We start from the raw sequence: 57,671 nt of genomic DNA on the forward strand, positions 1-57,671 counted from the left end.
GTGTGCGATGACATTGTCAAGTTTGCCCACCATAAAAATTTCGAACATGTCGGGCGGGGAAGCGGTGCAAACAGCATTGTTTCCTATTGCCTGGGGCTTACCGACGTGGATCCCATCTCACTGGATCTTTATTTTGAACGTTTCCTTAATCCGGAGCGCAGTTCACCTCCCGATTTCGATATTGACTTTTCCTGGAAAGACCGGGACACAGTCACAGCATACATTTTCAATAAATACGGGGAAAAACGCACGGCCTTACTGGGTACCCATGTGACCTTTAGCCGGCGCTCCGTATTGCGGGAATTAGGTAAGGTATTCGGATTGCCAAAAAAAGAAATCGATAACATTGTAGAATATCCCCAGCAATATCGTGACAAGGATTCAATCACCCGTCTGATCTTTAATTATGCAGATGAAATGCTGAAAATTCCACAACATTTATCGATCCATGCCGGGGGAGTTTTAATTACTGAAAACCCGATCCACTCATATACAGCCACCGACCGGCCACCTAAAGATTTCCCTGTCAGTCATTTTGAAATGCATGCAGCCGAAGATATGGGCATTTACAAATTTGATATTTTAAGTCAAAGAGGGTTAGGTCATATTAAAGATTCCGTTGCCACCATTGCAAGAAACAGGGGTATTAAAGAAGATATAAAGCGATTTGATGATTTTACCAAAGACTCCAAAATACGTAAGCTGCTAAGCCAGGGAAAAACGATGGGCTGTTTTTATGTAGAGTCTCCGGCCATGCGCATGCTGTTGGGTAAATTGCAATGCAACGATTATATTACCCTGGTAGCTGCCAGCTCGATTATCCGGCCCGGTGTAGCCCGTTCTGGCATGATGCGGGCTTATATCGAACGCCATCACGCTGTGAAAAATGGCGGTAGCTACGAGTCGATACATCCGAAAATGGATGAGCTCATGCAGGAAACTTACGGTATCATGGTTTACCAGGAAGATGTCATCAAAGTCGCCCATCATTTTGCCAGGCTCTCACTAGCCGAAGCGGATATTTTGAGAAGGGGTATGTCCGGTAAGTTTCGTTCAAGAAAAGAGTTTCAACGGGTAAGAGAACAGTTTTTCGAAAATTGCAGGAAGGAAGGGTACGAAAATGATGTTACCGAACGGGTATGGTATGAAATTGAAAGCTTTTCAGGTTACTCTTTTTCCAAAGGGCATTCGGCAAGCTACGCTGTGGAAAGTTATCAAAGCCTTTACCTGAAGGCACATTATCCTCTGGAATTTATGGTGAGTGTTATCAATAATTTTGGGGGTTTTTACAAAACCGAATTTTATTTTCATGAAGCCCGCATGGACGGAGGCATGGTGGAAGCCCCCTGCATCAATCAAAGTGAATACCTCACCATTATCAAAGGGAAATCTATTTACATAGGCTTTGTTCACCTCAAAAGCCTGGAAACAAAATTAGGTCGGCTTATACCCGAAGAAAGGGCTTTAAACGGACCATTCAAAAGCCTTGACAACTTCATCAGGCGGGTACCTGTCGGTTTAGAGCAAATACGGATTCTTATCAGGATCGGTGCTTTTCGTTTTACCCAAAAGTCGAAACGCCTGTTACTCTGGAATGCCCATATGTATTTCGGAAGTACCGAGCCGAGAAGATACAGCCGGGATTTATTCGAAGAGGAAGTTAAACACTACCGGCTCCCCTCTCTGGAAACCGGCCCGTTTGAAGATGCCTTCGATGAACTGGAACTACTGGGTTTTCCCCTGTGTGACCCTTACAAATTGCTGAAGCCGACCCCTATCGGCAATGTTAAAACGGCCCTGTTGAGAGCCATGTTGCAACAGCGGGTAGAAATTGTCGGTTACCTTGTCACTACTAAAAATACAAGAACAAAAGATGGCAAACACATGCATTTCGGCACTTTTTATGACTATGAAGGAAAAGTATTCGACACGACCCATTTTCCGGTTGTAGCGAAAAAATATCCTTTCCGGGGCAAGGGTTTTTACCGCATACGCGGCAAAGTTGTGGAAGATTTCTCCTATCCTATGATCGAAGTTTCATGGATGGAAAAACTACCGATGGTTGATAAATATGAGTTGATCCAGGATAGCCGGGATTATGCGGTAGTCAAAAAATTAAAAGCCAAAAGTGGCGCCGGCATTAAAAGAAAAAGCAAATTTCCGGCATAAAAATATCCGGTTTTTTACCAGCCTGAGCCATCACTTCAATATCATTTTGATTAACCTTCCGATCCGGAATAGTACCGTCATCGCCGCTGCAGCCAGTAAACATCATCTCACTGATGCTCGCCAATATCACAAATATTAATAAGTTATTTTTCATGGGTTAATAGTTAAATGTCCGGGTTTTCTATTCAGGTAATGAAGTTATAAAAACCTATCGATAAGTATGGCTGAAATCCTTTTTTCGCCATACACTTATAGTTTTTGTGGTGTAAGGCGCCAATTAAGACCTTCAGGTACTTTTGATACACAATAACGGAGGATACAACACTGGTAAGGTTTAACTACTTAACTTACTAAATATGAAATAATTGCATAGTTAATTTACCGGCAGATTAATCAAACAAATAGTTATGAACAGAATAATTTTTACTTTGTTAGTAGGATTGGCTATTTTGGGGTCAACCAGCGGCGTACAAGCACAGAAAAGCGTCATTAAGCTTAATTTATTCAGTCCTATTGTAAGCACCGTTTCAGGTTTTTATGAAAATGCATTTTCCGAAAACACGAGTGCCCAGCTTGGATTCTTTTACACAGGGGCTTCCATTGGTGATACTAAATTTTCGGGATTTGGCATTACGCCTGAGATCAGATTTTACCTGAGTGAAACGTCTGCCCCCCAGGGATTCTATGCAGCCCCGTTTATCAGGTATCAAAACTTTGATCTGACGGAGGAGAATACCGATTCGAAGGCTACTTTAAGCAACTTCGGAGGTGGATTGCTGATCGGTAAACAATGGATATTCAAAGAAAGAATTGCTTTAGACGCATTTATCGGTCCCTCATATGTTTCTGGCTCGATAGAAGTGGAAAGTCAGGGAACCAATGAAAATATTTTTGAAACTGGCGCGCTGAATGGATTTGGCGTAAGGTTAGGCCTTGCATTCGGTATTGCTTTTTAATTCGGCGTCACTAAAATCTTTTTGGGCGATGGTCATCAGGGCCATCGCTTTTTTTTGTCATTTTGTGAACCACAGCCTTCGGTTTTGCAAGTATTTTATCAATCGGGCTTTTAGCCGGTATCTTTGGCTTTGGCGCTCGACCCTTTGAATCTGGTCCCTTCAGCCAGGCTCACCAGGCCACCTATCAGTGATATAGTCAACCCGGTAAGCATAAAGTAAGTGAGCGAAACACTAAAGGAAATGTTTTGCGGAACATCAGCCAGTTGATAAAAGTAAATGAACAACCCCTCCCTGTAACCCAGACTTGCCAGGGAAACCGGCAAAATTGTCAGTATCTGAATAACGGGTATAAGTGCCAGATGATAACTGAACGGTAGGTGTATATCATAGGCAAGAAAAATAAAATGGGCGATCAAAATGTTGTTGATCTGATACATGAATATCAAAGGGCCTGCTTTTGGAATAATCTTATAATACGGCTGCCTGATCAAACCTTCATGTAGCTTTTCCAGATAGTTGAACACCGATCTGAGGAAATTGATCCTGGTCAGGATATTGGATACAACCTTGTACATGCTATGGTTTACAATAACGGCCGATAGCAAGATCAACGACCCGGTAAAGATAAATATAGCAGCTTTTATTTGTGGCACCGCACTTGTTTCCGGTAAATAAAAACTACCAAAACAGGCAATAAAACAAAAAATGATAAACCCTATTAATCTATCGGCAATCACGGTACTCCCTGAGGTTCCCCTTTTCTCAGGAAACCGTTTTTCGATCATATATATCCTGAATCCGTCCATTGCCTGACCGGATGGCAACAACAGGCCATAAAAGGAGGACATGACGTTGATTTTTATGAGATGAACCAGGGCATAATCGATACCGGAGAATTTAAGAAAGATTTGCCACCTTTTGGCTGAAATAAAAATATTGATGCAGATTGAAATAAAAAGTGCCAGGAAAATAAACCGGGGGTCTTCTATACTATGGGCAATATCGAGAATTTTTATTTGAAATCCGGTAATAATCAGGTAAAGCAATACCCCGCCTATAATTAGTCTTGTAATTCTCGACTTTAAAACTGCAAAAATTTTTTTCATCGATCAGATGCTCGGTTTTCTGGTACTTTTGAAAAAAACTTGGCTATTTTGCCACTGGCTTCCGGTGCAATTTCATCCACAAAATTTATCTCCAGCCTTACTTCAGCGCCCATATAATGTTCGAAACGGGCTATTATCTTTTTGCCCAGATTTTCCTTTTCATTCAGATCACTTATGACTAATTCAGCTTTAAAAAGATCCCACGCTTCCTGTACCACCTTGTATTGCCGCACGAGCAGATCTTTTCCAAAAATCTCAAAAAGGAAGTAAGCGGGCTCTTTTGATCCATCCTTCATGACAACACTGGCATCTTTTCTTCCCTTTATTCTTTTGATCATCGGAAAACCGTCCCCGCGCGCTGTTTCAAGTTGATCGCCCAACTCATATCGGATCATCGGGAATGAATAAATATGAAAATCAGTAACAATGTTACTGCCTGTTTCAGACGCTTGTCCGTTTTGGTCCAATATTTCCAGGAGATTGGTATCATGGCAGAAGTTAAAATACTTTTCCCCTTTTTTACGATAGGCCATGGTGCTTAGCTCGATGCTTCCGTAGTGATTGATAAGATTTTCACCAAAAACCCTTTCAATAGTTTCAGCCGAGTTTTCATCCAATTCTTCCCCTGTGGTAAGGTAGAATTTAAGGGGTTTTACAGCCATTCCTTTTTTCTCCATATGGAGGGCCATTTGTACTAAACTCGATACATTTCCGTACAGTACATCGGCTTTCGAATCATGAAACATCCGGGCGAGTTTCTCTGCAGGGTCAGAAAACTGTGCCTGTACACGGGGCATGATTCCCAGCTTCTGAAGTATCGAATCTCTGCCACTGTACCGTGTTGGGGCAAGTATGCCGAAAGTAGTATCGAATATGCTGTAGCCATTGTTAAAAAAAACACGCAGGAATTTGGACAGCAGGTATGCCCTTTCGCTCCAGGTTCGGTAAACCACCAATGGTATGCCGGTACTTCCGCTGGTATGATCCTTAAAGTATTGGACATATTTTTCAGGATGCTTTTTAAGCTGATGTTCTGTAAACTCCCTGTAATCATTTTTGGTGATGACCGGCAGTAGGGAAATCTCCTCGAGGTCATGGAATTTTTCAGGGTCGAACCTGGCGTTATCCATGAGTTCCCTGTAAAATTCAAAATTTGAATAGGAGAACGATAAAAGTCTTTTGAGCTTGTTAAACTGTATAGCTTTTAATGCCTCAGCGTTTTTCGGCTGGTTCGATTGAAGTTTTTTATACTGAATATATGCATTAAAATTTACCAGTTTCTTTGCGATTGTCATAAAATTCGGCTTTTAAAATAAGATGCAACACTACTTTTCATTGCTTTCATGCTGACTATTCCGTTTAATCAAATTTACTATCCCCCGCTGTTTTGTTGAAATTCACAGGAGTTTTTCGACTGCTACTGTTTTAAAGGCCTCGTTATCTATGCCTGATCCTTTTTTCAATGGCTTTCCAAAATTTCACATTTTGACAGAACATCTGTTTACATATTATGAAAGTTTAACTAATTATGGAACATAAAAATTAACAAATTCACTGATCTGATCTTTGACATTAAATTTTTCTTTTACCCTGTGTATGGCATTTTCCCTGATCAGGTAAAGTTGTTGACTATCCTCATGCAGGATAGACTCAATTTTATCGGCCATCGCCTTAAAATCCCTTTTAGGTAATACCCACCCGGTTTTTTCATGTAAAACATTTTCCCCCAGCCCTTCTGCATCAGAAACGATACATAACATACCTGAAGACTGGGCCTCCAGCACTGCATTACAAAACCCTTCCTGGATACTCGGTTGCAGGTAAATGTCATTATGGTTCATCAGTCCGGCAATCTGCTCCGGGGTTTGCTTGCCCAGAAAGTTGACCTTGTCCCTGATTCCATATTGGTTAGCTTCGAAAATAAGCCTTTCGTATTCGGGGCCGTCACCCACAAGCTGGTAGCAGAAATCGATGTCCCTTTCCAGAAGTAAATGCATAGCCGCCAAAGCATATTCCAGTCCTTTTTTCCAGTGAAGCCTGGCTACGGTAAGTATTTTTAGTGGCTGTCCGATCGGTTCTTGTTTGGGTTTACCGCTAAACTTTTCAATATCTATGGCCGGAGTAATTTTTTTAACAGGAATCGTCGATGGCATGCCCAGACCAAGGGCTACCCGATGCAAATCATCGGAAATTGTATGTACTTTATCCAGCCTGGCCCACAGGCTATTATAGACCCCTTCATTTTTTAATGGGTATATACCGACATCAAATCCTCTGAAACTCACAGCCATTTTGGCTCCCATAGCCCTGGCCACGTTTTCTTTCCCAATGGTGAGGGTAGCAAAGCCGAAATGCAGCCAGTCCAGTTTTCTGGAAATAATGTGGGCGCTAAGATATAGTTTTTGCAGGGCTGTTGTGAGACTTTTTCCGGTACTTCTCTCCAGCCGGATGTAACTTAATGCCTGCCGCGGCGCTTTTAAAAATACCCGGATGAAGGCCAGTAAAAAAAATATCCCTTGAATGAGCGGGTTGTTTTTGTACAAAGGCCAGGCTTTAATACCTTTTATATCCGATTGGTTTTTTGCGTTACTTCCAACAAATACATCTATTTGGTAGCCAGACTTCCTTAAGCCGTAAACTTTCGATCTGAAAAAAGTTTCGGAATAACCCGGCGCCTCAGCAAGAACTAATCCAATTCTCATATAAGCCTGTATACTTGCCAATAACAATCTATCATTTAAAACACCTGTCTTAACAATTGGTAAATGACTTTTGCATGATTAATCTAACCAATTTCATATTAAAATCCCTCCCTTAGCTTGCAAAATAGTGACAATGTCAATAACATGCTCAGCGGGTGGGAATAAAAAACATCATCGTCGGTCAAAAATTTTTGATAAAAAGACCGTGTAAGCTTTTCCGGGATCCAGGCAGTAAAAGGTTTAACAGAAAACAGGTATTTCTGTAATTGCTCATCATTATGTTTCCCACAGAACTGGATTTCCCAGTTTCTGGTGATAAGTCCCGACTGGCCCAGCAATTTTTGATTGACATTTCTTTTTACCTTGCGCCAGGCCCTTACAGGCAGATAACGCACAGAATAATAGTCTTTAAAGTTATATAAATTACAAGGGTCAAAATGCTGCCAGGGTATTTGGGCCAGCGCCGGTGCCATCATTTTGATATATTCGATTTGAATCTGCCGGGCCGCCAGAAACTTTTCCGGAACCGTACAGATAAACCGGCACATTTCATCATCGTAATACGGCAGGAAAACCCGGTGATGGTTTTGAAAAACACACAAATTGGTGGAAGTCCATCTGGGTGCCCAGTAAAGGGATTTAAATGCCCTGATTTTGGCCTGGGTATTATCGATGTCGATGTAAGACATTAGCTCAGCCAGTTTTTCTTTCAACGCTGTGCTAAAGTCCCCGGCCAGTCCCCATGCCTGCCATAGTGCCTCACCCAGTTCAAGCCCTCCCTTTTTAAGGATTTTTTTCAACAAAACCTGTAAGACCTCTTCTTCACTCAGGTCTTCATCCACACCCATGTCATCAAACAACACATCGCCCCAATGCCCTAAAAAGAACAGGTTTCCCATGGTTTCATACTTATCCTCCACCGCTATCTGGCGCTGATGTGTAAAGTCCGACAGGCAATGGTTTAACCTGGCCAGCTTTTCTATCTTTTCCCACAAATATGATCTGGGGATGGTCAAACCCTGATATTGAAAATTTTGTGCAGCGGCTATGGCCCTTCCGTATTTATTTTCGTTGATCCCATCTTCAAATTGATAAGAATAGGCCGTCACCGCCTCGCTTTTACCCAAGACCGTGGCCTGGCTCCGGCTATCCAGACCGCCGGATAAGGGCAATATCACTTTTTTTCCGGAAGTCCCTCTTTTGGTAATTTTGTCAAACAGATGCGCAAACTCCTCGACTGTTTGCTTGAAAGAGATGTCCCTGGGTGAGTAGTGCCATTGCCAGGAAGTGGTTTCATAGCCTATTTTATTCCCATCCATTTGGTACAAAGTGGCCGGTTTGGCCACTTTCAGATCTTTAAAATAAGTAGTATCTCCCAAGAAAAAGCCGGTTGCCGTAAAAAAGCAAATAGATGCGAGATCCTGATCCATAGAAAGATCAAAGGCAAAATCGCAAAATTCCTTTGTTCGAAAGTTATAAAATCGGGGCTTTGACGGAATAATCGGTGACTGCATATCAATTATGATTTTCCTAATATTCGGAGGTAAAAGTTTTCATGGTCATTGACTTCCCTTTCAATGGTAAACCGGTCCTCCACCTCCTTTAATTGCCTATCTGTCAATGACTTCATTTCCTGTGGACTAAAGGAAAGGTATTTATTTAGTCCGGAAGCCAACGCCTGACTATCTGCCGGGGCAAAAAGCTGATCCGGCAAATTAGAAAGCTGGTCCCTGATGCCCGCGACATTGCTGGCCAGCGAAAAGCTGCCACTGGCCATGGCTTCCAGCAAAGCAACCGGCGACCCTTCCTGCCGCCCTTCACCGAGGGTCGGTAAGACAAAGATATCGGCAATACTGTGAAAATCTTTTACATCCGGGCGTTTGCCGGTGAAAATGATCCGGTCAGGGTATGAGGACTGTTCAGCCAGTGACTTCATCTTACCGCCATAATCATTTTGATTGTCACCGACATAAAAAAGGTACAAATGATCAAATGCACCTGCCACTGTGTTAAATGCTTCCAGCAGGACTTCTGCCCCTTTCACGGGTACCAGGTTGGCAACCATCAGGATGACTTTTGCCTGGTCCGGCAGCTTAAACTCTTTTTTAAGGCTGGTTGAAGGTGGCAAAGGTTTAAATTCATTCGTATCCACCCCCCTCCCGATCAGGGCCACCTTTGGCTGGTCCGGGAAAAAGTGCTTGATCATGTCTGTGTTTTGTGCGATGATTCCCGAGGCCAGTTTACGCCGCAACTTCCAGCTATTGGCGCCCCAGTTCATATTTTTTTTGGTGAAAACCCACTTTACACCCGCCAGCCTGGCGGCTAGTCCTTCGGAATAATCATCTGCGTAGTGAAATGAATGAATGAGATCGAATTTATCTTTTCTGAAAAAACGGGAAATGCGCCAGGCGTTTTTTAATCCTTTGGCGCGTGGGATCATAGGGGTGGTATAGGTATATAAATGTACCGGAATACCAGACTCCCTGACTGTCTTAAAAAATGCACCTTTATCATGAAAACAACAAATGTGGGGCTCGAATACGGATGTATCCAGCCGCTGGGCGATTTTAAGCAATGCCTTGCCACTCCCGGCAGTATCGAAATTCGGGATGGTGTATAGTATCTTTATTTTTTCAGACATTCCTTCCACTTAAAAAGTGCATAAATTGTAAATATTGGCCATTTATTATCCCGCCGGGCTGATAAATGATCATCGAATAACGCGGACAAAGATGTGCGATTTATATTAAAATTCTGCTGAACCTTCCGGTTTTCCAGGAGCATATCCTGAAAAGGTTGTCGCAGGCCCTCCCGCATCCACTTGTCAAGCGGAACGGAGAATCCCCTTTTACGATTATCGATCGGTGCCTGGGGAAAATGCCTCCTAAGTAATTGTTTTAATAGCGCCTTCTTTTTGTCTGGCCCGTAACTGAGCAACGGGTCAATTTTCAAAGCTGCTTCAATGAATGATTTTTTCAAAAAAGGCACCCTGATTTCCAGGGAGTTGTACATGCTGGCCCTGTCAACTTTGAGCAAAGTCTTTTGCATCATACCGTAGAATTCAGCTTTTCGCATTTTGCCCAGTACCGCCTCTGTATCCCGGGCATCGTCATACCGGTAAACATCATAGGCTTCGGGAATCTGTACACCGGTTAAATCCGGGAAAATCTTATGCACAAGACCTTCGGACATTCTGGAATGCCCCGTAAAATGCCCTTCACCCAGGGTTTTAAATAATAAATTACTATTGACATTTTTTCCTTTAAACAACACCTTATCTGCGCCATATAAAAAGTATTTTAATATCCAAGGCAGATGATGAAAGGGCTTATTCTTCAGCACTGACCAAAACCGTTCATATCCGAAAAACAGCTCGTCCCCACCATCTCCTGACAGGGCTACTATTACTTTTTCCCTGGCTAGTTTGCTCACAAGATAAGTGGGTATGATGGACGGATCGGCAAATGGTTCGCTGAGGCTCATCATGGCATTTTCGAGTTCATGCATGGCCTCATGGCTGTCCATCTTCCTGAGGAGCAAATCCAGGGACATAAAATCACTGTAGGTGCGTGCATCTGCCGATTCATCATGAACACTGCTGTCACTTCCGATGGTAAAAGCTTTTAATTTCCGGATGGAATTTTTTACGGCATAATGACATACCAATGGGGAGTCGATGCCTCCGGAAAGAAATGATCCCAGCGGAACATCCGACAAAAGCTCATCCCTCACAGCCGAATCAAGCGTATCATGAATCAAATCCATCGCCTTTTGTTCCTCAAAAATTTCCGGTTCTACATGGCTGGGTAGCTCCCAATATCTTTCTTTTCTGAGCGATAAATCGTTCGTAACGGTAATAATCTCTCCGGGCAATACCTGAAAAGTATTTTGAAGGATACCAAATGGGGCGGGCACAAAATGTTGCCTCAGATACAATTTCAATACCTGGGGATCGATCGGCTGTTCCCTAAATTTCGGGTGGTGACTTATTTGGTTGTACTGACTGGCAAAAACCAAATGCCCATCCCTGAGTCCATAGTGCAGGGGTTTAATGCCGGCAAAATCCCTGACCAGATGAATACACCTTGCCTGATGGTCATAGATAGCCATCGCAAACATGCCGTCTAATTTTTCTACAGTCTTCCTGACTCCCCAAAGATCGAGGGAGCTCGCGATGGTTTCCGTGTCACTGGTTCCTTTAAATACAAAACTGGCATTGACCAGTGATTTACGTATATGCAGGTGGTTGTAAATCTCTCCGTTGAATACCAGGGAATAACGCCCTGAGGGACTATGCATGGGTTGGTCACCATTGACGCTCAGATCCAGAATTGCCAACCGGTTAAAGCCTAGCTGAACATTTTCATGATTGCTGAAGTGGCCTGAACTATCCGGTCCCCTTCGAAAGGACAGGGCATTAAGCTGCATAAACACAGATTTATCCAATAGCCCGGACCTCGTAAATTCACCGAAAATTCCACACATACGCTAGTTTTATTTCATTCTTAATTTAAATCGAAGGCCCAGGTTGCCCAGGTATTTTAAGATTCGTATGTCAAAAGGGTTAACCTTCAGCGCTTCTAATAACCTTACGAAATAGGTGATAATCGAAGATTGCCTGCCTTCAAGGAATATTTGCGTGTTCATAGCATACCGGTAATCTTTTTTACTGATGTTATTGCCAAATTCCCAATAAGCATTTCTGATCAATTCCCTGGCCGCTATGTGCATTTTCTTTTTTTTGGTGGTTACCGAATCCCGGTCTGTTCTTTTATCAAATAATACAAGCGGCTCCGCGATACCGTGGATAACGGAGAGCAGGGAAAACCTAAGCACATATTGCCAGTCGATAGGGATATTGGGATAATGTTGGCTAAAATATAAGCCATTGTCCAGGTGAACACTTTTTCTTATCATCATACAGGTGTTGACCACTTTGATTTGTTCCCGGAAGTTCAACAAAAACATGTCTTGGAAAGCTCTGGGATATTGCCCTCCTTCCACCAGGATTTGTGGAAACCTGAAGGTAACTTTCTGGCCGTCATAATGCTCGGCAATCCCTGAAACCAGGCCTATTTCTTCGTCGGCCTCCATGACCTCGACCTGCTTTTGCAACCGGTACGGATAATACCAGTCATCTTGTTCGGCAATGGCAATGAATTTACTGTCAGGGTGGCAGTAATAAACCAACCGGTTCATGGTGCGGCCCAATCCCATGTTAACTTCATTGATGATAATTTTAATGCGTTCATCATTGAATGATTGGAGGATGTTAAGCGAGTGGTCTTTTGAACCATCGATGCAGGCCACAATTTCAAAATCCTGAAGACTTTGATCCATCAGGCTCTCGAGCGTCCTTTTTAGAGTGGATTCGGCATTATAAATGGGTAGAACAATGGATACTTTCGGCATGTTTTACTTTTAATGACACGCAATTATTTCTTCAATTTTTTTGAATAATACAGGTGCAACCGTATTCACATCGTGCCGTTCCCTGACTTTCGTTGCAGCGTTAGAAGACAGTTTTCTGAGCAGTTCAGGGTCTTCCAGCATTTTTTTTACAGAATCTGCCATCTGATCCAAGTCCAGGTATGGCACCACAGCCCCCGAATCACCCTCAACAAATTCGGGCATCCCACCACCATCTTTAAAACAGATGATGGGCTTGCCCATGGCCGCGGTCTCCAGGCAAACCAAAGGATAAGGGTCTTCACGTGAGGTCATGAGAAATACATGCATAATGCTGTAATACCTGGCAGGGTCTGCTGTAGGAGGTATGATTTTCAGGTTTTTATGCAAACCTGCTTTTCTGACATCATCTAATAACCAGTTATACAGGTCTTTGCCGGGTTCAGCCCCTACCCACAAAAAAATCACTTCCCGGCTTAAATCATAATCTGCCAACTTCTTTAATACATGTATGAAAATGTCAGCGCCTTTTCTTAAAACAAATCCTCCGGCACCACCGACGATGAACGGATTGGCTGATTCGATTCCCAATTCCGATAAAACCCCCTGCTTGTCAATGCCGTTGTCCTGAGAAAATTTGGCTGTTTGGATGAACTCATGGACAACCGATATTTTGCCTCCGTCAATGTCATGGTTCGACATGAGGTTGTCTTTAACAGCCCCGGAGGCTGCCACATAGTGGGTAGTATGGGCTTTGATGTACTCGAGGTTATTGGCCGCAAAATTTTTGATCACGCGCTCCAATTCATGGACATGGGTTACAATAGGCGCTGAAATATCTTTTAGTACGTGGTACAAATATCCATTGGTAATGGTGTTTGAATAAATCAGATCGACAGATGATCGCTTCAGCGCCCTGCGAATCTTGCGGGTATTCATTCTTGACCTGTAACTGTCTATGAACCTGCTAAAAACAGATGAGGACCTGCGGCCAAAGTAGATAAAGGTCGGGCCTGTTTTTTCGAATTCTTCTACCAGGGGGCCCCCTTTTTTCAGAAGGATGATAACGTTGGTATCGGTGTGCGCCTTAACCCAGTCGATAAAATGCAAAAACATGATGGGCGCTCCGGTCCGGGTAGCGTCATGACCAATAAATAACACTGTTTTACTCATTACGACGATTATCGATCATTTTGAATACTACTTTTTTCATAGTTTAACACGCCATGCCCATCTTTTGCCGGCCGGGAAAACAGCGATGTAAATATTTCCTGAAAGGCTATTCTCAGGTAATAGATTTTACCGCTGACCCGGGAGGCTTTCATCGCATTTTTGAGCGCCTGGATTATATCTCCGTTTTTGATCTGAACCCGGCAAAGTGCGCTGGCAACCGCCGGAAAATCAGCATGTTTTTCATCGATTTGCAGGTGTTTTGAAATCAGTTTTAACTTGTCCCTGTGAAACGATTTATCAAAATAGGTGACGCTGAATCCTGTTTCATCATAGACAGAAACCGGCTGTTCTATGTACTTTAATTTGAAAGCGGGGTCGCCAAACCATCGCATGTTAAACTCATAATCGGCCAGGGCCTTATATTTCAAACTGAAATTACCTATCTTCTGAAATACCCTGCGGTGTGTAAACAAGCCCTGGTGAGACATATTCATCCAGCTAAGTCTGTGTTTATCAAACTTATGGAAGAACCGCCTCCGGGTTCTTTTATGAAAAATCGGGCCATACAGCACATCGAATTCTCGATGGCTTTCGGAGGCAAAGATGTTTTCCAGCACCCGGTCATCAAAGAAGTGATCATCGGCCCCCAGAAAAAACACCCAATCACCGGCTATTTTTTCAAGCCCTTTGTTCATCGCATCGTAAATTCCCCGGTCGGGTTGGGAAAAAATTCGCAAATGATCATATTTCTTCGCATAGCGATCCAGGATCTGCAAAGTATTATCGGTGGACTTTCCATCCATGATCACATGCTCAAAATTCTGATAGGTTTGAGCGGTTACGCTATCTATACATCCTTCTATGGTTGACTCACCATTAAAGACCGGTGTAATAATCGAGATTTTCGGTAAGTCCATATCTGTCATCAAAGGCTAAACGTTGTGCCAATCAACCTGGTCATACACTGCCCGGATTCCATCCTTTAGTGAAATTTTGGGCCGCCACCCGAGGCCAAACAGCTTTTCGACATCCATCAGCTTTTGCGGGGTTCCATCGGGTTTGGTGCTATCGTATTTTAAATCCCCCTCATATCCGGTTATTTCCCTGATTAAGAGGGCCAGATCTTTAATACTGACATCTTCCCCGCAACCTACATTTAAGAACCCTGCCTGGTCAAACTGCTTTAGCAGTAAAAAACAAGCCGCTGCCATGTCGTCTACGTGCAGGAATTCCCTGCGAGGGCTTCCACTTCCCCAAATTTCAACAAAAGGTAAGCCATCTTCCCTGGCCTGGTGAAACTTCCTCAGCAGGGCAGGTAAAACATGTGAATTTTCCAGATCGTAGTTATCATTCGGGCCATACAAATTAGTGGGCATAGCTGAAATAAAATTACAGCCATACTGACTCCTGTATGCATCGCACATTTTAATACCGGCAATTTTTGCGATGGCATAGGGCTCATTGGTGGATTCCAAAGGACCGGACAGCAGGTATTCCTCTTTCAGGGGTTGGGGCGCCATTTTAGGATAAATGCAGGATGACCCCAGAAATAACAGTTTTTTTACATCGTTTTTGTAACTCTGATGCATGACATTGTTTTGAATCATCAGGTTATCGTACAAAAACTCAGCCCTGTAAACATTGTTCGCATGGATCCCGCCAACCTTTGCCGCCGCCAACACCACATAATCGGGCTTCTCCGATTTAAAAAAACCGGTCACCGCCGTCTGGTTCCTTAAGTCAAGTTCCTTTGATTTCCGCATCACCAGGTTGTGATAACCCTCCCTTTCCAGCATCCTGACTATGGCCGAACCTACCATACCGGCATGACCCGCAACATATATTTTATCACTTTTATTCACGACAGGTAATTTTTGTCAACGCGCTATTCGTAATAATTCAAAATCTGAAAGCCACCCTTCTTCAGGTATTCATCTTTTTCAAACAAATGAACATCGGACCACACCATATCACGGATCAGGCTGTTCAAATCATATTTTAGTTGCCAGCCCAGCTTTTCCCTGGCCTTGGTGGGGTCTCCAATCAGCAGATCGACCTCTGTGGGTCTGAAATATTCCGGGTCGATAGCCAATATCTCCTTGCCTTTTTCCAACATGAACTTGTCATTGGTGCATCTGGCTATCCTGGCTACTTCATTCACGCCTTCACCTTCAAATGCCAGTTCAATGCCCAGTTCTTTAAAGGTCAGTATTACAAAATCCCTGATGGTGGTGGTTATTCCGGTAGCTATAACAAAATCTTCGGGCTGCTCTTGTTGTAAAATAAGCCACATGGCTTCAATATAGTCTTTGGCATGGCCCCAGTCCCTTTTTGCATCCAGATTGCCCAGGTAAAACTTTTGCTGGAGACCCAGTGCTATCCTTGCCGCAGCCCTGGTTATTTTCCTGGTTACAAAGGTCTCCCCCCTGATGGGAGACTCATGGTTAAACAAAATGCCGTTGGCGGCAAACATATCGTAGGCTTCTCTGTAGTTAACAATAATCCAGTAAGCGTATAATTTTGCTACCGCATAGGGTGATCTCGGATAAAATGGGGTCGTTTCACTTTGTGGCACCTCCTGGACCAAACCATATAGCTCAGAGGTGGAAGCCTGATAGATCCTGGTATGTTGGGTTAATCCCAGAATCCTGACTGCCTCCAGAATTCTCAATGTCCCCAGCGCATCCACGTTGGCTGTATATTCGGGGCTATCAAAGCTGACTTTTACGTGAGACATCGCCCCAAGATTGTATATTTCATCCGGCCGGACTTCCTGTATAATCCGGATAATATTGGTGGAGTCGGATAAATCTCCGTAATGCAGTTTAAAATGTACATTAATTTCATGGGGATCCTGATACAAATGATCGATGCGATCGGTGTTAAACAAAGAACTTCTTCTCTTGATCCCATGCACTTCGTAATTCTTTTTGAGAAGAAATTCAGCTAAGTACGCGCCATCCTGTCCCGTAATCCCGGTAATTAATGCTTTTTTCATTTTTTTGTATATAACACTTTAGAATAATGCAAAACTTTGGCGTAAAAATATAATTATAATATTTAAAATTTATATCAATTTAAGTCAAATTGATACATTGGCTAACTACACTGGTCGCGGATAAAAGGTTATGATGGGTGCTAAGCCGAATTAATGATTTTTTTTATTCGCCTGGAAATCGGAGCAACAAATTGCTTGTAAAAGCCTTTTTTAGTATGATGCTTTTTGTATTCCACTTCTAATACCTTGCGATAAAAATAATCATCCGCCTTTTTATCCCTGATTATTTCCCTGGGGTGGGTAATCTCACCCAAATCACCTAATTCTATGTTGGCAAGCAGGCTTTCGGGATCAAAAGTGTGGGTAGCATTTTTTATAAACCCAATGTTTTTGACGAGGTTCATATTCGGAAAAATAGCCAGCGCTTCCTGGTTCCAAACCGTAAACGTCCATTGGTAATCCCAGATATCTTTCCTGTTTCCGAACTCGATCAACCGGAAAATCTTCACCCAATAGGCTTTTTCGTTTTTACTTTGCACCACTTTATCCAGCTTTTTTTGCTCCAGGAAACTTTCCAGGTTTTTAATGTTAAACCGGTAATGTTTCCAGGCCCTTTTCCAGGTAGCCCACCCCCAGGTCCCGGTGTATTTTGAAAAATAATAGGAAGCGTTGCCCCGCTTTTTTCCCAACTGAAAATTGTTGCCGCTTACATGAAAAATGTTCTCATTATGGCGGTATTTTTCAAGCATGGAACTGCAAAATGTAAAAAAATCCGGTGTCGGAAGGCAATCGTCTTCCAGGATAATGCCCTCATCGACATGATCAAAAAACCAATTGATTGCCGTGGCGGGACCTACGCCGCAACCCAGGTTGTCCTGCTGAAATAAGGTTTTCAATTCACAGTCCCAATCGATAAGTTTAGTAATATCCCTGGCCTCCGTGCAATGCTTCTCATCGTACGGCTTATCCGGCCTGGGGCCATCTGCTGCCATAAACAGGTATTTCGGTCTGACTTTCCTAATCTCATCGAACACCTGCCGGGTAGTCTCTATCCTGTTAAAAATTATGAATAATACGGGTGTTTCAAACATTTTTTAAGTATTTCATTTTCAAGGCATTAAAATCAATTGTTGGCTGTCACCTTTTCGAACGAATCCAACGCTTCCATGACCATTTTTAAAGCAATATCCTGGCCTTTTTTGTTCCAGTGTGTATCTGTGCCATGATATACCATTTCATCGGCAGCCAGAAACGCGTCCATTAATGGTATATACCGGATGTTTCTTTCGCCTAAACCCTTATACAATCTCGGCAACAAATTGTTGTATCCGGAATCATTGATCAGGTTGCGGTAAATTGTATAGGCATTCGGCATAGGCATCAGCAGTAATTCCAGATTGTATTCTTTCTTTAACGCATTTTTAAGCGCCAGAATTTCGTCACACATTTCCCGGATATCATCGTCTTCCCATTCGTAATAGGCGCTGGTGACTCCATCGTTTACAGTTTCATGGTAGAAGCCCATCAGCGGATCACGGCTGTATTTAGGTACCTGCGATGGCAAATAGCCCAGCAGGTTAAATTTAAGGGTATTGACCCGTGAATACAGATAATGTGTAAATATACTCTTTTGCAGAAAGACGGTGTACTTCCTTTCGGCATCTTCCAAAAATATTTTGCTGTAAAAATCGTTGGCAGACCTGGGGTTTTGGTTCAAAAATAGCCGGTGCTTCCCGGTAAAAAGATAGGGGAAGTACCTTTCAACCACGTCCAGGATCAGGATTTTCGGTGGACCCTTTACGTAATTAACCGTATCCAGATACTCCATGACGTAATAGCTATTGGCATGGTAAACTGTCCGGTTCAGCGTATCGGCCAGTCTCAGGCTAAAGGGTTTTTCCAGGGGAAACTCAAAAAAGCTATCCCCGAAAGTTAAAATTTCAGCCTCATTGATATCTCTTCGCGGATCATACAGTCTTTCGCGAAAGTGTATCTTATCTTCGATTTTTTGGGCAAATAAGTCAATATAGGTGATATGGTACAATTCACCGTGATCCTCTATGCCGTCCACCACAATCGCTTGGGGTAAATGGTTGAATCTGACCGAAACAAATACAACGAATGACAATATGCCCGATACATATATAAAATATTTGAGCCAAATACCTTTTTTTTTCTCCATCACTAAAATCGAAAATATAGGAAATCCTGTTCTTCAAATTTACCTAAAAATACAATAAGCCCTATGGTAAAAACCAGTACCACCCAACGCAACAATCCGGGCATTTTGTTAAAATAATATCTGATTTTTGCGCGTTCGGTAATGAAATCAATAATTATCAACAGCATAATGGCGACAATACTGATAGTCCAGTCAGAGCGGATTCTAAATAGATTAATACGGTCGAGATCCGCCACATCCAGTGATAAGGTGTTTTTAAGGAATACGTAAGTGTCACTGATTCCGTTAGCCCTGAAAAATATCCATGCCAGCAATACCAGGTGAAAGGTAACGAGCACATCCAATAACCTCGTCAGATGGCTATTCGGATCCAATTTTACAGATTTCAGCAGCTTACTTCTGACATTTTTAGTCATGTAGCCCAATACCAGGTAACTTCCGTGCAGAAAACCCCACACAATAAAAGTCCAGTTGGCACCGTGCCAGAGACCGCTCACCACAAAAGTGACAAAAAGGTTGTAGTACCATCTCCATTTTATCACCCTGTTGCCCCCCAACGGAATATATAAATAATCACGAAACCATGTAGACAAAGAGATATGCCACCTGCTCCAGAATTCCCGGATGTTGGTGGCAAAGTAGGGTCTCCGGAAGTTCTGCATCAAAGAGAACCCCATAATGAGGGCGCTGCCAATGGCAATATCCGAATATCCGGAGAAATCACAATAGATTTGAAAAGCGAAAAAATAGGTGGCGACGATGTTATGAAAACCGTCATATCGATCGACGTTATTATACACCTCGTTTACATACTCGGCCAGGCGGTCGGCGATAACCAGCTTCTTGAAAAAACCCCAGACCATGAGCAGCAGTCCCTCTTTTACACGGTTGTAATCAAAGTCATAGTCCTTGTGAAACTGGGGGAGCAAATGGGATGACCTTTCGATCGGGCCCGCCACCAACTGGGGGAAGAATGACACAAAGAGGGCAAACTTGCCCAGGTGACTTTCGGCGTTGGTTTTCCCATTGTACACATCGATGGTGTAACTTAAAGTTTGAAACGTATAAAAGGAAATACCTACCGGCAACAACAATTTCAACGTATAGGTATCGTGGAGCACGTTCCAGTGTAAAAAGCTGTCATTCAGGTATCCAAATACCCTGGAAGCGGAGCGGCTGAAAAAATTAAAGTACTTAAATAAAAAAAGGAGGCCCAGGTTGGACACCAGACTAAGGTACAGGTATTTTTTACGGGCCGATTTTTCCGGTAACTGCGCCATTTTCTTGCCGCAATAAAAGTCCACGACTGTAGATATCACGATAAGAATAATGTACTCCACCCGCCAGCTCATATAGAAGTAGTAGCTGGCCAGCAGCAACATAAACCACCGGTACCTTGCAGGAATGGCAAAGTACAAGGCTATCACCATTGGAAAAAAAACAAGAAACTCTAAGGAATTAAAAAGCATCCGGATTATAATTATTTATAAAAGCCATTCACGGTCCTGTGAGGTTAAAGATCAATCAGATGCCGGTCTAATTACCCTCCTGAGTGCGTTAAATTGTTTTCTGGTAAATGATTTTGGTTTTTGACGGAAGGGTTGGAAATAATACCTTTTAAATACAGCCCAATAACTTCTGATGGCTATCGCAAAACGTGTAAAAATATTGGTCTTTTTAAACACCGGGCACTTGTAAAGTACCTCTTTAAACGCCACCCAGGCAATGTTTATGTAAGGAAAATTTCCAGCCACTCTCGACGCTCCTATTCTCCGGGCATATTTTTGAAAACCAGTGGAGGTTCCTCCGAAATATTTGTGATAGCTGACAAATTCAAGGTTTTTCACCTTCCCCAAATAGGCGATAGCGGCTATAAAGTGCCAATCGCCTCCTATTACATTTCTAATGGGTATCTTTTGCGCAAGCGCTCTTCTCATCATGCCATGCCAAAGCCCGCCATGCAATACCTTGCTGTAATACCAGACCAGTCGCTCCCATTTTTTCGGCTGCTCCATAGACAGGTCCTTTTCATAAAAAAGAAACTCGTCACCCCGCCAGTATTTTAACTGTCCGGACACCAGGCTGTATTCACTGTTTTTTTCCAGGTAATCGACATATCTAAAAATGACATCGGGTTCCATCCGGTCGTCATCGGCCAAAAACATAAAATATTTACCGGTTGCTTTGGTGAGCACAAACTGAAAATTTGCCCAGACTCCCCGGTTTTCATCTTGCCTGAAAAATCTGATACGATGGTCCTGCTCTGCCAACTTCCTGCAAACTTCTTCGGTATCATCGGTTGAACAATTGTCAGAAATTATGATTTCCAAATTAGGATAGCCTTGTTTCATCAAAGTATCGAATGCCTTTGAAATGCTGTGGTTACTATTGTAGGTAGGCATGCCTATACTGACAAGAGGCAGAGAAGAATCCATGTTACAATCGGTTTTTCGCTATATTTTCATTAATCTGAAGTCACTTTATTTAATATTTTTTTAGCCGCGCGCTCCCCGCTGAGGAAAGATTCGTCGGTCCACATATACCCCCATTCGCCGTATCTTCCTGCATAATGTATCTCTATATCATCCAAAAACCCGTGAACTTTTGCAAGATTGGATTTCCTGTCCAGGTCAAATATTATATTCGCATAAGGAATATACATAGCATGTTTGAAATCTATGTCATCGCCTTCCCTCAAAAGACCACACCGGATTAAATCTTTGATTACCGGTTCGATACAGTCGTCCGGGGTGCCTGTCATGGGCTTGTATTTGTCGGAAAAATAAACTTCGGCCTGAATACTCGAATGGCCTTCCGGCACGGTTTCAGGAGATAGATTATGAGGGAAGCTTAACCTGGTAAAGGAAAAATCCCGGTCATAAAAATAACTCCAATGGGCCGGCGTTATGTCTTTTCTTTTTACACCGACACTCACTACCACGCATTGGGTACAGGCCAGCAACTGAGAGGCTTCAATCACATCGGCCGGGGCATTAGTGATCATCGGAAGCAGGTCAGGCAATGGAATGGACGAAACCAGGCTATCGTATTTTTCTTCACGGCCGTTTTCAAAATAAATAGTTTTTGAAACAGGATCTATTTTCTCAACCTTATGCCCCAGCACAATGTCCGTGAGATTTGGCAGCGGGTTGAGGTAGTTAACAAAGCCATTGTGGGTGGGATACCTGAAATGGCTAATGTAATGCACATCCGGGGTGGTTGGGGAGATAGCACCGTAGATGACTTCCTCCAGCTTTGGCCGGTACAGACGGGGGCCCAGCCAGTCGGTGCTCATGTTGCCGGCAGTAGTGGTGTGATATCTCAAGCCGTACTCCATCGGAAAATTCTCGGCAATTGTCTTTCCAAAGCTCGCCTTCAGCCAATCTTCGTAGTTGTTTATTGCTCCATAGTCGTTGTGCATAGCATACACAAAGTCTTTGATGCAGTCTACGATCAACGCTTTAGGCAAATCATGCAGGTTACATTGCACAGGATGTTTGATCCAGATACCTTTCCAGTAATTATTGACAACTGTATGGATGGTTTCATATTCCTGGTTGACACTATCTGCCAGAAACTTTTGTACCTTTTCATTTTTCGTGAATGAAACATGCGGGCCTTCATCAAATGTGTATCCCTCATTGAATTTATAGGAAGCCGTATGACCTCCATAATGCTGATTTTTGTCAAATATAACGGAATCAACTCCCTCATTTTTTAAAAGATTGGCGGCCCCGAAGCCGGCCATTCCTGAACCCAATATTGTCACTTTTTTCATAGTCGGTGATTAATTTCTAATTGAAAATACCAGGAAATCCATCCGAAAGATGGTCCCAGCTAATATCTTTATCGGAAATTACCGGCTTTGTAACCGGCAATGACAGATTAATTTTCGGATCATCCCACCTCACACCCCCCTCGGTGTCAGGCACATAAATGTTGTCAGACAAGTATAATACCTCACAATTATCTTCAAGTGTTAAATAGCCCGTGGCAAAGCCTCTTGGCAAAAGTATGGCCTCATTCCGGTCTTTAAGGTGAAAAGTGTCTCCTTGCAAAAACGTATCCGAAGCTTTTCTTAAATCCACAAATAAGGCGATCATCTCCCCTTTCACTACCCTGAACAACTTTGATTCGGCATATTCTCCAAATTGAAAATGAAGCCCTCTGAGGGTGTGCTTTTTTGCAGATTGCACAAAGTTTATTTGCTCTATATGATAGTTGGGAAGAAAGTCTTTTTTCTGATAAGCTTTCAGAAAACTGCCTCTGTCATCGACAAAAGACTTTTGCCGGATGATTTTTACTCCTTCGAAAGCTTTGTAATCGATTAATTCCATTTAATTGACTTTGACAAAATATCCCTTGATTCCTTCCTCTAAGGAGATTTCCGGGTGAAATTTCAATGTATCTGCGGCTCTTTCAAAATTCAGAGCCAGGTATTTCATTCCCTGATCCCTTTGATTGACTGCACCGAATTCAACCTCCACCTGTTCACCTGAGACTTTAACGACTTCAGCAACCAGTTGTTTGATAGAAATTATTTCATGGGAGCCGAGGTTAAAAACCCCTTTGATTTCATTTCCCAAACCAGTTGTTACTGCCCTGGCAATATCATCCACATGCAAGTATTGTCTGATCTGAACACCACTGGACAAAGCCAGTTTTTCCCCGTTTGTTATAGACCTGACCAGATAAGGTATTAACCTGTTTTCATTTTCACCATAGCCATATATGTTTGGGAGAATAAAATGAAGACTATCAAAACTAAAATCAGTCTGGTTTTGGATATATCTTGAAAATACGCGCTTGGAGAGGCAATAGTCATTGGGAACCGGATAGGCGCTCAATAATACTTCCTCTTCGGCTAAAGGTCTTTCATAAGGGTAATCACCGATTTCAAAGTAACTCCCAAAGGATATAAACTTACCGGAATAGCCCGTTTCATTCAATAAATTTATGATCCGGATGGGTTCAAAAGCGTTCACCTCGTAAATGATATTTTTAGGGTATTTTTTATTGGATTGCACACCGGCACCAGCACAATAAACAATGGCGTCAAAGCCCGAAAGTGTAGAAATTTCCGGACTTGTTTCAGGAATACGGTAATACTTCCGATGATCATCTTCACGGGTGTAGCTACCGTATAAGACCAATTCATGGGATGGGTCGGCATTCAACTGCCTGATAACAGCCTGCGCCAAAAAAGAATGAGCACCTAAGATTCCTATTTTCATGGGCAATGGCATTTTAAATTACAAGGCATATCTGAAATCAAATAGTTTTTTTTGTTTGATTACTTCGGCATTATCTTTAAACTCATCCCAGGCGGTAAGCAATAACAAGGCATTGGACCGTTCCATCAGTTCATTCAGTGAGTCGGCATATTGAATAGGAAAATTATATTCCCGGGCAAAAGTTTTATTGGCCAGCGGATCATAGGCAACTATATGGCTGAATCCATGATCCAGAAGTTTTTGAATGATGTCCCTGGTAGGGCTAAGCCTGACATCATCCGAACCTTTTTTAAATGACAAACCCAAAATACCTATATGTTCTGAGGTGTCCAGTTCTGATTTAACCTTATCAATCAGGAAATTCTTGACATCTTCATTAATCTCCAGGTTAGCGCTAAGCATTTTGGTTTTGTAGCCATGTGAACCGGCAATGCTATCGAGTGCAGAAGTATCTTTTGGCAAACAGTATCCGCCATACCCGCAACCGGGGTACACATATGAAGACATGGAGGCCGGGGTTCCTGCCCACCGCTTGTCTTCATGGAGTATTTTAAAAGCAGAAGGAATGTCAATATTTCCGATGTGATCTGCGACCATAGACATTTCGTTGGAATAGCTGATCAGGGTAGACAATAAAGTATTCGACAGGTATTTTATGAATTCAGCCGTGTTAAAGCTTACATAGTGTACAGGCGCATTAAATGGTTTGTAAATCTCATCCAGAATCTCCCTGGATCGATCATCTTCCACGCCAATCACCACCCTGTCAGGTTCAATAAAATCTTCCCAAGAATAACCTTCCCTTAAAAATTCAGGGTTAGACGCCAATCCAATCTGCTGCCCATTGGAGGATTTTTCCTTCACAAACGGCACCACCTGTTTGGAAATGGTAGAAGGCGGAACGGTAGATTTCACAATAATGGTCTGAAAATTTGTATTGCCTGCGGCAAGCACTTCTTCAATGGCCTTCAGCAGGTAAGTCAGGTCCGCACTTCCATCAGGCCGGCCGGGAGTACCTACACAAACAAATATTGCCTGACTGTCATGAATGGCATCTTCAAATGAGGCATCCAGGATGAAATTTTTACCCAGTTGCCCGGCCAGTACCTCATCGAGGTGCGGTTCGTAAAAAGGTATCTCATGATTTCTGAGTTTTGCCAGTTTGCTTTCATCAATGTCTATACCGTAAACTTTAAAGCCTTTTTTGCTAAACCCTAAAGCCGTGGTAAGCCCTACAAATCCCAGACCTATAACAGTTATCATACTAGTTTTCCGTTAAATATTTTCAAAAAGTTTAAAAATCTTCCAATACCTTCCTCCACATATACTTCAGGGTCATATCCGAGTACCTCCCTGGCTTTGTCAATTTTCGGGCATCTCCGGTTGGGGTTATCGGTCAGATATTCGCTGTCTGTAGATTTTTCAAAGACTATCTCTCCCTGATAACCAAATATCTCTTTGCCATGATTAATGAAAAACTCCGAGAATTGTTTTACCGAAACTTCAGGCTTGTCGATTCCAATGTTGAAGACATCAAACCGGTCATGTAACAGGGTTTTGAGGTATCCGGTGATGGCATCGGAAATGTAGCAAAAAGTCCTGGTGGGTGTTCCGTCAGAAAATATTTTCAAATCACGGTTATCGATCACTGCCTTGGCAAAATCAGCCGGCAGTCTTTTATCATTGACGTTCATGCCCGGGCCGTAGTTATTAAAAGGTCTGGCAATGGTGACTGGCATGTTATATTTTTGGTTAAAAATATAACATAATGTCTCACCAAACCGTTTGGCCTCATCATAACAGGCCCTGGGTCCGATAGAAGCTACATTGCCTCTGTAGTCTTCGGAGGTAGGAATGAACTCGGGGAAAGGATCGCCATAAATTTCACTACTTGAAAAAAACAAAAAACCCTTGATTTTCCGTTCGACATAATAATCGAACAACCTCCGCAGCCCCCAAATATTGGCGTCTACAGTTTCAAGCGGATAAATACGGTAGAAAGTCGGGGAGGCTATGGAAGCACCATGAATAATTAAATCGACGTTTTCTACCCCTTCAATCTGTGCAATGTCATCTTTGATAATGTCGAATTCATATAAACTTACTTTGGGTGAGGACGAAACCAGTTCATCCAGCCAATCTTTGGTGCCGGTTAAAAAGTTTTCAAGGGCAATTATTTTTTTTATCCCTAGCCGATCTGCGTAGGCCGTAAAAAAATGCATAAAATAGTATCCTAAAAAGCCTCCGCAACCTGTGATCAAAATAGAAGTGTCTCTGAATTTTTCTTTTTCCTCAGCCGATAATTTCCTGAAAATATAGGCGAGATCTTCAGTTAAAATATAATTTTCGTTCATAAGTATCCTAAAATTAATCCCAGATTTTCCATGGTGCTTTCCCAGTGTTCCACATAGTCTCCAATACATTCCTATCCCGTAAGGTATCCATAGGATGCCAAAACCCTTCGTGTCTGAAAGCGCCGAGCAACCGGTCATGTGCAAGCTTTTCCATAGGTTCTTTTTCCCAAACTGTCGAATCGCCGGAGATAAAATCGATGACCTTAGGTTCACAAACAAAAAATCCGCCATTTACCCAGGCGGTTTGATCACCATCGCTTTTGGGTTTTTCCTTAAAGCTTTCCAACACATTTTCACCCTGATTCAAACTAAAAACACCGAATCTTCCGGGTTGCTGCACAGCGGTCAGGGTAGCCAGCGTACCCTGTTTTTTGTGAAAATCGATCAGGTTCAGCACATTCACATTACTAACGCCATCGCCGTAGGTAAAACAAAAGGTTTCTTCACCCAGGTAACGCCTTACCCTTTTTAACCTCCCTCCTGTCATGGTGTTTTCGCCCGTGTCAATCAGTGTGACCTTCCATGGTTCCGTATTATTGTTTAATACCTCCATGGAATTACCTTTGAGATCAATGCTAAAATCAGTGGAGTGCAGGAAATAATCTGAAAAATATTCTTTAATGACATATCCTTTGTAGCCGCAGCAAATGATAAAATCGTTTAGCCCGTAGGAAGCGTAGATTTTCATGATATGCCATAAAATAGGCTTGCCGCCTATTTCTACCATGGGTTTTGGTCTTACACCGCTCTCCTCACTGATTCTCGTTCCAAAACCCCCTGCCAAAATAACAACTTTCATAGAATGTTTTTTTATCGATGTTATAGTTAATTAGAGCAATACTTTGGAGTTAACCTGACTGATATTAAAGCCCGGTAAAACATTCCCCTGGATAAGTCCGTTGCTGTGATAGCCATAGGGATTGCTTCCCTGTATTTCCAGAATTATCTGGTCTTCTATCCAATCCTGGATAATGTCTCTGCTTCTCAAAAATAAGGTCATATAATAATATCCGGGCTTAAGATTATTTTCTATTTCAAAATGGTATTCCAATTTGTCATCAGTGTGTGAAAAGTTTTTTCCAAGGAACTTGTTGGCACAATGTACGATACAGCTCTTATTCCGGTCACTGATGTTAATAGCCATGTCAACATCGGTAAAATATTTTTCTGTGCCCTGGGTTTCCAGCATCAGTTTAAACCTGATGGGTTGCCCGAAATCGACCGGGTAGGATTCGAATACCATTTTTTTGAATTTGATCTGTCCCACCGATTGATGCCTGTCGAGGTCATCGAGTGTCAACTCCTGGCCTTTTATGGAATTGTTGGTACTGGCATAATACTCCAGGGCCCCGTCAATATCGCCATCAAACTTTAACTGACCATTCACCAGTACCACTCCGGTTTTACACAGGCCTTTTACGGCCGATAATTGGTGCGAAACAAAAAGGATCGTACGACCTTCGCTCCTCACCTTAGTCATTTTATCGATACATTTTTTCTGAAATACGGAATCGCCTACTGCCAGCACTTCATCCACCACCAAAATTTCCGAGTCCAGATGCGCTGCTACTGCAAAGCCCAACCTGACCCGCATACCTGTAGAATAGCGCTTTATAGGCGTATCGATGTAAGCGGCAATCCCTGAGAAGTCTACAATTTCGTCAAGCTTCGCTTTAATCTCACTTTTGGTCATCCCCATGATCGCCCCATTGAGAAAAATATTTTCACGGCCGGTCAGATCGGGGTGAAATCCGGTACCCACTTCCAGTAAACTGGCTACACGGCCTTTTATTCGGATTTGTCCTTTGGTTGGAGCGGTAACTCTCGATAAAATTTTAAGCAGTGTCGATTTTCCGGCACCGTTTTTTCCAATAATACCGAGTGCATCACCTTTGTTAACACTGAAGCTGATATCTTTTAGTGACCAAACATAGTCACTCTCCGCCTTCATAGACCTGATATTTTCAGCCCCGACCTTCATAAACGGATCCTCTTTTCCCCTGATCTTGGCCCACCAGCGATGCAGGTCATTTCTTAATGATCCGGTGCCAATGTCTCCAAGGCGGTAAAGTTTAGACAGGTTTTCTATTTCAATTATTTTTTCAGACATATCCGTTCAATTATTCCCACACTTAAACGCTATCCATAAAGGTTTTTTCCACCTTGTTAAATACTATAATACCCACAACAAGAACAATAATTGTAAAAGTAAAACTATACATCAGGTGATAGGCATTCAGGGTGCCACTTCCCAAATAGCCATACCTGAATGTTTCAATGATAGAGGAGATGGGATTCAAGGTGACAAGCAACCGGTATTTCTCAGGCACCTCAGACAGTGGATAGATAACAGGGGTACCATACATCAATAGTTGAACGCCAAAAGTAATCAGAAATCTCATGTCCCGGTACTTGGTGGTCAGTGAGGAAATAAGCAGGCCAAGCCCCAGCCCCATGGCTCCCATTAATAATACCAGGATGGGTGACAGTAACAGGTAAATGTTGGGATTAACCACAGTATCTTCAAATACAATGTAATAAAAGAGTGCGACGATGAATAACAAAAATTGTATACCTAATTTTATCAATTTAGATATTACGACTGACAAAGGAGCGATCAGCCTTGGAAAATATACCTTTCCGAACACCTGCGCGTTGGTAATAAACGTGCTTGAAATGGTGGTTATACAATCCGAAAAGTAACTCCAGCAAACCACACCTGACAAATAAAAAATCATTTTGGGTAAGCCATCTGTCGATAAGCCGGCCACATTGCCAAAAATAATGGTATAGGTGATGGTGGTTAAAATAGGTTGGATAAAAAACCACGCCGGACCAAGAATAGTTTGTTTATAAGTAGCCACAAAATCTCTTCTGACAAACAGATAAAGCAGATCCTTATATCTCCATATATCATCTAATTGCAGGCTTAATAATTTAGACTGGGGTGATATCACCAAAGTCCAATTATCATTCTTTATATTTGTTCCGGTCATTAAATTCTAATTTGTTAAAAGCCTCAATGTCACCTGATTACCAGCACCTGGCTTAATTTCTCACAAGTTTAACTTTAAAAAATCAAATTTATAAATAGCTGGTAAATCTATTGGTATTTTTCTCAGTTTTAATTCATTGGAGTAATAAATATGCACTTTTTACATAATTATAATCTGTCAAAAACCCAATTTGGCATTTTTATTTTGAGTTTACGTCAAAAGCTTCCGTAGCTTTTTCCAAAAATGTCTGTTTCAGGACATTCAGGCATTTACGGACTAGTTTGGCTTTAATGCCTTGAAAAAAGAGAAGGTAACCCAACATTAAGTACTCATATTCAACCGAATGTAAGATTAACGCCAAGTTTTTAATTTCCGGAAAACAGCGGGCTTTTATTGTTACCGGTTCTAAAAAAAGTACCCCTGTAAGGGCTGTTTCCTACTGATCCATGATAAAGCTCATTTGATGATAATCCTGTTCCAAACTTCATTCCTGTCCAGTTGTACCCTCATCAGATACGGACCGCTCTTAATTCGGGTTATATCGACAGGTCGATTCATTAATGTGGTGGTTTTCAAATAGATTGCCGACTTAATCAGGCCACCCCTCAGGTCATACAACTGCAAATTAACCTGGCCCAGATAACTGTTTTCCAATTGAACATTCAGCATGTTATCTGCAGGATTAGGATACATTTTAACAGACTTTTTCAACGCATCTTCGATACCGACTGCTAAGTCAACGGAGAGTATAAATGATGCAACAAACATATTGTTTGTCGCCTGCCCATCATTGGCTAAGACGGCAAATTCCTGCTCTCCAATTAAATGCTCGGGCTTTGGCTTAATTAAAATCATTCCGGTATTGTCAATGGCAACATCCGCAAAATTAACAGAGGACGGAATAATAGAATAGGTAACGGTCTGTGAGACCTCATCAGACGGTGTTGCTTCGGGTAATACATTAATTTGGGTAGTTTCAAAGCCAGTAGCAAGCTGGACGCTTTCCTCGGAAAGGGTAAATGCCGGTGGGTCATTGACAGGATCGATGGTGATAGTGAAAGTTTGTTCGGCACTGGTCTGTGAGGGCATACCATCATCGCTGAGAGAAATGGTTACGGTAAAAATACCATTTACATTTTCCCCGGGTGTAAAAGTCAGATCACCATTCGCATCGATGGCAGGTGATATTGTATTACTGTTGGATGACTGCACACTGACCATGTTAAAAGTAAGATTTTGGTCTGATTCGTTATCACCATCATCGATGCCCGTAGCCCAATTGGTAAATTCCTGGGGGCCGGCATCTTCATCGATGGTGATGTCAGGGCCTTTTGTAAATACGGGTGGATCATTAACCGGTTCCACATTAATATTGATAGTCCGGTTGTCCGCTCCGAGTGGGTTAGTGGCAGTAACATCAAACGAAGCCGGCCCCTGCTGATTTTGTCCCGGCATCCAGGAGACCGTTCGGGTTGCGGGGTCGTATGTCATACCGGCGGGAAGGTTGTCAACCTGAATCTCTGGCGTCGGGACCCCGGTGGCTTCTATTCGATACTGGAAATTTTCTCCCGGAGAAGCGGTCAAAATACCGGGATCTGTTATTTGAGGACCAGTCAAATTACTATTTATGGCCAGCTCCCATGCATCGGCCATGTCCTCGTAGCCATCCTGGTTCGGATGTATTTTATCTTCTATGAGCGCATCGGGATAGGTAATAGCAGATTCCTGATCGACCATGATCAATTTATCGCCGTTATCGATCCTCTGATTAACCATCGACTCAATTTGATTATTAAAGGCAGTGGTCTCGGTACCATTAAAGGAGCCAAACAGGAATCTGATAATCCTTGCCACAAACACAACCACTTCCGTATTGTTGTCTGCCTCATATTGATCAATTCGGTCAAGAATCGCCTCTACTTCAGTAACGATATCGGTAAGGTTTTCTTCGGCCCCGATATCATTGGTTCCGATGTGCAGAAGAATTACATGTGGCGGATTATTGGTAAGCCAATCCTCACCGGACAAATAAATGTTGTCTCGAATCTCATCAGCCTTCCAACGCGGATGTCCTTCGTGATCCTGATCAAATCCTCCATTACCGTTTGACTCACTCCCTACAAACTGCAACCCCGGATAAGTGGGTTGCAACGCCAGGAAAAGTCTTTTCCGGTAACCGATATCGGTGGACTTGGGCCCATTGTTAGGTTTGGTGCCAGCCGTAATCGAATTCCCCAATGGCATTATTCTGAGCTGTCCATACGTCAGCGCCGGCAGGGAAAACAATGATAGTACAAAGGTTATTTTAGCTATGTTTCGCAGTATAGATTCCAATTTGGATGTTTTAAGTTAAAAATCAAATTTTATACTTTACTACTCCATCCAGTCGCTAAAATCAGTTAATTTTTTAATAGTTTTTCAAGGATAATGTCATTGCCAAGTACTACATGGACAAAATAAGTTCCGGTTTCTATGTCACTGACATTCAATTCCTGTAAGTATTGCTGGGTATTTTTGACCTGGTAAAACCCTTTAACCATTTTACCCCTCATGTCGAATATCTTTACTTTTACCTCACCGAGATAGTCATTCTCCATTCTTAAAGTGATCTGATCCGATCCGGGAATAGGGAAAACACTCAGGGATTCGGCAAATTCACTATCTCCGAGGCCGGTGGGACCTGCTACATTTAACGTAAAAGTTTGTGTAAAAGTATTGTTTTCATTTTCATTATCGTCTGCAATAACTTCAAATTCCTGATTGCCGGCGCCACCTCCTGCCAAAGGATTGATAGTAACAGCACCGGTGATAGGCGATATCGATACCTGCGCAAAACCTACGGTTTCAGGATTCAAGGTGTATATTACTGTTTGATTAGTCTCATCGGCCGGTACCGGATCCGGTGTAACATTTATGGTAACTTCATCGAAGTTCCCTTCTACAGTAACCTCAGTTTCCGAAAGTGTAAATGCAGGTGCGTCATTAACAGGATTTACCGCAATGTTGAATGTTACCGGCGCGCTGGTTAGAGGAGGTGAACCGTCATCTGACAAAGTTACCGTAATGTCTGCCGATCCATTGGCATTGTCGGCAGGAGTATATATTAAATCCCCGGATTCACTAATCGCAGGCCCTGCGGCAAACAGAGACGGATTGGTATTACCTGTGATGTTAAAAGTCAACACCTGCACCAATTCAGGATCACCGTCATCTATATTGGTGGCCCAGCCAGTAACAGTCTGGGGTCCGGGATCTTCATCAACGGTCTGGTCACCGGCATTGTCAAAAGCAGGTGCGTCATTTTGCTGACTAACCGTGATACTAAAAGGCTGGTCATCGTTACCCTGGCTATTAGATGCCCTCACAGTGACATCTAACACGCCAGCATCTGCCTGCTGGGGTGTCCAGGTGATTAAGCCGGTATTTGCATCGATTTGCATACCGGTACCGGTAGGTTTCAGGCTGAATGTCGGCACAGGGTCTCCTGTAGCCTCCACCTGATAGTTATAAGTCTCTCCGATCGAGACAGATGTGGGAGCTGTGGAGGTGATTTCCGGTATGAGAGGACAAATGCCTGTTCCGGCATTTCCATTGTTGAAGTGTTGCAAAATCTCATTTCCCGTAAGGGCCCTGTTAAAAATTCCAATATTGTCCATGGCCCCATCAAAAAAAGCGTTGTCAGCAGTTACATCTGAGAATTTAAAGTTACCGATCCTCAATGGGTTATCGGTTGCTGCAAAATTACCGGCAAGACTTAGCGCACTGGAGTTTTGAAGCGCACCGTCCACATAGATCCTGATTTCACCATTTTCCGCATCATGAACGGCAACCACCTGGCGCCATTGGCCATTGTTGATGGTTGTATTCCCCTTCACCTCGTTGATGTCCAAATTGACACTATTACTCCTTAACTTAAATATAGCCAGGTTGGAGTTCTGTTCAACACCAACCCACCATAACATGCCCTCGTTAGTCCCTTCATCCTCATTATTAGTTCTTGAAACAAACACCCGCTGATTGGGGGAACTGGTGGTAAATTTAACCCAGGCTTCAATGGTAAAGCTTCCGGCGAAATCAAAGTCTTCTGAGGCGGGAACTTCAATATACTGGTCGATACCGTTAAACTGTTGTGCTCCACCGATAAGTCCTTCTGTAGTACCGGGACAATTTACCCCATCGACACAACTGCCATCGTTGTTGCCGGAAAAATCCGGAAAATTGATGGTACCATCCAGTTTGTAATGTGCGGCAGTCCCGTTGGGACATTGCGCATGTACATGCTGGAAAAAAAACAGGGCAAATATCACCGCCGGCATCGACAGTCTAAGATTGAATATATGGAAAGTCAGGGTGTAAGTATTTTTCATTCTAAGTGAGTTTTAAAGAATTTCGAACCAAGATATTAATAACTATTAGTAATTAATGCGATTAATTTAAAAAATGTAACCACAAACTTACATTGTAATAAAAAAATCTCAAAACAAGGCAACTATTCAATATGCAATGACAAAAATATAACTATTTATATTTTTTTTATGAAAAAAATGCTAAATTTTCACCAATCCTCAAAAATATCCTTTGTACCATTCCACAAAGTTCGTTATCCCTTCTTTCACAGAGGTGGATGGCATATAACCTGCATGCTCCTTCAAACTGCTGACATCGGCATACGTGGTATTCACATCACCCGGTTGAAGCGGCAAATAGTTTATTTTTGCTTTTTTACCGATCACTTCTTCGATGGCGTGAATAAAATCAGTGAGTTTTACAGGCTCACTATTGCCAATATTGTACAGGACGTAAGGTGCTGAGCTATGGTTGGTTGGCAGTTTTGATTTTTTTATACCGGCAGGAATTTTGGTAAGCGTTTTGACAATTCCGCTTACAATATCATCGATGTAAGTAAAATCCCTTTTCATGTCTCCATAATTATAAACATCTATGGGCACATCGGCCAGAATATTCTTTGTAAACTTAAAAAGAGCCATATCCGGTCTGCCCCATGGGCCATAAACCGTAAAAAAACGCAGCCCGGTGACGGGTATATGATAGAGATAGGCATAAGAATGTGCCATCATTTCATTGGCTTTCTTGGTGGCTGCATATAAGGAAACCGGGTGTGCTGTAGCATGGGACTCCTTAAATGGAGTTGCTGAATTCAATCCATAAACCGATGAGCTGGAAGCATAAACCAGATGTTGCACATTCAATCTTCTGCACCCCTCCAGAATATGGAGAAATCCCTTTATATTGCTTTCAATATATACATCAGGATTTTCAAGGGAGTAACGTACACCGGCCTGCGCAGCCAGGTGAATTACGTAGTCAAAGTTCTCATCTTCAAAGATTTGAAGAACGCCATCTTTATCTTCCAGGTTCAAATAAATAAAGCTTAATCCTTCATCCACTTTGTATACCTGTCCGTAGTTTAATTGCTCGCGGGGTATGCCCTGTTGTTCCAGGCGGCTGTATTTGAGGTTAACATCATAGTATTCATTGATATTATCCAGTCCGAATACATGATGTCCCTCTTCAAGCAGGGCCAGCACCGTGTGCATCCCTATAAATCCGGCGTTACCGGTAACTAAAACTTTGGCCACATTTGTTTTGATTAATCACTTAGTCAATTGATAAAACCCGGACAATTACAGGCTTTTATAAGCCATTTTGGAGATCCTGCCGTTAAATACGCCTTTCACATCAAAGAAAAGTGCATTTGTGCCAGTCAATTTCTGAAAGTAGTCTTCTTCAAGATTCATGTAATCATCGTGGTTTACCGCTAATATTATTGCGTCATAGTCTTTATCCAGCCTTTTTTGGATGGTATATCCATACTCATACTTCACCTCGTCACTATCGGCAAATGGGTCAGCCACATGTACCTTAACCATATATGATTTTAATTCATTATAGACATCTGCCACCTTGGAATTTCTGATATCAGAAACGTTTTCCTTAAAAGTTGCCCCCAGGATCAACACTTTTGCCCTTTTCAGAGATTTGTCATTGGTAATGATATGCTGTACAACTTCCCTGGCTATCAATTGCCCCATGTTGTCATTTATGTTCCTGCCCGACAAGATCATTTTGGCATGATAACCCAGTTCACTGGCCTTATGTGTCAGGTAATAAGGGTCTACACCGATACAATGCCCACCTACCAGCCCCGGTGTAAATCTTAAAAAATTCCATTTGGTTCCTGCGGCTTCCAGCACCTCATAAGTATTGATACCGATTTTGTTGAAAATTATAGACAACTCATTCATCAGGGCTATGTTAACATCCCTTTGGGTGTTTTCAATAATTTTTGCGGCCTCGGCCACTTTGATGGAAGAGGCCTTATGAATGCCTGCCGTTATGATAGAAGCGTAAACATCAGCAATCACTTTGGCCGAACCTTTATCACAACCGGAGACCACTTTCAGGATTTTGGTCAGGGTATGCTCCTTATCGCCCGGATTTATTCTTTCGGGGGAATAACCAACCTTGAAGTCTTTGATGAATCTCAGCCCGGACTCTTCTTCCAGCACCGGAACACAGTCATCTTCGGTACATCCCGGATAGACCGTAGACTCAAACACCACGTAATCGCCTTTTTTCAACACTTTCCCGACCGTTTGGCAGGCAGACAAAAGTGGCTTCAGATCAGGCCTTCTGTACTCGTCAATGGGCGTAGGTACAGCAACAACATAAAAACTAGCGGACTCGATACCCTTTAGATTATCGGTAAATTTGATATCACAGCCTTCAAAGTCTTCTTTCTCCAGTTCCTTGCTCGGGTCGATGTGATTATTCATCATTTCCACCCTTTTGGCATTGATATCGAATCCGATAACGGAAAATTTTCTGGCAAATTCCAGCGCAATGGGTAAGCCTACATATCCCAATCCAACCACACAAATCTTTTTTTGTTTACTCAACAGTTCCTTTAACATTTATTCAGGTTTTATTTATAATTATTCAAAAAATATTATTATTTCCACCCGCAAATTAGCCCACCTATGTTTATTGTTCAATACTCAGCATCAGGAAAAGTTACATGCAGAAAAAAAAGTACTATTTGCCCTTGTCCTGATAATAACCATAGCCGTAACCATAGTTGTTACTCTGGTCCTTGACATCGTTGAACAAAATACTTACATTTTTCAATTTTCCGCTTTCATAGAGTTCCTGCACATTTTTAATAGCCTCCAGGGGGGTATTATTCTGGCGGACAAGGAAAATAGTGTGATGGGCATAATTCATCAAAATAAAGGCGTCAGTCACTAAGCCCAAGGGAGCGGTGTCAATCAGAATATAGTCATAATCCTTCTTCAAATCATTAACAAGTTCCCCCATTTTATTATTCATTAAAAGTTCTGACGGATTAGGCGGTACGGGCCCACTGCTGATTATGTCAAGATAAGGTATCTCTGTCGACTGGATAATCTCTGATTTAAAGGCCGACCCCGCTAAAAAGTTACTAAGTCCCACATCATTCTTAAGGCCAAAGTCACCAAATATTTTAGGTCTTCTAAGATCGGCACCCATCAGCACCACCTTTTTGCTGGAAAATGCAAACACGGTGGCGAGGTTAATAGAAGAGAAAGTTTTTCCCTCACCACTCACACTGGAGGTAAGGACAAAGATCTTCTGATCCACATCCGAAGTAAAAAAATTAAGGTTCGATCGCACCGAACGAAAGGATTCTGCGACAACCGATTTGGGGTTATTATGGACCACCAACATGCTTTTACCCTTCACGTAACGCCATATTTGACCTAATATCGGAATATTTGTATTTCTTTCGATATCTTCTTTTTCAGCCACCTTGTTACTCAGGAAATCCTTACTCACAATAAAGCCCAACGGTAAGGTTATGCCCAGAAAGAAGGCGATCAGGTAATTTCTCTTATCACTTTTCTCTGCTCCTCCAATCTGCATAGGTGGGTCGATAACCTGGATATCTGTAGATGCCGAAGCCTTGGCTACTTCCGCTTCCGCCTTTTTTGTATTATAGAGAATGTAAAGATTTTCGCTAATAAGATTGAGCCTTTCAATGTTCACCAGGGACTGTTGAGCGCCGGGGGCCGCATAAATTTCCCTCCTTATACTATTTGCCCGGCTGTCCAGCCTGTTTTTATTTTGCCGGGTTGCAGCGACCAGGTTGTTTACACTTTCGGAAATACTTGTTTTTAGTCTTTCCACATTATCTCTTGCTCGCTTAATGTAAGGGTTGTTGGTGTTTTGGCCTGTGCCCTGTTCTGCCTGATCAATTCTTTCCTGCTCAGTAACCAAATCATCAATCAATTTTTTTAATCCCGAATCGTCAATACCTATAGCCGCTAATCCCGACAAGTCGTCAAAATTATAGGAAGAATTGATGGTACTCAATAATTGGTTGTAGATAGCAAGCTTGTTTTCATACTGTTCACTTTGCAACTCAGCGTCATCGAGCCGGTTATATAATTGTACGGCACTTTGACTCAATTGCGCGGAACTTTGTTGCCTGATACTCACCTTTCTTGTTTCAATCAGGTTAAGGGAATCAGTAATCCTCTTTAGTTCCCGGCTGATAAAGTTGATGGTTTTGGTAGCCTGCTCGTTTTTTCGTTTCAGTTCTTCATCGATATAGACATCAATCAATTTGGTAATAAAATCAATTTCCTTGCGTGGTATGGTACCAATCAATGCAAGGTCTATGGTAGAGCCGTCAGTACCTGGAATGACATTCAGTTTATTCGTGTATTCCATGGTAACATAATGTGGGTGCCACAGGGAAAAGGTGAATTCCTGATTAATAATGGAACTATAATCGTAATCTCTTTTTTTGATGGCCCTGAAAGTCAAGCCCCGGTAGTCGACTGTCTGGCCAAATTCATACAATGTGGAAGCATTACCCGGGTCATCCTTCGAAAAAAACTTGAAATGATCTTTGTCATTGACAATGAATTGATAAGATTTGCCATAGTTTTTGACCTCCATGGCAGAGTCAATTTGCATGATGGCAGGTTCCCATCCGTAGGCTTGTTTGGGTCCTATCTCATCTTCAATGGTAAATGAATGGGTAAAGTTTAATTCATTGATCGTTTTGTAGATAATCGGATAGGATTTCAATACGAAGGACTCTACTCCTTCGGTAACCATATCGCTGGAGATATCGGTTCCGTAGAGAAAGCTTGCTGCATTGGCACCGGTCCTGCTTTTGACCAGGATCTTTGACTCAACGCGGTAAACGGGCCTGGTATACTTGTTGGCAAAATAGGCGATAGCAAAAGCAATCAAAAGTACTCCCAGGAAAAAATACCAGTTTCTGATTGCCTTCATCAGGATCTTCCTGATATCGGAAAAGTTATCCTTCTTATTATTCAAATTACTATTCACGACCTGCACGTTTAATTAATTACTAAATACTTTGTATCTTGAATAATTTAGTTATCGTTTATCAGTCTGTCCACTAATAAAGCAATACTGGCCACAGAAGCAAGAATACTCAAACTAACAGCTATGTTTTGCTGGCCAGTTCTGGCATTAACCGCTTTTACAGGATCAACGATGATCTGATCATTCGGTTGTATGTAAAAATAAGGATTACTTAAAATATCCCGGTCCAGTACGTTTACATACAAGACACGGGCTATATTATTTTCATACCTGACTATTTTGACATTTTTACGATCTGCAAAATCTGAAAAATCCCCGGCATTTGCCAGTGCCTCTAAAATATTTATCTTCCCGGTATAATTATTGAACGTACCCGGAGCCCTCACTTCTCCCAATACTGTATATTGAAAACTCAATATCTTAATCACTACTTTGGGCGACTCCAACCCGCCCTGTTGCAGCAGATTGCTTATCTTTTTTTGCGCTTCGCTAAGGGTTAATCCATTAATTTTGACATCACCTATTACCGGCAATTCGATATTACCCTGTTCGTCAATGATAAATCCGGATAGCAATGGATCACCGCCCCCCTCAAGCTGTGTCTGAGCCTGGGCAAACCAGTTAAACTCGGCTACCGTGGTTGTAAAAACCTTTATTTGCAAAATGTCTTCAGACTTCAATCTATATTCTACATATTTTGTTTGATAATCCAGTTCCACTAATCGATCGCCCTGCAGGTATTGACGCTCTTTGATTGGGACACAGGAGTCGGCACCTATTATAAAAAACAATAATAGTAATTTGATTCTCATATTGAATATTAAGGGATTGTTAAAAATGTACAAATAAAAATTTCTTTTTTCCAAAAAGCAAATATAAAAACTTTAAGAACATGAACTAATAATAAGATTAAAAATTAACATTTTGCAAATTCCCTGATTATTAACTATATGACTTCCCTATTTCCCATACTTCCCGGATCATTTTCAGGAAATCCGGCATGTCTTTTAAGGGCACCATATTTGGCCCGTCGCTTAAAGCCTTTGAAGGTTCGGGATGGGTTTCAATGAAAAACCCGTCCACCCCGGCGGCGGCCGCCGCCCGGGCCAGATAGGGGGCAAACGCTCTTTGCCCTCCGGAAGCTCCACCGGCCCCTCCGGGTTGCTGAACACTATGAGTCACATCAAAGATGACGGGCGAAAATTGTCTCATAACAGGCAATGACCTCATGTCCACTACCAGATTGTGATAACCAAAGGTCACTCCCCGCTCCGTCAGACATGCATTTTGGTTGCCCGTATAACGGATTTTCTCCAGGGCATATTGCATATCTTCAGGTGCCATGAACTGACCTCTTTTTATATTTATTGCTTTTCCTGATTTTCCTGCGGCAACCAGCAAATCGGTCTGTCTGCAGAGAAAAGCCGGAATCTGTAAAACATCTACCACCTCAGCCACAGCACTTACCTGATGTGACTCATGTACATCTGTTACCAGCGGTACCCCTACCTGCTCTTTTACTGCCTGCAAAATCGACATGGCTTCATCAAAGCCCAGGCCCCGGAATGAGCCTGAAGAAGTGCGGTTGGCTTTATCAAAAGAGGCTTTAAATATATAGGAAATACCTAATTCATCCGTAACCTGCTTTACCTTCGTGGCGATTTCCAGGCAGATTTCCTGATTTTCCACCGCACAGGGTCCGGCAAGCAGCACTAAATTATTACCACCTAACACCAGGTCTTCTGTAAGATGGATGGGAGCCAAGAATTTTTGCATATACTAACTTTCCTGTTTTATTACTCAAACTTCCTAATCATTTTTATCAAATCAAAAACTCATTGGTTTATTTTTCTTCAATAGGGGCATTGATATGAAGGTAACCTTTGGTGAGTTAGGGAGGTTTTTAACTATTTTAATGTTTTGAATGCCGGTGAAATTACGTTGAAGTGATTACGCTGAAGTCGTGATATGACCTGGAGTCACACGATGACCATGGTAATGCTTTTTGTTATTCGGTTTAAAATGATATATTACAGTATAGAAATATCTAATGAATAAACAATGACACCCAATACCATTTAAATCCGGATGAAGCATCTGATCTCCATGTTATTGCTACTGGCCTTCACTTTATCTTTGGTGGTTGCTCTGAATATAAAGCTGGGGCCTGTACCTCCTCTGGGAAAATTTTTCGATCCTTTTTCCGGATTCTGGCAAAATGCAGCAACCACAAACAGTTATCAGGATCATTTATTGGAAACAGGTGGGCTGGAGGCTGAAGTAAGGGTAATCTATGACAGCCTGATGATCCCCCATATTTTCGCCCGGAATGATCACGACCTCTTTTTTGCACAGGGTTTTGTCACTGCTAGCCACAGGCTATGGCAAATGGAGTTTCAGACGCATTTTGCGGCGGGAAGGTTATCTGAAATCTTTGGGAAAAATTCCCAGGTTTTAAGGTTAGACAGGTTGCATAGAAGAATAGGCCTTGAATACGGCGCCGATAATTCATTAAAGGTAGCGACAAGTCATCCTTTATCAAAGGCTGCGATCGAGGCTTACGCAGAAGGAGTGAATGCCTTTATCAACGCTCTGGATACAAAGACACTGCCTATCGAGTACAAGCTTTTTAACTACCGCCCTGAAAAATGGACCGCCAAAAAAACCTCCTTGTTATTAAAGTATATGGCTAACAATCTGGCCGGCAGGGACTATGATCTGAAAAGCACTAACACGCTGAATATCATAGGAAAGGAAGCCTATGATTTTCTGTTTCCTGTTCGCGACAGGGGTATCGACCCTGTTATACCGAAAGGTACACCCTGGAATTTCAGCCCTCTGAAGACAAAAGATGATTCCCTGTCCGTGCCGGAGGACATCACTTCCGCCATTATTGAAATGCCCGACCCGGATAACGGAAGCAATAATTGGGCGGTATCCGGTAAAAAGACTGCCAGCGGAAACCCTATACTGGCCGGTGACCCACATTTAGGGTTAAATTTGCCGTCTATCTGGTTTGCCATTCAATTGCATAGCCCTGATATGAACGTAATGGGTGTAAGCCTGCCGGGTGCCATGGGGGTGATTATTGGTTTCAATGACTCAATCGCATGGTCGCTGACCAACAGCCGGCGGGACGTGCGGGATTGGTATAAAATAAAATTCAGAACCCCCGAAAAAAATGAATACTTCCATGACGGACAATGGAAGCCTGCACGAAAAGTGATTGATACAGTCTTTATAAGAAATCAGCCACCTTTCATCGATACCGTAATATATACACATCATGGACCGGTAGTTTATGACGAGCAATTTATGCCTGAGAATAAAAAGCAAAATTATGCGTTAAGATGGGTGGCTCACGATGGCTCTAACGAAGCTTTAAGTTTTTATCTGTTAAACCGGGCAAAAAACTACAGGGAATTTAACGAAGCAATGGATCATTTTGCCTGCCCGGCTCAAAACTTTGCCTTTGCCTGTGCCAACGGCGATATTGCCATACGCGTACAGGGCAAATTTCCTTTGAAAAGAAAAGGACAAGGCCAGTTTTTGATGGATGGTACGCTGCCTCAAAACGATTGGCAGGATTTTATTCCCCCAGAACATAATGCCCGTATACTCAATCCTCCAAGAGGATTTGTCAGTTCAGCCAATCAGTTTCCTGTCGACAGCACTTACCCCTATTTTGTGTATGATGGTAACTACGAACATTACCGTAACCGCCGGATTAATCAACGCCTTGAAGAGATGGACCACATAACACCCGCCGATATGCAGGCCTTGCAAAACGACAACTTTAATATGAAAGCGTCTGAAAGCCTGCCCGTATTACTCAGCTATCTTAACAGGGAAAACCTGCCGTCACCGGCGCAGGATCATCTGGAATCGCTGGAGTCGTGGGATTTTTACAATGAACCGGAGTTAGTAGCACCGGCAGTGTTTAACTTATGGTGGTCGCAATTTTTTAAGACGTTTTGGGACGAATTCGATGCCGACAGCCTGCTATTAAGAACGCCCAGTACGCCGCAAACCATTTATTTAATGCGCCATGACACCGTCCAAAACTATGCCGATATTAAGGAAACACCGGAGATAGAAAGCTTACAGGATGTTGTAACCCAAAGCTACCTGACAGCGGTTTCAGAACTTGAAGCATGGAAAGAAACGTCCAACAGGGAGTTAAACTGGGGGAATTATAAATATACTTCGGTGAATCACCTGGTTCCCCAACTGGCCGCTTTCAGTGAAAAAGGAATCATTACCGGAGGAGGCAAAAACATTGTCAATGCCACGAGAGGAAGGCACGGCCCTTCGTGGAAGATGGTGACCGAGCTGGGTGATGAGGTCAAAGCCTGGGCCATATATCCGGGTGGGCAATCCGGCAACCCCGGAAGCCCCTATTACAGTAACTTTATCCCGGTTTGGGCCAAAGGGAGATACCACCGTTTGCTGTTTATGAAGCATGCCGACGAAAAAAACAATGCCTTATTTTATACACAAACCTTACAATAACACAACCCATGAAGTTGAGCCTTAAAGTCATTTTGATTGCTGGCCTTTCGTTTTTTATGCAACAATTCTTGCCGTGGTGGGTAATAGCACCGGTGGCATTTTTGGTAGCTACATCTATCAAATCATCAGGGTTTTCAGATTTTATGGCTGGATTTCTGGGAGTAGGCCTGCTATGGATGGCAATGGCCTGGTGGATCGATTTGGAGACTGACAGCATATTGACGCAAAAAATCGCTGTCTTATTCAATGTCGGGAAAGCATATGTTATAATCCTGGTTACCGGACTAACCGGAGGTATCGTTGGTGGCTTTGGAGCACTCAGCGGACATTTTTTAAGAAAAACCCTTAAACCATGAATCCGTACCTTGTCCAACAGCTTTCGGAAAAGAGTGGGGCCAAGATATCATTATGCGGTAATTTGATTGCAACAGCTCGTATAAGGTGACTTTACTGATAGATAGAAACACTACAGTGCAGATAGTTTAATAAATATCCTCTATAAAGTTGCTATAATCCTGTCAGGCAAACACAATAATTTGTACATTAGCATATTGTTTAAGCTATCTATAATTTACAGATATGTTATGAAGAAATATACACAGATAACACTTATCATCGCTGTCTTTTTTTTATTTTCATTTACACTGACATCTGACCAGTTGCTGCCTACTTCACTGAGAATAAACGTTTTAAATGAGCTGGGAAATACAGAAACCGAGGTGATGGTAACACTTTACGGTAATAATGAGGATTACAAAAAGGAAGAAAATGCTGTCATGGAAGGCAAAATGACCGATAAAAGAGGCCGTGTAATCTTTAAGGGACTAGCGCCCAAGGTGTATTTTGTCAACGCGGAAAAAGGGGATAAAAACAATTACGGAGCAGGCGTACAGACCGATACCCTGCAGGAAGGCCGTGTCAACAAGGTAAATATCATCATCGAATAACCGGATCATCAAATTATTTCACCTGCTATGGCTAGAAATGACCTGATTACAAGCCTTATAGCCTATCAAACTTCTTATCCGGAGGAAAAAAAATTTATTCATGACTTTTTAACCTTGTTAAATGATGAGCCTGATTGTTTTAAAAGAACCTCGAAAACCGGACACATAACCGGTTCGTCGTGGATCGTTAACAAGGCAAAAGACAAAGCCCTGCTTACACACCATAAGCAACTAAACAGGTGGCTGCAGCCCGGCGGGCACGCAGATGGAGATGAGAATATTTTGAAGGTATCGGCAAGAGAGGCAAAAGAAGAGACGGGGCTATCGAGCCTGACGCTCGTAAACCAGCAGATTTTTGACATTGACATACACCTCATACCGGCGAATGCGAAGGAAGAGAGTCATTATCACTATGATATCAGGTACATTTTTAAAGCGGATGATAAGGAGCCCCTGGTTCTCAGTAATGAATCAAAACAGTTGAAATGGATACCATTTTCGGCCCTTTCAACCTATACGCGTCATAACCATTCTATTCTCAGAATGGCTGAAAAAACACAGCAGATGCCATAAGTATGCAGTTAAAGACTTCAGCAAGAGGAAATAAAAAAACCCCCATACAAAACAGAGGGTTCCGGGCCTGTCTAACATTTGAAATTTCTTACCCTGCTAAATGATAACCAAAAGAAACACCTGTTTAACACAATCGATTTTCTCGACCATTCCGGTACAAATGTGCAACATAAAATGTTAATCCTCATGCCAAAAAATGGTTTTTACTATCTCAGGTAAGTTTCAAGAAAGTAAATAATGCACCCAATGATCAAGCGGTTTTAAAGATCTCCGGGAAAACAAAAAAGGCCGAAAGCTGCGGCAAGATTTAGCGTAGTTACCTGTTAGTAATCAATAAAAAATTGAGTGGCAACAGTTTAGACAGGATTGTTTAAGGCTTTAGCAAAAGTTAACATCAACGCACCGAAGCTTGCCACCGCGGTGGAGTCCGCCTGCTGCCATGTCTTCTTGTATAACCGGCCCTTGCCGGAATATATGACAGAACTTCCATATAATAAATGTAAGTAAACGCTGGGTTAATCAACGAAAAACAATTTGATTTGCACAAAGGCTCCTTTCAAATGATCCTTTACTGAAAAAAGCCTGCATCAGGCAGATATTTTAGCCAGTTAACTGAAATTATAAAAATGTTTGTAGCATTATATAACCCGGTAAGTGTATAAATAGGGTACTAATACCTATTTTTAGACTCGATTTGGTCTGTAACTTGTTTAGCCCATGAACTTCAACAAAAAAATTATATACAAGGATATACTGATAACCACCCTTCTTTTTATTCCTCTCTATGTTTTATTTTATTTTTTTCAGCATCAACCGGCACAACAGGAAAAAATCGATTTACCCGATATTCAGGCACTGGATTTGGCGGAGATTGAGCAAAAAAGTGCCATTGGGGTAAAGGAAAATATTGAGGCAAGAATTGCCTATGAAACCAGGATGCTGGTAGATCCGAAGTCGGGTACAATACCTCGGGGAATCCGTAGCAGGGAGCGGTATTTTGCGGAAAATATTCCGGCCAGGGGTGGGTCGAAAAGGAATGCCAGACAAAAGAAAACCTACGAAATATCGAAAACGGAATGGACGGCCAACGGCCCGTTTTTTTTGGGTGGCAGAACAAGGGCCCTGGCATTGGATGTCACTGATGAAAACATTATTATCGCCGGGGGAACTTCAGGAGGAATGTGGCGGTCAACAGATGCCGGTTCGACCTGGGATAAAGTCACGAGGGCCGAAGCATTGCATAGTGTGACGGCGGTTGCCCAGGATATCAGGCCCGGAAAGGAAGATATATGGTATTACGGAACCGGTGAATTGTCCGGAAATTCAGCCCGTGGTGGCGGGGGGGCCACTTACCGTGGGGACGGTATTTTTAAATCCACCAATGGCGGTTTGGACTGGACTTTGTTACCCTCCACCTCCCAGGGCGAACCCAATAACTTTACCAACCCTTTCCAATTTGTATGGAATGTTATTACCAATCCCCACAACAATGATGAAGACGAGGTGCTGGCCGCTACCTTCGGTGGTGTACAGCGATCGACAGATGGTGGAAACAGTTGGGAATATGTAATCGGTGAAGCCACCAATGCCAGCTCATTGTTTACAGATGTAGCCCAGGGTGAAGATGGCACCTTCTATGCTACCCTGAGTGAATCGGCAGCAAGCTCTGATGAAACCTCGGAATTCAAGGGTATCTATCGCTCTGAAGATGGTCAGAACTGGACCAAAATTACGCCCCGTAACTTTCCGGATATTTTTGACCGGGCAGTTATCGGTATCTCTCCATCCAATCCGAATGTAGTTTATTTTCTGGTATCCAGTAATCCGAATGACCTCTGGAGATACACTTATTTGTTTGGAGACGGTTCCGGGTTTGGCGGCAGGTGGGTGGATTTAACCGATAACATACCGATGTTCGGTGGTCCCGTGGGCAATTACAACTCCCAGGGGTCTTATAATATGATGGTTAAAATTCACCCTGAAAATGAAGACATCGTTTTCCTGGGAGGCACTAATTTATACCGTTCCACCGATGGCTTTTCCACCACCGCCAATACCTCCTGGATCGGTGGATACAGCCCTGTAAATGATATATCAAATTACCCTGGTCAACATCCCGACCAGCACAATATGTTGTTTCTACCTTCTAATTCCGACGTATCGATTACCAGTCACGACGGTGGTATCAGCATTACCAATGATATCCTGGCCCCACAAGTAAACTGGACGAGCCTGAACAATGGTTATATAACCACACAGTTTTATACCCTGGCCATTAATGAACCGGCAGGCGATAACACAATTGTCGGGGGAATGCAGGACAATGGTTCCCATCTGACATTTTCGGCCGATCCCAGAGGGGAGTGGAGCAGGTTACTGGGTGGTGACGGAGGATTTGCCGCGATAGGACATAATGGTGCTAATGTTTATCTAAGCTCCCAAAATGGCCGGACCATCAGATTTTTCCTGAGTGGAGAGGGATTAATACCAGTTGCAAGAATTGATCCTGCATTGGCCGGCAAGGCAGAAAACCAGAGGCTTTTGTTCATCAACCCCTTTATCCTGGATCCGGGCAACAACAGCAGAATGTACTATGCCGGGGGCGACCGTATCTGGAGAAACGGTAACGTCACCCAGATTTCAGGTACTACTGACTCTACCACCATTAACTGGTTCGACCTGCCGGAAACCAGGGTTTTGACCGGTCAAATTACCAGTCTGGCCATTTCCAGAACCCCGGGAAATATCCTTTTTTACGGCACCTCCACAGGATCTGTGTTTAAAGTTAGCAACCCTGACACCTATGCTCCGCAGATAGACAATGTAACTTCAAGCTCATTTCCCGACAATGCCTATGTCTCGTGTATCGATATCGACCCAAGCAATGCAGACAATATCCTGATTGTTTTTTCCAATTATAATGTACAAAGTATGTATCTTTCGCAGGATGGTGGCCTGACCTATGAGCCTGTAAGCGGCAATCTCGAAGAACGCCGCGATGGAACAGGGGGTGGCCCTTCGGTAAGGTGGGCTAAAATTATTCCCAAAACCAATAATGCGTATTTATACCTGGCTGGGACCAGCACTGGTTTGTATTCCGCTGATAACCTGGATGGCATGAATACGGTCTGGGCACAGGAGGGACCTGATATCATAGGCAATGTGGTTGTACCGATGGTTCAATACCGTCATGCCGACGGCTGGGTGGCCGTGGCTACCCACGGAAACGGTGTATATACTAAAACTTTTGACAATGTCTTGCCTCTACCCAGTGAGACCACCGATGAAGTGTTTTCCCTGGCCCAAAACTTTCCGAACCCATTTAGCGACTTTACCACAATAAGATTTACTTTGCCGCAACAAAGCACCGCCAGAATCAGAATTTTTGACAGCCAGGGCAAACGGGTCAGAACCATACTGCTAACAACCCAATTTGAAGGTGAAAATGAAGTAATCTGGGACGGTAAAGATGGTAACGGTGTGGACATGAGGGCAGGGATTTATTATTATAAGCTGGATTATGGGGTTAATACTTTTACGGATGAGTCTATTACCAGAAAGTTAATTTTGATCAGGTAGAAGTGGGGGGTGTAGATATTTTTAATTGACAATGGACAGTTTTTAATGGACAATTGGCAATGAATAGTTGACAGTTAGCAATGTAGGGAGCATTAGTTTTGTGATTATGCTTTGGGTTGTTAATGGTGGATTTTTTGTTATGCTTACTGGGTAAAATAATATAGGATTTGACTGCTAACCTGTGAAGATTCACGAGATTTGAGCCAAATTATCAAAACAGCAGGTCACGGAAAAACATGTTATTATCCCTTTTATCATCCTTTATGCTGCAATGGCCAATGCGCGGGAAGCCGGTCTCTTTTCTGCCTTTGATTTTCGGGTAGGCAAATGGAGATTTAAGCTGGGAAGATGGCAAAAGCTGGCACCAGGCGTGGGCAGATAATCCGGGTGGGTATTTCGACTTTACGGGAGAAATTAATGGTGATAAAAAATCTTTAAAATCAGAGTAATGGGAAAAAAGTCATGCAAAGAATGGTCTTACATCGTTTTCAGGATGATAAAATGATCTGGGATTGGGAAAGCGCAACTGACGGAGGAAAGCGCTGGCATCTTTTATGACAAATCAATTACAAAAAGATAACTGAATAGCAACCTCTATCTGCCAAAACTTACATTTGATTTTTTAGCTTTCGTAGGTGATTCGATAGATAACTCCCGATTTATCATCAGATACCAACATCGAGCCATCGGGCATAACCAGCAAATCTACGGGCCGGCCCCAGGCTTCCTGGGCATCATGGTCCAGCCAACCTTCGGCGAAAGTTTCGTAACCCTGTGCCTTTCCGTTTTCCATTTTTACCAGGGTAATTCTATAACCAATCTTTTTTGACCGGTTCCAGCTACCGTGTTCGGCGATAAACAGTTGATTGCGATAGGAGGGCGGAAACATATCGCCGGTATAAAACTTGAGGCCCAGGGGAGCTACATGCGGACCCAGATTTTGGGCGGGGCGGGCAAAATCCTCACAGGAATACTTATGACCGAATTCAGGATCTTCGATCGTGCCACCATGGCAGTACGGATATCCAAAATGCATTCCTTTTCTTGGAGCGTAGTTTAATTCACAGGGAGGCACATCATCACCCAGCATATCGCGGCCATTATCAGTAAACCACAATTCGAAGGTTTCGGGATGCCAGGTAAATCCCACAGAATTTCTCACGCCCTGCGCAAAAATCTCCATGCCCGACCCATCCGGATTCATCCTGGTTATTGTGGCAAATACCTCATCTTTCGATTCACAGATATTACAGGGGGCACCCACCGGAACATACAGCTTATCATCAGGGCCAAATGCAATATATTTCCAGCCATGGTGTCTTTTATCAGGGTACTTCCCGTAAATCACAACCGGTTCCGGTGGATTGTTCAACCGAGACTCTATGTCATCGTATCGAAGTATCCTGTTTACTTCAGCTACGTATAAATCTCCATCCAGGAAAGCCACACCGTTGGGCATCGTCAGATCAGTGGCAATGGTATATTTTTTATCCACTTTAAAGTCCCCGTCCGTATCCTGCAGGGCATAAACCTTATCTTTGCTTCTGTTGCCTACAAACAAAGTACCGGACGGTGACAGGCAAATAGACCGTGCGTCGGTTACATCCGATGCGTAAATACTTATCTTGAAACCCTCCGGCAGTTTAATGCTGTCGAGGTTCCGGGCGGCTTTCTTTCCTTTTTTATCACCATCACTGGCATTTACACATGAAAAGTTGTGGGAAACAAGGATAATGATCAGGAATGAAATGACTTTGGTAAATCCGTGGTTCATGTTATTCGTAGTTGGGATGGTAGTTAACACCCATAAATATAATGACATTAAGCGGATTTACTTTCCGATTTACAAAAATATCATCTACCAGGTCGTGTTTTTCATATCCCGGATGGCTTTCAGAATATCTCTTCTACTCACCTGCCCTACCAGTCTGCCGTGTTCATTCACCACCGGGAATTTTCTGAAGTTTGTGGTTAGAAATTCATTGGCCACATCCAGAATATCGCTGTCAAGGGAAATCGTCTTTACTACCGGTGACATATAATCGGATACGGTTTTATCCTCGTAAGGAAGGTTATTATAGGCACTGTCCACAATCAGTCTGAGGCAGTCTTTTTCAGTGATCATACCCACAATTTTTCTTTCCTCATCCAACACAGGTACACCGGTGACTTTAAAGTTCAACAATATATCCACCGCCTCGTTGATGGTTAGTCCCGGTTGTAAAGTAATCTCATCCGTTGCCATGTATTGACCTACCTCTGGGAAGGCCATCGACTTAGGCGTGTCAGTGCCTTCCGCTTTTCTGGGAGTAAAATTCATAACTATAGTGTTTATGCACGTATTTTGGCTAACTATTAAAAGCTGTTACCTAAAGTTATAAAATATACAAAATTTCCTTGATTTATCCAAAAAACAATGCATCCGCAGGATCGCAAAATACAAAGCCCCATAAACCGAATAACCCTGACATAAATGGCTTTATGCAGGGTTATTGGGAAACGAAATTAATTAACCGGTTATAAACAACCAATCCAACTAATTCAACGATTAATTAGATTTTTCCTCACCCCACTACCTCCGCTTCTTAAACAACCTTAAAAAAAATTCAATTTTTAACCAGAAATAATACTCAAACATCTAATTTACCATGAAAAGAGTAAATTAACTAATTTGCTTATTTAGTGGGGAAGAAATCTAAATACTTAAAACACAATGAGAACTTCGGATATTTAAAAACTATCTTTCGAAATCAACCTGAGTTTAAATTTTGAACCCTTAGCTGCCTTATCAAAACCTTTTGTTTTTTTTAAATATCTGACTCAAAGTAAATGCATAATATCTTTATATTTGTTTTTAATCGGTCAGATAGCCCAATTACTTGCTGATTTATGACATTTTCTCGGTAAACTAAGTGTTCAATAATCTGTATCGACAATATAAATTGTGCGTACTTTTATTAATCTTCCCGGAATTAAATATATGATGGAATAAATTTGCAGAAGCAGTCGCGGGAAACGGGATCCAACAATAAACAATGAAAATAATTATAAACTAAAAAATAAAGAAAATGTCAGGTGCGTTTGTATGATCAGGGGCATAACACCAAATGCTTATACCTATTAAATCACCACATCAGGCCTGATGTTAGCATTGACAGCATATAGCTACTGAATCAAAGCCAAATATTAAAATCAAGCAAGCTTAGCGGAGGTCTTGAAAACATGACTTCTGCGGGCTGCATATTTTAGCATAGTCTCTTTTTAAAATTGCATAGAGTTATCGATATCTCCGTATTAATTGACAAACCATGAAAACAAAAAGTTTCCTGTACAATAGTTATGAAAATTTTGGAATATTCGTCCTGAGGGTTTCTGTGGGCTCATTGATGTTGCTGGGACACGGCCTGCCAAAATTAATGAATTATCACAATAGCTATGACGCTTTCCCGGATCCCCTGGGGATGGGTAGTGATATTAGTTTTTTTTTAACAGTCTTTGCAGAGGTGGTTTGTTCCGGGGCCCTGATTCTGGGGTTGTTTACCAGACTCGCAGTGATTCCACTGATTGCCACCATGTTGGTAGCAATACTGGTCATCCATGTAGATGATCCCTGGTCGAAAAAAGAGTTTGCAATTATGTATTTGTTGCCGTACATTACTTTGTATTTTACTGGCAGTGGCGAATATTCAATGGATAAAGGAGTATTTAACCGGTAAGTACAAACCGGCCTTTAACAATCAGATAAGGGTCATCTAGCTATGTATCATTGCAGCCGCTGCCATCTACGCATTCCCCTTTTTGAGCGCTCATATAACTAAAGTTTTGTTATTTTTTGCAGATGGAAGCTACGCTGTCGGGAAACTACTATATTGCTTAAAATTAATGCTTTACCTGGCGGGTGTGGCACATGCTTAAGTTGTGCAACACCCACGCAGGTGCCTGCTATCAATAGCGGGGAATAGAATAGTATCGGACTGTGCGGGTTTATACTGTAATGGTGGCTAAGCTGACTGAGATGATGGCCATTATAAAAGTAATTGATGTTCTGATTTTAATTGCCACAGTTATTATCTATATTTAGGCGGTTTAGAATCATGGATTTTAAACTACCTTTTCTTTCCAGACGTGGTACTTTTGATAGGCTAGGTGAAGGGCGGAAAGAACTAAGCACCTGAAAATGTTTAAGTCAGATAAAGAGCTCTTTAAATTTGATGGAACCAGGGTTCTGACCGCTTCCAATAAGGATAAAAAGATACGGATTTTACTGGTCAACCAATTGATAAAACTGATTATCGTGGGGTTGTTCATCAGCAGTGTGGTAGATGCATTTCTTGGAATTTATGAAGAAGTATTTATCACCTTATTTACACTGCTTCTCTTTGTCGTGATCCTGCTTTTTGTCGATAAAAATAAATATTATAATACCGCTGTCACCATCTCCATCTTTACCCTTTGTTCATTGATATTTTACTCAGACAGCAAATATGGCTATGAAGCAGGCGTTTTTATTCTGTTTTTGCCTGTGGCATTTGCTATTTCTTTTGTGACCCGATACAAGTCTTATCATTTTATTTTACATTTTGGTATTCCAATAGGTTATTTGATTCTTTCAATAATCACCGATCATTCACTACTTTTCGACACAAATATTAACGGTTTTCAAAAAAAAGTTACGCTGGTTTTTAACCTTTCTTTATCTGCCATTTTATTTGCCTTGTTTATTTACTACATCAATAAAGTTAATAACAACTACGAAAAAGGGTTAAGCAAGGCTATTCAAAAGTTGAAATCCAAAAACAAGGAGCAACTTAACTTAAATCACCAACTGGATCAGTTGCTGGCAGTGGTATCTCACGAGTTACGCGCCCCGATCGCCTCGGTTTTAACCCTCATAAAAATAACCAAGGAGGAAAAAGATCCGGATAAGGTCGCCGAGTATATGTCGCTGGAAGAAAAAAGCCTGACTAAAATCAATGAATTTATAGAGGACCTTATCAATTATTCCCGGAACACCAACCTTTCCCTTGAAGAGGAAAAGATTGACTTTAAACCCATCATTCAGAATATACTGAATCAATATAGTTATCACAAAAATTTTGCTTCCATTGAAACCTCACTAACCGTCGAGCAAACGGAAAAATTCACTTCAGACAAAAAACGTATTCAGATCATTATGAGTAATTTAATTGCCAATGCTTTTAAGTACCAGGACGAAAAAAAACCGGCTCCCTATATAGACATCAATGTGGCTGTAGTGAATAAGCAGGCTAAAATCATTGTAAAAGATAATGGAAAAGGTATTCATAAAAAACACATAAACAGGGTTTTTGATATGTTTTATCGGGCCAATGAAAAGATTTCAGGATCGGGTCTGGGATTATATCTCGTCAAGGAAACCGTGGAAAAGCTTGGGGGAAGTATCAGGGTGAATTCCGTTCCGGATCAGGAATCGTCTTTTCAAATTGAGTTGCCGGATTTGTCATAGGAAGATGAGTTGATTTGAAATTGACAATTGACAATTGTTTGTTTGGAGTGGTAAAGGATATTAATTGTCAACTGTCAATTGTCAATTTTACCACAACTCAGGCTGCCGATAGAAGATTAGGCATCCTGGGCAGTCGACACATTTCATGTGAAAGACCAGCAAAAAAAGTTAAAGACCATAATTTTCGCAATGAACTTAATGCTATCCGGCAAATTCCCGGGTCTGCTGTGAAATAACTCCGGAGGTTTTGCGGAACCAAAAGACGTTTTACGAGAGAGTGTGTCCTGTTTTTTCACGGTCTTCCTTCCTGCCACTCTTTTCTGATGTTTTGTTGGCCTAATGCAGGGAATATATGTAAATCCTGTTTTGAATATGAATATGTTTCACCCTCACTGGGCACTTTGACATGGTATTTAGTTTGAGCTTCATGATGTATTATCTCCACTACTTCTCCTACCATTCCTGTTCTGAATATGCCTACTACACTGCCAACTTTCAGTTGATTTTTCATGATTATATAATTGGTTAATAGTTATTTCTTTTGGTTAAAACATAAGTGTTTTTCAATGCTTTGGTGAAAAAGATCAAAATCGTAAAAATTTCCGGAATCAAAAAACGTATCTTACACCAATACTTGCATCCAGATCGAAATCAAACGGATCGTCAATTATTTCCAGAAAAAGCATACCATCCAAAAAGAGGGCAACCGGGGCATCGGCAAATATATATTCCAAACCGATCACCCCATCTGCTCCCAATTCCATGTCATTGTCCCAGTCCCTGTCTCCGCGGTCGTGGCTTTGAAGCTGGCCTCCAAAACCATAATACCAGTCAAGGCCCGGGGCGCCACTCACAGGAAAGTGAAAAAGATAATGAGCGAGTAACTCAAATCCGTCGTTGTTGAAATTGGTACCTAAGGCAACTTCCAGTGCGTTGCCGGTACCCAGATATTTTTTTGCCGTAATTCCGGTAGGGTTACCTATACGCAATCCAAGTCCCCATTCTTTGTCTTGTGCACAAAGTTCAATGGTCGTGAAGAACAAAAAAGTAATACACAGCATTGCCAACGGCGCATTTTTCACCCCCTTATTCGTCTGATCATCTCCCTGAAAACACCGGTTCATGCACCCAGTTTTGATTTGTATTTGGTTTCTTCGGCCATAGTTTTATCTAATACTTTCTTATCCTGGATTTTTGGGGCTTCTTTCAGTTTAATTTCCTTTAAACTTCCCCCGATATCACATTGGCCAGAGAATTTAGCACCCGATTCAACAATTAAGGTATTCGTAACAATATCCCCCTGGATTCTGCAACTGGGTTTCAAGATCAATGTCTCACCCACCTCCACTTTTCCCTCGACCACTCCACCAATGTCGGCGTTTTGGGCGTAAATATTCCCTTCCACCCGGGAGGACTCACCAAGTACTATTTTGGCTCTTGTGTTGACATCACCGATAATTTCTCCGTCGATCCGGATAGAGCCGGTTGTTTCTACTTTTCCTCTCAGGGTGGTTCCTCTACTTATGGCATTGTTGGTATTAGCAACCTCTTCGTTTTGGATAAATTGGTTATTAAACATAATTGTTTTGGTTTATAAGTTAAAAATCCCATTAATTCTTAGACACAGAAGCATCGACAACTTCTATACGCAGGTCCTGTGTTTTACCAAACCAGTCGGCCAGCCGGTATTTATAGCTGATTGTCTCTCCAGGCCCCAATGATTTATATACCGTGATAATATGGTTTTTCTTTTTTCGTTTTTTATGATAGCTAACCCTTAATTTGACATTTTTATAGGTAGCGAGGCTCGCTATGTTATGTATTTCGCCCCTGATTTCCGTTTGATTGATGAGGCTTTTTTTCCACCTGGCTTCATTTCTCAGGTAATTGGATGGAAAAGAAATCTCTTTCCGGTATACCAGGATATGTTTCCAGTCCAGAAAATGATCCTCCTCATTTTTTTCTTTAATGAGTCTCCCCCTTTTTCTATTAAGCGTTCCTCTTTCTCCCTTGACAAGCACCAGTTTTTCTTTTCGGGATTTATTACCTGAAAACTCCACTTTACCGTTTACTACCGTTAACACCGGGTCCTCTTTTTCATAGGCCTTCAGATTAAATGCTGTACCAACCACCCTGGTTTCACTTCCATTGGCCGAAATGATGAAGGGTTTGTCGCGATCTTCCTGAATTTCAAAAAAAGCCTCCCCTGTTAACCATATGCTTCTTACGGAATCACCAAAGTCAGGCGGATAGGAAATACGGGTGTTTTTATTCAGCCATACCCTGCTTTTGTCAGGCAGCATGTAAACTTGTAACGAGTCGCTCGATAGGCTTATTTCTACATTTTTTTCAGGCAGCCTGTTGAATTCGGAAAAGCTGATGACAGGGTAACTGGTTGCCTTGTTCACCCCCTTATACCCTGAAAAATGAACCGTTGAGATCACAAGAAGCGCAATCATTGAGGCGACCGGCAGGGCCCGGGAGATAGACAGCTTCCCTGGTCCCCACCGATTACCTCTGGTTGCTTGTTTCCGGTATGTTTTGCTGTGATCAGCTCCACGGTCAAGTGCTTTCATGGCCATCGACTGTTCATAGGTATTTACTCGATGTGCTAATTTTTCCCAAACGATCTCTTCATCGGGTACATGTTGTATGCCCCCCTTCTGCCCGGCATGTTCCCATATTTGCTCGAGTTCGGTAGAGATTTCTTTTCCCCCGGGGTTTTGGTTGATCCAGGCATTCAGCACCTGCTTTTCCCTGAAAGATAACGTTCCGGTTATCTTTTTCGCCATCAAATTCCATATGTAGGAATCTATATCCATCAGCAAATTTTATTGGTGTTATTGTTATAACAGTAAAAAAAGATGACACCCCTATGGGATGAGGATTTTTTTTATGGTTATTTGGGTTCCGGGTTCCAAAAAATCCGGAACTCTAAATTCCACTCAGATAAGGCTTCAGGTGCTCGCGGATCTTCTTCAACGCCTTTCCCATCTGGTTTTCAACGGTCTTAACAGATATGTTCAGGTAATCTGCGATTTCAGGATAAGTCATGTCTTCATAACGACTTAATTTAAACACAAGTTGGCACTTTGGAGGCAGCAATTGTATGGCGATATTGATTTTATCTTCCAGATCGCTGACTTCCAGGAGCTGGGAAATGTCTGCCTGATGCGAGGGGATGTCATCAGGGTAGTCATAAGTTAGCGGATCCTGCTGCAGTTTTTTTAGCGTATTGATGGCCAGATTTTTGGCAGCCTTATATAAATAAGGTTTGAAGGCTATTTTTTCAGGCAAATGGTGTCTGATTTTCCACAGTTTAAAAAACACTTCCAGTACAATATCTTCACTTAGATCTTCCCGCTTGATCAGTAAATAAGCAAACCGGTATAAGCCTGCATAATATTTTTTATAGAGTATTTCCAATCCTCTTCTGTCATCTTGTAATAGAAAAGTACGCAGGTCCTCGTCGCTATATAATGGTCTGCTGTCCGGAATCAACTTACTGTATACAGTGGATTTAAATCATATTTACATTTTATAGAAGGAAAAACTAGGTGATTTATTGTGATTCAGTGCGAGAAATCCAGGGACAAGAACTCAAAGTCCTCCTCAATTTACGACTTCTTCTACGATTTGTATAGGAAATTTTATTAAACATTCCCAATAGGGCTCTTCACTGGGAATGCCTTTCCAGTAATTCTGGGCAAACATTAAGCCTTTGAGTGGCGAAGCGCCCAATCTTAGCCAGTTCATATCCATCCTGAAATAGTGCTGGCATTCGATTTTGTAGATAGGGTCATCGGGTTTTCCTGATTTTTTTCTGAAATCCCGGGCGCCTTCCAGTGACTCAAAGCCGAAAAAAGAGTTAAAACGGGAGTTTTTTTGTGGAAATTTAAGCATTCGAACCATCTCAAACAGCATTTCCATCGC

At 42.2% G+C, this 57,671-nt stretch carries 48 protein-coding genes (2 of these 48 cut by a window edge); 9 read left to right on the forward strand and 39 right to left on the reverse strand.

The genetic code is table 11. The annotated features are described in order from the left end of the window. A protein-coding gene (locus AC04NP_RS09035) for a DNA polymerase III subunit alpha (RefSeq protein WP_482859283.1) crosses the window boundary here: on the forward strand, positions 1-2,169 show its 3' portion. It extends 876 nt beyond the left edge of the window; 2,169 of the gene's 3,045 nt are visible here — the last part of the coding sequence; its start codon lies beyond the left edge, outside the window; its stop codon occupies positions 2,167-2,169. Here AC04NP_RS09035 and AC04NP_RS09040 read toward each other — a convergent pair. Next, entirely contained in the window at positions 2,141-2,323 is a 183-nt protein-coding gene (locus AC04NP_RS09040; RefSeq protein ID WP_482859284.1) for a hypothetical protein, read from the reverse strand. The genes AC04NP_RS09035 and AC04NP_RS09040 overlap by 29 nt on opposite strands. A 253-nt stretch (positions 2,324-2,576) precedes the next feature. On the opposite strand from AC04NP_RS09040, the gene AC04NP_RS09045 reads away from it, so the two are divergent. After that, the gene (locus AC04NP_RS09045) at positions 2,577-3,125 is read left to right on the forward strand and encodes a DUF3575 domain-containing protein (protein WP_482859286.1); all 549 of its coding nucleotides are present in this window, start codon (positions 2,577-2,579) and stop codon (positions 3,123-3,125) included. A gap of 110 nt (positions 3,126-3,235) precedes the next feature. Here AC04NP_RS09045 and AC04NP_RS09050 read toward each other — a convergent pair whose 3' ends face one another. From AC04NP_RS09050 to kdsA, 30 genes are all read right to left on the reverse strand, one after another. Continuing rightward, positions 3,236-4,231, reverse strand: a complete 996-nt coding sequence (locus AC04NP_RS09050; protein WP_482859287.1) for a lysylphosphatidylglycerol synthase transmembrane domain-containing protein — start codon at positions 4,229-4,231, stop codon at positions 3,236-3,238. Further along, positions 4,228-5,526 (reverse strand): phenylacetate--CoA ligase family protein, encoded by a 1,299-nt coding sequence (locus AC04NP_RS09055; protein ID WP_482859289.1) that lies wholly within the window; start codon positions 5,524-5,526, stop codon positions 4,228-4,230. The genes AC04NP_RS09050 and AC04NP_RS09055 overlap by 4 nt, the downstream gene beginning before the upstream one ends. 231 nt (positions 5,527-5,757) lie before the next feature. Then, positions 5,758-6,933, reverse strand: coding sequence for a glycosyltransferase family 4 protein (locus tag AC04NP_RS09060; RefSeq protein ID WP_482859290.1), 1,176 nt, complete (start codon positions 6,931-6,933; stop codon positions 5,758-5,760). Positions 6,934-7,031: 98 nt separating this feature from the next. Next, positions 7,032-8,447, reverse strand: a complete 1,416-nt coding sequence (locus AC04NP_RS09065) for a hypothetical protein (RefSeq protein ID WP_482859291.1) — start codon at positions 8,445-8,447, stop codon at positions 7,032-7,034. A 5-nt stretch (positions 8,448-8,452) separates the two neighbouring features. Further along, positions 8,453-9,574 (reverse strand): glycosyltransferase, encoded by a 1,122-nt coding sequence (locus AC04NP_RS09070; protein ID WP_482859292.1) that lies wholly within the window; start codon positions 9,572-9,574, stop codon positions 8,453-8,455. Next, positions 9,559-11,418, reverse strand: coding sequence for an asparagine synthase (glutamine-hydrolyzing) (asnB, locus tag AC04NP_RS09075; RefSeq protein WP_482859294.1), 1,860 nt, complete (start codon positions 11,416-11,418; stop codon positions 9,559-9,561). Before asnB ends, AC04NP_RS09070 begins: the two co-directional genes overlap by 16 nt. A gap of 9 nt (positions 11,419-11,427) precedes the next feature. After that, positions 11,428-12,345 carry a glycosyltransferase family 2 protein gene (locus tag AC04NP_RS09080; RefSeq protein ID WP_482859295.1) on the reverse strand — a complete coding sequence of 306 codons (918 nt, stop codon included), beginning with the start codon at positions 12,343-12,345 and terminating at the stop codon, positions 11,428-11,430. Between the two features lie 9 nt (positions 12,346-12,354). Next, positions 12,355-13,515, reverse strand: a complete 1,161-nt coding sequence (locus AC04NP_RS09085) for a glycosyltransferase family 4 protein (RefSeq protein ID WP_482859296.1) — start codon at positions 13,513-13,515, stop codon at positions 12,355-12,357. Between the two features lie 8 nt (positions 13,516-13,523). Next, positions 13,524-14,432, reverse strand: a complete 909-nt coding sequence (locus AC04NP_RS09090; protein ID WP_482859298.1) for a glycosyltransferase family 2 protein — start codon at positions 14,430-14,432, stop codon at positions 13,524-13,526. A 15-nt stretch (positions 14,433-14,447) separates the two neighbouring features. Continuing rightward, positions 14,448-15,377 carry a GDP-L-fucose synthase family protein gene (locus AC04NP_RS09095; RefSeq protein ID WP_482859299.1) on the reverse strand — a complete coding sequence of 310 codons (930 nt, stop codon included), beginning with the start codon at positions 15,375-15,377 and terminating at the stop codon, positions 14,448-14,450. Positions 15,378-15,400: 23 nt separating this feature from the next. Then, a complete protein-coding gene (gene gmd / locus AC04NP_RS09100; RefSeq protein ID WP_482859300.1) occupies positions 15,401-16,513 on the reverse strand; it encodes a GDP-mannose 4,6-dehydratase in 1,113 nt (370 codons plus the stop codon). 140 nt (positions 16,514-16,653) lie between these two features. Further along, positions 16,654-17,604 carry a nucleotide-diphospho-sugar transferase gene (locus AC04NP_RS09105; protein WP_482859301.1) on the reverse strand — a complete coding sequence of 317 codons (951 nt, stop codon included), beginning with the start codon at positions 17,602-17,604 and terminating at the stop codon, positions 16,654-16,656. A gap of 32 nt (positions 17,605-17,636) precedes the next feature. Continuing rightward, complete coding sequence (locus tag AC04NP_RS09110) at positions 17,637-18,695, reverse strand: hypothetical protein (RefSeq protein WP_482859303.1); 1,059 nt, start codon at positions 18,693-18,695, stop codon at positions 17,637-17,639. 2 nt (positions 18,696-18,697) lie between these two features. Beyond that, entirely contained in the window at positions 18,698-20,164 is a 1,467-nt protein-coding gene (locus tag AC04NP_RS09115) for an MBOAT family O-acyltransferase (RefSeq protein ID WP_482859304.1), read from the reverse strand. Positions 20,165-20,215: 51 nt separating this feature from the next. After that, positions 20,216-21,130, reverse strand: coding sequence for a glycosyltransferase family 2 protein (locus AC04NP_RS09120; RefSeq protein WP_482859305.1), 915 nt, complete (start codon positions 21,128-21,130; stop codon positions 20,216-20,218). Positions 21,131-21,159: 29 nt separating this feature from the next. After that, the gene (locus AC04NP_RS09125) at positions 21,160-22,473 is read right to left on the reverse strand and encodes a protoporphyrinogen/coproporphyrinogen oxidase (protein WP_482859306.1); all 1,314 of its coding nucleotides are present in this window, start codon (positions 22,471-22,473) and stop codon (positions 21,160-21,162) included. A 16-nt stretch (positions 22,474-22,489) separates the two neighbouring features. Continuing rightward, positions 22,490-23,032 carry a dTDP-4-dehydrorhamnose 3,5-epimerase family protein gene (locus AC04NP_RS09130; RefSeq protein WP_482859307.1) on the reverse strand — a complete coding sequence of 181 codons (543 nt, stop codon included), beginning with the start codon at positions 23,030-23,032 and terminating at the stop codon, positions 22,490-22,492. Beyond that, a complete protein-coding gene (locus tag AC04NP_RS09135; protein WP_482859308.1) occupies positions 23,033-23,929 on the reverse strand; it encodes an NAD-dependent epimerase/dehydratase family protein in 897 nt (298 codons plus the stop codon). Positions 23,930-23,947: 18 nt separating this feature from the next. Beyond that, positions 23,948-25,192, reverse strand: coding sequence for a UDP-glucose dehydrogenase family protein (locus tag AC04NP_RS09140; RefSeq protein ID WP_482859309.1), 1,245 nt, complete (start codon positions 25,190-25,192; stop codon positions 23,948-23,950). Continuing rightward, positions 25,189-26,283 (reverse strand): NAD-dependent epimerase/dehydratase family protein, encoded by a 1,095-nt coding sequence (locus AC04NP_RS09145; protein ID WP_482859310.1) that lies wholly within the window; start codon positions 26,281-26,283, stop codon positions 25,189-25,191. Before AC04NP_RS09145 ends, AC04NP_RS09140 begins: the two co-directional genes overlap by 4 nt. A 13-nt stretch (positions 26,284-26,296) precedes the next feature. Beyond that, a complete protein-coding gene (gene rfbF / locus AC04NP_RS09150) occupies positions 26,297-27,082 on the reverse strand; it encodes a glucose-1-phosphate cytidylyltransferase (RefSeq protein WP_482859311.1) in 786 nt (261 codons plus the stop codon). 30 nt (positions 27,083-27,112) lie between these two features. Then, positions 27,113-28,393, reverse strand: coding sequence for an ABC transporter ATP-binding protein (locus AC04NP_RS09155; protein WP_482859312.1), 1,281 nt, complete (start codon positions 28,391-28,393; stop codon positions 27,113-27,115). Positions 28,394-28,415: 22 nt separating this feature from the next. After that, entirely contained in the window at positions 28,416-29,279 is an 864-nt protein-coding gene (locus AC04NP_RS09160) for an ABC transporter permease (protein WP_482859313.1), read from the reverse strand. 456 nt (positions 29,280-29,735) lie between these two features. Beyond that, positions 29,736-31,613, reverse strand: coding sequence for a T9SS type A sorting domain-containing protein (locus tag AC04NP_RS09165; protein ID WP_482859314.1), 1,878 nt, complete (start codon positions 31,611-31,613; stop codon positions 29,736-29,738). 65 nt (positions 31,614-31,678) lie between these two features. Then, the gene (locus tag AC04NP_RS09170; protein WP_482859316.1) at positions 31,679-33,646 is read right to left on the reverse strand and encodes a LamG-like jellyroll fold domain-containing protein; all 1,968 of its coding nucleotides are present in this window, start codon (positions 33,644-33,646) and stop codon (positions 31,679-31,681) included. A 198-nt stretch (positions 33,647-33,844) separates the two neighbouring features. Beyond that, positions 33,845-34,879 carry an NAD-dependent epimerase/dehydratase family protein gene (locus AC04NP_RS09175; RefSeq protein ID WP_482859317.1) on the reverse strand — a complete coding sequence of 345 codons (1,035 nt, stop codon included), beginning with the start codon at positions 34,877-34,879 and terminating at the stop codon, positions 33,845-33,847. Between the two features lie 45 nt (positions 34,880-34,924). Continuing rightward, positions 34,925-36,214 (reverse strand): nucleotide sugar dehydrogenase, encoded by a 1,290-nt coding sequence (locus tag AC04NP_RS09180; RefSeq protein WP_482859319.1) that lies wholly within the window; start codon positions 36,212-36,214, stop codon positions 34,925-34,927. A 121-nt stretch (positions 36,215-36,335) separates the two neighbouring features. Further along, a complete protein-coding gene (locus tag AC04NP_RS09185; RefSeq protein WP_482859320.1) occupies positions 36,336-38,642 on the reverse strand; it encodes a polysaccharide biosynthesis tyrosine autokinase in 2,307 nt (768 codons plus the stop codon). 47 nt (positions 38,643-38,689) lie between these two features. Beyond that, the gene (locus AC04NP_RS09190) at positions 38,690-39,454 is read right to left on the reverse strand and encodes a polysaccharide biosynthesis/export family protein (RefSeq protein WP_482859321.1); all 765 of its coding nucleotides are present in this window, start codon (positions 39,452-39,454) and stop codon (positions 38,690-38,692) included. Between the two features lie 130 nt (positions 39,455-39,584). Next, complete coding sequence (kdsA, locus tag AC04NP_RS09195; protein WP_482859322.1) at positions 39,585-40,418, reverse strand: 3-deoxy-8-phosphooctulonate synthase; 834 nt, start codon at positions 40,416-40,418, stop codon at positions 39,585-39,587. 312 nt (positions 40,419-40,730) lie between these two features. On the opposite strand from kdsA, the gene AC04NP_RS09200 reads away from it, so the two are divergent. The 5 genes from AC04NP_RS09200 to AC04NP_RS09220 all read left to right on the forward strand — a co-directional run bounded on the left by AC04NP_RS09200 (position 40,731) and on the right by AC04NP_RS09220 (position 48,253). Further along, on the forward strand, positions 40,731-43,154 hold the full coding sequence (locus tag AC04NP_RS09200) for a penicillin acylase family protein (protein ID WP_482859323.1): 2,424 nt from the start codon (positions 40,731-40,733) through the stop codon (positions 43,152-43,154). A gap of 8 nt (positions 43,155-43,162) precedes the next feature. Then, a complete protein-coding gene (locus AC04NP_RS09205; RefSeq protein WP_482859324.1) occupies positions 43,163-43,510 on the forward strand; it encodes a hypothetical protein in 348 nt (115 codons plus the stop codon). 228 nt (positions 43,511-43,738) lie between these two features. Further along, complete coding sequence (locus tag AC04NP_RS09210) at positions 43,739-44,101, forward strand: carboxypeptidase regulatory-like domain-containing protein (RefSeq protein ID WP_482859325.1); 363 nt, start codon at positions 43,739-43,741, stop codon at positions 44,099-44,101. A 27-nt stretch (positions 44,102-44,128) separates the two neighbouring features. Further along, on the forward strand, positions 44,129-44,674 hold the full coding sequence (locus tag AC04NP_RS09215; protein WP_482859326.1) for an NUDIX hydrolase: 546 nt from the start codon (positions 44,129-44,131) through the stop codon (positions 44,672-44,674). A 717-nt stretch (positions 44,675-45,391) separates the two neighbouring features. Beyond that, positions 45,392-48,253, forward strand: a complete 2,862-nt coding sequence (locus AC04NP_RS09220) for a FlgD immunoglobulin-like domain containing protein (protein ID WP_482859328.1) — start codon at positions 45,392-45,394, stop codon at positions 48,251-48,253. A gap of 622 nt (positions 48,254-48,875) precedes the next feature. On the opposite strand, the gene AC04NP_RS09225 is transcribed toward AC04NP_RS09220, so the two are convergent. Together AC04NP_RS09225 and AC04NP_RS09230 are read right to left on the reverse strand one after the other, a co-directional pair. Further along, complete coding sequence (locus tag AC04NP_RS09225; protein WP_482859329.1) at positions 48,876-50,075, reverse strand: PQQ-dependent sugar dehydrogenase; 1,200 nt, start codon at positions 50,073-50,075, stop codon at positions 48,876-48,878. Positions 50,076-50,111: 36 nt separating this feature from the next. Next, positions 50,112-50,573 carry a CBS domain-containing protein gene (locus AC04NP_RS09230; RefSeq protein WP_482859330.1) on the reverse strand — a complete coding sequence of 154 codons (462 nt, stop codon included), beginning with the start codon at positions 50,571-50,573 and terminating at the stop codon, positions 50,112-50,114. A gap of 988 nt (positions 50,574-51,561) precedes the next feature. Here AC04NP_RS09230 and AC04NP_RS09235 point away from each other — a divergent pair. Both AC04NP_RS09235 and AC04NP_RS09240 read left to right on the forward strand, forming a co-directional pair. Beyond that, positions 51,562-51,969: a DoxX family protein gene (locus AC04NP_RS09235; RefSeq protein ID WP_482859332.1), complete on the forward strand. Its 408-nt coding sequence runs from the start codon at positions 51,562-51,564 to the stop codon at positions 51,967-51,969. A gap of 461 nt (positions 51,970-52,430) precedes the next feature. Beyond that, positions 52,431-53,738: a sensor histidine kinase gene (locus AC04NP_RS09240; RefSeq protein ID WP_482859333.1), complete on the forward strand. Its 1,308-nt coding sequence runs from the start codon at positions 52,431-52,433 to the stop codon at positions 53,736-53,738. Positions 53,739-54,030: 292 nt separating this feature from the next. On the opposite strand, the gene AC04NP_RS09245 is transcribed toward AC04NP_RS09240, so the two are convergent. The 6 genes from AC04NP_RS09245 to AC04NP_RS09270 all read right to left on the reverse strand — a co-directional run. Continuing rightward, complete coding sequence (locus AC04NP_RS09245) at positions 54,031-54,249, reverse strand: hypothetical protein (RefSeq protein WP_482859335.1); 219 nt, start codon at positions 54,247-54,249, stop codon at positions 54,031-54,033. Between the two features lie 97 nt (positions 54,250-54,346). Further along, the gene (locus AC04NP_RS09250; RefSeq protein ID WP_482859336.1) at positions 54,347-54,862 is read right to left on the reverse strand and encodes a hypothetical protein; all 516 of its coding nucleotides are present in this window, start codon (positions 54,860-54,862) and stop codon (positions 54,347-54,349) included. Continuing rightward, positions 54,859-55,317, reverse strand: coding sequence for a bactofilin family protein (locus AC04NP_RS09255; RefSeq protein WP_482859338.1), 459 nt, complete (start codon positions 55,315-55,317; stop codon positions 54,859-54,861). The genes AC04NP_RS09250 and AC04NP_RS09255 overlap by 4 nt, the downstream gene beginning before the upstream one ends. A 31-nt stretch (positions 55,318-55,348) precedes the next feature. Beyond that, positions 55,349-56,560 carry a FecR family protein gene (locus tag AC04NP_RS09260; protein ID WP_482859339.1) on the reverse strand — a complete coding sequence of 404 codons (1,212 nt, stop codon included), beginning with the start codon at positions 56,558-56,560 and terminating at the stop codon, positions 55,349-55,351. A 112-nt stretch (positions 56,561-56,672) separates the two neighbouring features. Continuing rightward, positions 56,673-57,239: an RNA polymerase sigma-70 factor gene (locus AC04NP_RS09265; protein ID WP_482859340.1), complete on the reverse strand. Its 567-nt coding sequence runs from the start codon at positions 57,237-57,239 to the stop codon at positions 56,673-56,675. 111 nt (positions 57,240-57,350) lie between these two features. After that, positions 57,351-57,671, reverse strand: partial view of a hypothetical protein gene (locus AC04NP_RS09270; protein WP_482859342.1) — the 3' portion only. The gene runs 225 nt beyond the window's last position; the window shows 321 of its 546 coding nt (coding positions 226-546); its start codon lies off the right edge, out of view — the gene reads right to left on this strand; its stop codon occupies positions 57,351-57,353.

The organism is Agaribacillus sp. DX54, from assembly GCF_056858335.1.

Coding starts and splice junctions, on each gene's coding strand:
- AC04NP_RS09190 (WP_482859321.1), bottom strand. CDS start 39,454: ATGAGAATCAAATTACTATTATTGTTTTTTATAATAGGTGCCGACTCC.
- AC04NP_RS09155 (WP_482859312.1), bottom strand. CDS start 28,393: ATGTCTGAAAAAATAATTGAAATAGAAAACCTGTCTAAACTTTACCGC.
- asnB (WP_482859294.1), bottom strand. CDS start 11,418: ATGTGTGGAATTTTCGGTGAATTTACGAGGTCCGGGCTATTGGATAAA.
- AC04NP_RS09065 (WP_482859291.1), bottom strand. CDS start 8,447: ATGCAGTCACCGATTATTCCGTCAAAGCCCCGATTTTATAACTTTCGA.
- kdsA (WP_482859322.1), bottom strand. CDS start 40,418: ATGCAAAAATTCTTGGCTCCCATCCATCTTACAGAAGACCTGGTGTTA.
- AC04NP_RS09090 (WP_482859298.1), bottom strand. CDS start 14,432: ATGGACTTACCGAAAATCTCGATTATTACACCGGTCTTTAATGGTGAG.
- AC04NP_RS09160 (WP_482859313.1), bottom strand. CDS start 29,279: ATGACCGGAACAAATATAAAGAATGATAATTGGACTTTGGTGATATCA.
- AC04NP_RS09255 (WP_482859338.1), bottom strand. CDS start 55,317: ATGTTTAATAACCAATTTATCCAAAACGAAGAGGTTGCTAATACCAAC.
- AC04NP_RS09145 (WP_482859310.1), bottom strand. CDS start 26,283: ATGAACGAAAATTATATTTTAACTGAAGATCTCGCCTATATTTTCAGG.
- AC04NP_RS09180 (WP_482859319.1), bottom strand. CDS start 36,214: ATGTTAAAGGAACTGTTGAGTAAACAAAAAAAGATTTGTGTGGTTGGA.
- AC04NP_RS09120 (WP_482859305.1), bottom strand. CDS start 21,130: ATGGATTCTTCTCTGCCTCTTGTCAGTATAGGCATGCCTACCTACAAT.
- AC04NP_RS09130 (WP_482859307.1), bottom strand. CDS start 23,032: ATGGAATTAATCGATTACAAAGCTTTCGAAGGAGTAAAAATCATCCGG.
- AC04NP_RS09125 (WP_482859306.1), bottom strand. CDS start 22,473: ATGAAAAAAGTGACAATATTGGGTTCAGGAATGGCCGGCTTCGGGGCC.
- AC04NP_RS09085 (WP_482859296.1), bottom strand. CDS start 13,515: ATGAGTAAAACAGTGTTATTTATTGGTCATGACGCTACCCGGACCGGA.
- AC04NP_RS09050 (WP_482859287.1), bottom strand. CDS start 4,231: ATGAAAAAAATTTTTGCAGTTTTAAAGTCGAGAATTACAAGACTAATT.
- AC04NP_RS09170 (WP_482859316.1), bottom strand. CDS start 33,646: ATGAAAAATACTTACACCCTGACTTTCCATATATTCAATCTTAGACTG.
- rfbF (WP_482859311.1), bottom strand. CDS start 27,082: ATGAAAGTTGTTATTTTGGCAGGGGGTTTTGGAACGAGAATCAGTGAG.
- AC04NP_RS09210 (WP_482859325.1), top strand. CDS start 43,739: ATGAAGAAATATACACAGATAACACTTATCATCGCTGTCTTTTTTTTA.
- AC04NP_RS09115 (WP_482859304.1), bottom strand. CDS start 20,164: ATGCTTTTTAATTCCTTAGAGTTTCTTGTTTTTTTTCCAATGGTGATA.
- AC04NP_RS09070 (WP_482859292.1), bottom strand. CDS start 9,574: ATGTCTGAAAAAATAAAGATACTATACACCATCCCGAATTTCGATACT.
- AC04NP_RS09240 (WP_482859333.1), top strand. CDS start 52,431: ATGTTTAAGTCAGATAAAGAGCTCTTTAAATTTGATGGAACCAGGGTT.
- AC04NP_RS09250 (WP_482859336.1), bottom strand. CDS start 54,862: ATGAACCGGTGTTTTCAGGGAGATGATCAGACGAATAAGGGGGTGAAA.
- AC04NP_RS09235 (WP_482859332.1), top strand. CDS start 51,562: ATGAAAACAAAAAGTTTCCTGTACAATAGTTATGAAAATTTTGGAATA.
- AC04NP_RS09060 (WP_482859290.1), bottom strand. CDS start 6,933: ATGAGAATTGGATTAGTTCTTGCTGAGGCGCCGGGTTATTCCGAAACT.
- AC04NP_RS09220 (WP_482859328.1), top strand. CDS start 45,392: ATGAACTTCAACAAAAAAATTATATACAAGGATATACTGATAACCACC.
- AC04NP_RS09245 (WP_482859335.1), bottom strand. CDS start 54,249: ATGAAAAATCAACTGAAAGTTGGCAGTGTAGTAGGCATATTCAGAACA.
- AC04NP_RS09055 (WP_482859289.1), bottom strand. CDS start 5,526: ATGACAATCGCAAAGAAACTGGTAAATTTTAATGCATATATTCAGTAT.
- AC04NP_RS09260 (WP_482859339.1), bottom strand. CDS start 56,560: ATGGATATAGATTCCTACATATGGAATTTGATGGCGAAAAAGATAACC.
- AC04NP_RS09080 (WP_482859295.1), bottom strand. CDS start 12,345: ATGCCGAAAGTATCCATTGTTCTACCCATTTATAATGCCGAATCCACT.
- AC04NP_RS09225 (WP_482859329.1), bottom strand. CDS start 50,075: ATGTCATTATATTTATGGGTGTTAACTACCATCCCAACTACGAATAAC.
- AC04NP_RS09200 (WP_482859323.1), top strand. CDS start 40,731: ATGAAGCATCTGATCTCCATGTTATTGCTACTGGCCTTCACTTTATCT.
- AC04NP_RS09110 (WP_482859303.1), bottom strand. CDS start 18,695: ATGGAGAAAAAAAAAGGTATTTGGCTCAAATATTTTATATATGTATCG.
- AC04NP_RS09140 (WP_482859309.1), bottom strand. CDS start 25,192: ATGATAACTGTTATAGGTCTGGGATTTGTAGGGCTTACCACGGCTTTA.
- gmd (WP_482859300.1), bottom strand. CDS start 16,513: ATGAAAAAAGCATTAATTACCGGGATTACGGGACAGGATGGCGCGTAC.
- AC04NP_RS09045 (WP_482859286.1), top strand. CDS start 2,577: ATGAACAGAATAATTTTTACTTTGTTAGTAGGATTGGCTATTTTGGGG.
- AC04NP_RS09230 (WP_482859330.1), bottom strand. CDS start 50,573: ATGAATTTTACTCCCAGAAAAGCGGAAGGCACTGACACGCCTAAGTCG.
- AC04NP_RS09105 (WP_482859301.1), bottom strand. CDS start 17,604: ATGTTTGAAACACCCGTATTATTCATAATTTTTAACAGGATAGAGACT.
- AC04NP_RS09215 (WP_482859326.1), top strand. CDS start 44,129: ATGGCTAGAAATGACCTGATTACAAGCCTTATAGCCTATCAAACTTCT.
- AC04NP_RS09040 (WP_482859284.1), bottom strand. CDS start 2,323: ATGAAAAATAACTTATTAATATTTGTGATATTGGCGAGCATCAGTGAG.
- AC04NP_RS09135 (WP_482859308.1), bottom strand. CDS start 23,929: ATGAAAATAGGAATCTTAGGTGCTCATTCTTTTTTGGCGCAGGCTGTT.
- AC04NP_RS09205 (WP_482859324.1), top strand. CDS start 43,163: ATGAAGTTGAGCCTTAAAGTCATTTTGATTGCTGGCCTTTCGTTTTTT.